Origin of the sequence: Ancylobacter amanitiformis (genome assembly GCF_030814815.1) — a bacterium.
Lineage (GTDB): Bacteria > Pseudomonadota > Alphaproteobacteria > Rhizobiales > Xanthobacteraceae > Ancylobacter > Ancylobacter amanitiformis.
Map to the genome: position 1 here is coordinate 1 of NZ_JAUSVR010000025.1, position 42,989 is coordinate 42,989.

Genomic DNA, 42,989 nt, shown 5'->3' on the forward strand with positions numbered 1-42,989 from the left:
CGCTCGCTCAGCAGGAACAAATCACCCATGCCAGCCTCCTCAAGGGAGACTGTGAATCACAACTCAAGGCAGATTAATAGGTCCTGAGCCTAGCGACGAGGGGGGCGTCATCGAGCGCGGCGTTCTGAATCAGGGTGGGCGGATTTCCGGCCGCGCCCAGGCTGCGGTTCGACCGCTCTCCCCGAGTGATTTCGACCGCATCGTCGCGCGAGGCATCGATGACCGGGCGCCGCTGCTTCCGCGCACGGATGCGGATGTGTCGCGTCTACCGCGTCACGCGCGACGGCGAGCGCCTGGACCGCATCGCCAAAGCCGAGCTCGGTACCGAGAAGGGCGGCACGGTCGAGGCGATCCTCGACCTCAACCCTGGCCTCGCGCGCCTCGGCCCCCATTTTCCGGCGGGCACGCTGATCAAGCTGCCGCCCCGCGCACCGGCCGGCCCGCCGGTGAAGGACGTGCCTCGGATCTGGGGCGACTGACGGATGAAGACACCCGTTTTCCAGATCTACAAGGCTGGCGTGAACCTGATGGGCTCCATGGCGCCCTGGTTCCTCGGGGCCGGCCTGGTCGACGAGGTCGGCATCAAGAATGACGAGCTTACCGTCACCGTCAACGACGAGATGCGCCGGCTGCCGCTGCCGCGAGCCGACGACGTCATCTTCCCGCGCGCCGGCTACGCCGAGACCACGGTGTCGGGCCTTGGCGCCTACAAGGTACAGCGCTGGGCCACCGGCTGGCAGCCCGGCGGGGCCGAGGTGATGGTGATGACGGCGCGGGCGGTCAGCTATACCGGCGAGGTCAAGGCCGGCGGCATCAAGCACTATGACGACACGACGCTCGGCGACATTCTCGGCGATACGGCCAAGGCGGCCAGCCTCACGCTGTCGATCGATCCCGAGCTCGCCGACATCGCCATCGACTATGCGCTGCGGTGGGAGGCCTCGCCCATCGACTTCGCGGTGCGTCTGGCGGGGGAATATGGCGGTATCGTCAAGCCCGGCGGCGAGCGCTTGGCTGTCGTGCAGCGCGGCAGCGGCAAGAGCGCCTCGGGCGGCCCGCTGCCGACCATCAACGTCACGCGGTTCGGCTCCAGCGGCTGGCACATCGAGGGCGAGCCGCGGCCCCAGCAGGGCGAGATCGCCGCGCCCTGGCAGGACGGCGGGAGTGGTCAGCGAAAGGTCGAGAAGGAGAGCACGGGCCGCAAGGGACCGGTGCACAGCCTGATCCATGCCCGCGCCTCGCGGGCCGCCGCCAAGGCTGCAGCCGCCGCCAAGTCGCGCGAGCTCAATATGATGAACGCTTCCGGCTTTTTCATCGTCGAGTTCGATCCGTCCTATTCCGCCGGCGCCCTGGTGCGCGCGACGGGCTTCGGCGAGGGCGTGGACGGCACCTGGCCGTCCGAGCGGATCTCGACCGAGTGGAGCAAGAGCGCGCCCGTGCTCAGCACCATCGACGTGACCGCGAAGCCGGAAGGGGAAGGAGTGGAGTGACGAGGTCCGGCTTTCGCCGGCGCGGGATCGAGTTTGCTGACCTTACCGGAGGTGAATTTCCGGCGGATAGTTAGGCCGGGAACAATAGGGTTGGAAACGATTCTCGGTGGGGCGGGCATGGCTATTCGAATTTCGAATGAAGACGAACTTTTTGATCTCCTGCGGGATTTAGAGGATGGAAAGCGCCTTGGTCCCGGCGATGTCATTTTCGATGGTTGGCCGAAATACGAGGTGATCATTCGTGGAGAGGACTTCAACGGCGGGGTGCCGACCCGCATCATGCCTGCCCTTCTATCATTCCAGAGAGCAATTGATGAAGCGTATGCGCTAAGCGTATACGGCGAAAGCAGGCGCCTCTCGAAGGAGGAACGGCGTCAGACCGAGATCGTTGTTCACCTTGACAAGGGTTCGACAAAATTCGAGGCCCCACTCTGGGACGCCCTCAACAACGCGCTCACGGCGGCGATGAAGAGCATGGACGGCACACAAGCACTCATAGCTATCCTAGGCGTTGCCGCCATGGTGGGGGGTGTGTGGGTTGTGAAACTATGGCTGGAAGCCAGGTCTCGTGATAAGAAAATAGAGTTTGAGGCTAACGCAACCAAGGAAGAGACAGAGCGTTTCCGCATTATTTCTGAACTTGCAAAAAACAATGCGCAATTGGCAGGAGCGAAAGCGGCGCTTGAGGAAAGTAACAGTCAGCTTATACGGAAGCTTGACGACAGAGATAGTCTTGTTTTGGGCAAGGATACAGAGATAAGCGGAGCAGACGGCAGGGCTGCGGTGCGGAAGACGCCCGATGATCCTGTTGAGGTCCGCTTAGACGGTGAATACCGTATATTGTCGGTTCACTCGGGCGCTGTAAAATCTGGCTTTAAAGTATCGATCGAGAACGTCGAAACGAAAGAGCAACTGGTGATCGATATCCCCGACGGTACTCTCACCCCAACCCAGCTGACCAGTCTTCAGCAGGGCGAATGGGAGAAGGCTACGCTCCAGATGAAAATCAATGCCAGCAAGCGAGGCGATCGGATTTTGAAGGCGACTCTTACGCATGCGGGGCTGGGGCGCTCACAGCCATAGATACGGCGGGTGGCCGGCTGCTTGGTAGATCATCGATGCCATCTCGCCGGTCGCCGATTCCTCTGCATCATGGATGGCGTCGTGCTGGACCCGTTCATGGGCTCCGGCACGGTCGGCGTCGCCTGCGCGGCACGGGGGCTCCGGTACATCGGAATTGAGCTCGCACCGGAGTACTTCGAGATCGCGCGTCGCAGGATCGCTGAGGCGGTCGTTTAAGGGATGTTCAAAGGGCCTGAAATGGCCCGTCAACCAGTCTCATTTGATCCTTCGCCGAGTCGCATATGATTTTGCGCGCTACAGGATCGCCGAGGCGGTCGTTTAAGGGGTGTTCAAAGGCCTGAAATGGCGCTTGGGGCATGGCCATTTGATCCTTCGCGATTGGCCATATGATTTTGCGCGCTACATGATCCGATCGCGGGCTGCCGTCTCAGGAGGGAAATCGGCTACGCTCGGCGTGCCCAGCTTGGGACTGAAATGGCGGAGAGGGTGGGATTCGAACCCACGGTACGCTTGCACGCACAACGGTTTTCGAGACCGTCCCGATCGACCACTCCGGCACCTCTCCGCGCACTGCGGCGCGGGTCGATGCGCCGGGGAGTGGGCCGCTGCATAGCCGAGCCGGGCCGGCCGCGCAAGAGAGGGGCGAGGGCATATCGTCGATGCCCCCTGTTCTCATCGCGCGGGCGATGCCGCTCCGCACAAACACTTGCCCGTGGAGGCAAAATAGTGCCGCGGCCAAGCCTGCGACCTCAAGCCTGGCAACCTGAAGCCTGGCACCCTGAAACGCGGCGAGGAGCGCGGCTGACATCAGAACGACCTGCTCAGAACGACCTGCTTCAGAACGACCTGCTTCAGAACGGCCTGCTTCAGAACGGCCTGCTTCAGAACGATCTGCTTCAGAACGATCTGCTTCAGAACGATCTGCTTCAGAACGATCTGCTTCAGAACGATCTGCTTCAGAACGACCTGCTTCAGAACGACCTGCTTCAGAACGACCTGCTTCGGAACGACCTGCTTCGGAACGACCTGCGCCCACGGGCGGGGTTCGCCCGCCCGTGGATCCCGGCGGTGAAATGCGCCTCAGCGGCGGTTAGGGCTGCTGCAGAGGAACCAGGCCACCGCCGCTCCCGCCAGGCCCGCCGCGACAATGACCGCCAGCGGATGGCTGCCTGCCTGCCGCGACAGCGCGGTCAACCCGCGCCCGTAGAGCGCATGCCCGGTCTCGTAGGCGTCGTCGGCGAAATCGACGGCGCGACCGCGCGCGTCGCCCAACGCACGCGCACCCAGATGGCGCGCCTCGTCAAACACATCCTCCGCGCGCGACGCCGCCTCGTTGCCGGCCTCGCCGGCGACCCGCCGCAGGCGGCCGCCCAGCTGACGCGCCACACCCGTGATACGATCCGTCTGCACCATGTGTCGTTCCTCCAAATACCGATCCGGTATGCCAAGCTGGTGGGCTGGGCCCGTCCTGTTCAACGCCGGCGGCGGCGGAAGGTTCACGCGGGCAGCGCAACCCTTGCGCCCCCGCTCGCCGACCGGCAGGATCGGCCGTGGCTGCGGGGCGCGGGACGGACTGAAACTCCCGGCCTGAAGCGCCCGCTTTTCTTGACAGTGCGGGACTCGCCCGCTATGAGCGGCTCACGCGCGTGGTGGGTCAATGGGCTCCCACGCTTCCCGCAACCGACCGAAAGAAGCCGGCCACGCGCCATCAGGCGTTAAGGTCGGGCTCGAACGAAAGGACAGAATATGTTCGCGGTCATCAAGACGGGTGGCAAGCAGTATCGCGTTGCCGCCGACCAGGTCGTCACTGTCGGCAAGATCGAAGCCGAAGCCGGTGCGAGCCTGACCCTGCCGGTGCTCATGCTCGGTGGCGAAAGCCCGAAGGTCGGCGCTCCGCTGGTCGATGGCGCGTCCGTCACCATCGAGGTGGTCAAGCACACCCGCGGTGGCAAGATCATCGCCTTCAAGAAGCGCCGCCGTCAGAATTCGCGCCGCAAGATCGGTCATCGCCAGGACTTCACGGTCGTGCGCGTGACCGCGATCGCCGGCGCCTGAGACCGTCAGTAGAGAAGAAGGAGAGCAACAATGGCTCATAAAAAGGCAGGCGGTTCCTCCCGCAACGGTCGCGATTCGGCTGGTCGTCGTCTCGGCGTGAAGAAGTTCGGCAGCGAGAAGGTGATCGCTGGCAACATCATCGTGCGTCAGCGCGGCACGACCTGGCATCCCGGCACCAATGTCGGCATGGGCAAAGATCATACCCTCTTTGCGCTCACCGATGGCCGCGTCGAATTCCGCAAGAAAGCCAATTCGCGAACCTACGTAAGCATCATTCCGGCCGCCGAGGCCGCCGAATAAGTCCGGTGAGGTTCCTTGAAATCTCGCCGGTCTCGCCCGACCGGTAGGATTTCTGGAACGTCCATCGCGGACATCCCGGGTACCCGACAGGGGAGGCGAGTGGATCGCCTCCCCTTCGTCGTTCAGGCCCTGGAGAACCACGATGACCCTCGCCGAAGCGCCCTCCGGCTCCCCCCTGCTGGAGAGCAGTACCCCCGTCCTCGAAACCAGCCGCCTGTTGCTGCGCGGTCCGCGGATCGAGGACATGGCCTGGATCGCGGAACTCGCCGACAACCGAAAGGTTGCGGAGATGACCGCCAACATACCTCATCCCTATGGGATGGCGGATGCCGCGGCCTTTGTCGCCAACCTGCCCGGCGGCAAGGAAGCCGCGACTTTCGCCGTCTTCCTGAAGAACGATGCCATCCTGCGCGGCGCCAATGAGGCGGCCTTCGGCCCGCCGATTCCCGTCGGCATGTGCGGCTTCGTCCGCCGTGACGACGATGTGCCGGAGATCGGCTACTGGGTGGGCGAGCCCTATTGGGAGCACGGCGTCGCGACCGAAGCCGTCCGGGCCCTGATCGACCATGCTTTCGGCGATCGCAACCTGCCCGCGCTCGTCGCCTCGGCGCGCGTGGTCAACCCGGCCTCGCGGCGGGTGCTGGAGAAGTGCGGCTTCCAGTGGACCGGTGTCGGGCTCACGCGGGTTCGCGCGCTGGGGGCTTCGGTTCCGGTCGACCGCTTCCGGCTGGAACGCAGGCTGTGGACATCGCTGCGGGCATGGGGCGCAACGGCGCATCCCACCCGGCACGATATCGACATGCGGCACTGAGAGGCCGATAATAGTTAACAGTACCCTAATACGCCCCCTCTGTTTGGAGGGGGCCGCACCACCGAGCACGATGCAATGAAATTTCTCGACCAGGCCAAGATCTATGTCCGCTCCGGCGACGGCGGGGCGGGCTGTCTGTCGTTCCGGCGCGAGAAATTCATCGAGTTCGGCGGGCCGGACGGGGGGGACGGCGGGCGCGGCGGCGACGTATGGATCGAATGCGTCGACGGCCTCAACACGCTGATCGACTATCGCTACCAGCAGCACTTCAAGGCCAAGAAGGGCGGCTACGGCATGGGCGCCAACCGTTCCGGCGCCAAGGGCGACGACGTGGTGCTGCGCGTGCCCGCCGGCACCGAGGTGCTGGACGAGGATGGCGACACCGTGCTGGCCGACCTCACCGAGATCGGCCAGCGGGTGAAGCTGCTCTCGGGCGGCAATGGCGGTTTCGGCAACGCGCATTTCAAGACCTCGACCAACCAGGCGCCCCGGCGCGCCAATCCCGGCCTTGTCGGCGAGGAGCGCTGGATCTTCCTGCGGCTCAAGCTGATTGCCGATGCCGGGCTGGTCGGGCTGCCCAATGCCGGCAAGTCCACCTTCCTCGCGGCGACGACGGCGGCCAAGCCGAAGGTCGCGGACTATCCCTTCACCACGCTGCATCCAGGGCTCGGCGTGATGAATGTGGATGGGCGCGAATTCGTGCTGGCCGATATTCCCGGCCTCATCGAGGGCGCGCATGAGGGCGTGGGCCTTGGCGACCGCTTCCTCGCCCATATCGAGCGCTGCCGGGTGCTGCTGCATCTGGTCGACGCGACCTGCGAACATGCCGGCAAGACCTACAAGACGGTGCGCGCCGAACTCGAAGCCTATGGTCACGGGCTGGAGGACAAGCCGGAAATCGTGGCGCTCTCCAAGATCGACTCGCTCGATCCGGAGACGCTCAAGGCCCAGCTTGCCCGCCTGCAGCGCGCCGCGAAGAAGAAGCCGATGGCGCTCTCCGCCCAATCCGGCCAGGGCGTTCGCGAGGCGCTGCGCGCGCTGGCGCACGTGATCGAGCAGGGCCGTGCCGAGGAGCAGGACCGCCAGAAGGTGGACGTCAACGCGACCTGGCAGCCGTGACGCGGCAGCCGTGATGCGGTAGCCGTGATGCGGTAGCCGGCGATCGGGCGGAGGCGATCGGGCGGAGGCGACCCGTCTGCCCCGCCCGCCTGGCGCGCGGGCATCTTTTTGCGCCCCCCCCCTGCCCCGTCCGCCTTCCGCATCAGCATGCCCCGCCGCCCTGCCCCGTCGATATGTCCGCCCATTCCACGGTCGGCCCGGCATTGTCACCCTCGCGTCAAATTCCGCGCGCGGGGACGCGATTCGTCGTATGAAGCGCGCCATCCCTTCGTCAAGACGCAAGCGCTGAGCCGATGAACCGCCCCGCCTCTCCCCTGCCTGCCTCCGATGCCGCCACCGATGCCGCCACGGCCGCCGCCGTGCCGAAGCTCTCCTCCTTCCGCCGCATCGTGGTGAAGGTCGGCTCGGCGCTCTTGGTCGATTCCGCGCGCGGGGCGCTGCGCCATGCGTGGTTGGCGGCGCTGGCGGAGGATGTCGCGAGCCTGCACCGCGAGGGCAAGGAAGTGCTGGTGGTCTCATCGGGGGCCATCGCGCTCGGGCGCAATGTCTTGAAGCTCCCCAAGCGCCCGCTGAAGCTGGAGGAAAGCCAGGCCGCCGCCGCGGTGGGGCAGATCGCGCTGGCCCGCGCCTGGTCGGAGGCGCTGGCCCACGAGGGGGTGACGGCCGGGCAGATCCTCATCACGCTCGGCGATACCGAGGAGCGCCGGCGCTACCTCAATGCGCGCTCGACGCTGGCCAAGCTGCTCGATCTCAAGGTGGTGCCGGTCATCAACGAGAACGACACGGTGGCGACCTCGGAAATCCGCTATGGCGACAATGACCGGCTCGCCGCGCGCGTCGCCGGCATGGCGAGCGCGGACCTCTTGGTGCTGCTCTCCGATATTGACGGGCTCTATACCGCCCCGCCCAATGACGACCCGAACGCCGCCTTCATCCCGCTGGTGCCGCGCATTTCCGCCGAGATCGAGGCGATGGCCGGCGGCACCGGCACGGAACTGTCACGCGGCGGCATGAAGACCAAGATCGAGGCCGGCAAGATCGCCACCACGGCGGGCGCGCATATGGTCATCGCCTCCGGCAAGGGGAAGAACCCGATCCGCGCCATCGCCGAGGGCGCGCGCTGCACCTGGTTCCTCGCCCCGACCAACCCGGTGGCGTCGCGCAAGCGCTGGATCGCCGGCTCGCTGGAGCCGCGCGGCGTGCTGCATCTCGACGCCGGCGCGGTCGCCGCCCTGCGCCGGGGCTCCTCGCTGCTGCCGGCGGGGGTGAGCCGGGTGGAAGGCGAGTTCCAGCGCGGCGACGCCGTGGTGCTGCGCGGCCCGGACGGCGCCGAAGTCGGCCGCGGGCTGGTGGCCTATGACCACGACTACGCCGACCGCATCCGCGGCCGCTCCTCGGACGAGATCGCGACCATCACGGGGTTCGAGGGGCGGGCCGCGATGGTGCACCGGGATGATCTGGTGATCGCCACAGGGGGGTAACCCAAGGTACGCCGTTGCGTGCTGTAGTTTACTCGCTGGACATGTCTCCCTGAGTTGCGCCATTCTTTGCGTATTCGGGGGGTATCGATGCGCTATAGAAGATTGCCGCTGACGTCTATAATTGTTAATCCAGCCAATGATCGACATGGAGAGCTGGAGAACGAGACCGCCGCAGTTGCGCAATTGTTTGCAACACAAGAAGCGCATATGCGCAGTCTGGCTAAAGATATTGTTGCACAAGGCCAGATTTTTGAACCTCCTTTGGTATTTCCCGATCAAGATAAATATGTTGTGGCGGATGGCAATCGTCGGACGACCTGCCTTAAATTACTTCGAGATCCCGATAGGGCACCAACTGTCGATCTACAAGAATTCTTTTTTAAGTTGAGAGATAAGTGGCCGGGTGATCTTCCTACTCACATCGAATGTCAAATAGAGGAAGACAGAGACCGCGTCGACGAAATATTATTTCGCCGACACACTGGCGTTCAAGGAGGCATTGGTCAGTCCAATTGGGATGACCGAATGAAGAAGAACTTTGTCATACGGACCGGCAAGGGCAAAGGGATAAGTGTTGCTGACGAAGTTGAGCGAACCCTCGCTGAAGTGAAGATGATACCAGAGAGCAAAATCCCACGCTCAAATATGAATCGACTACTTTCTTCAGAAGCGATAAGAAATAAATTAGGTTTTTCCATCAGCGACGGATCATTTCAATTTATTCGGGATCGTGACCAATCTCTTTTAGCACTTTCTCGCGTGGCTGACGATCTTGCGCGCAAGAAGAAAACTCTTGATGATATTTGGGATACAAAGTCAAAAAGAAAGTATATGGATGAATTGGAACGCGACGGCATATTGCCTACCTTGCCCCGCAATTTAGATTCAACACAAACTGAAACGCAGTCTCCGGCAAAAATTCAGAAACACCCGGAAATAACAGCGCGGCCAACAACATGGCCTCATCTTATTCCAGAGTACGACCATGGAATAATTTGGGTTCCTAAGCTTCATCGACATCGTGAAATATGGGATGAGCTACAGTTTCGACTTGTCGTAGATCATCACCCAAATGCGACTGCCGTACTGTCTAGAGTTCTTATAGAAATTTCTTTGGATAATTATATTTCCTCTAAATCCGTTTCTGGAGTTACAGAAAATGATAGCTTGGCCAGAAAATGTGAGAAAGTTGCTAGGCATATGAATGAAGGTAGTCTTATTGATTTCAAATACATGAATGAGATTATAAAAATAAAAAACGGTGAAGATATCATATCTATATCAACTCTTAATAGATACGTACATTCTAGTAACTTCGATGTCTCTCCCCGTCATATCAAAATGATATGGAATACATTTTCAAAGTTTGTGGTTATTTGCTTGAGTGTATAGAACTGAAAGCAGGCATACCTCCCCCCATCGTGACCACCGCTCCGGCGCATCCGCCCTATCTTCCCCCGGATGCACCGTCGTTCGCTGATTGCCGCTCCGCTGCTGCTTCTCGCCTCCCGCGCGCTCGCGCAGGATGAAAGCGGCGCGCCCACCCCATCCCCCGCCTCCCCCGCCCCGGCCGCTGACCGGGCGGCCGCCCTCTCCCCCATCCTCGACCGCGCCGCCGCGCTGGAGCCGCTGCGCACCGTCCTCGTCTCGCAGAACGGCACCCGTCTCGTCGCGCGCGGCTATGGTGGCGGGCGGGTGGACCGGCCAACCAATATCAAGAGCGCGTCGAAGAGCATCGTCTCGGCGCTGGTCGGCATCGCCATCGACAAGGGCGTGCTGGAGGGCACCGACCAGAAGGTCGCCCCGCTGCTGCGCGCGGACCTGCCGGACGATCCCGACCCGCGCCTCAATGAGATCACCATCGGCAATCTTCTGTCCATGCAGGCGGGGCTGGAGCGCACGTTCGGGCCCTATTACGGGCAGTGGATCGCCAGCCGAAACTGGGTGCGCGCGGCGCTTAGCCGGCCTTTCGTCGATGAGCCGGGCGGGGCCATGCTCTATTCCACGGGATCGACGCATCTTCTCTCCGCCCTCCTCACCCGCGCCAGCGGGCGCCCGACGCTGGCGCTGGCGCGGGACTGGCTCGGGTCCATCGAGGGCTTCGCCATCGCCAGCTGGGCGCGCGACCGCCAGGGCATCTATTTCGGCGGCAATGAGATGGCGATGACACCGGCCTCCCTGCTCGCCTTCGCGGAGTGCTGCCGCGATGGCGGGCGCAACCGGGCGGGCGCACAGGTGATCCCCGCGCGCTGGCTGGAGGAGAGCTGGCGCGTGCGCACGGCCTCGCGCTTCACCGGCGACGGTTACGGCTATGGCTGGTTCACGCGGGAAATGGCGGGAAGCCCCGTGCATTATGGTTGGGGCTATGGCGGGCAGATGCTCTATGTCGTGCCGGAACGCGGCGTCTCCATGGTGATGACCTCGACGGTCGATGCGCCCTCCGGCCGAACCGGACACCGCGACGACGTGCACGCGCTGGCAACGGCGATCCTCCTTGCCCTGGGTTGAAGCGTCCTCCGCCGGCTCATCCTCGGCTTAGGCAATCCTCGGTTCACTTGCCTTCAGCTGGCGAGAATGCGCCGGGCGCGGCTGCCGAAAATACCGGCAGGCTTGCGCTTGAGGACGAAACGAAACCACCACGCTTTCGTTTCGCCCGAGATGCGCGCGTCATCCGTCCGCTGCTTTGCGATGCGGCATGATGAAATTCACGCCATCTCACCGGGTTCGGGCCGATCGGCCGCCGCCCCGCGGCCCGGCCGGTGCCGCGCGACGCCTCGGTTTGCCCGGGGGCGGACGGGCCGCGTCGCATCCATGCAAGTGGTGCGTCGCCTGCATTCAGCCGCGCGGGAGACTGGCACGCTTCGTGCTCAAGGCCTTCCGGTACGGCCGCCCGACGTTCCAACCTCCGGGGCGGCCCATTCGAGGGACATGAGACGTGACGAAGAAGCTGGAGCCTACCAACTCGTCCATCGAAACGCTGCTCGCGGCACGCTCGTTCTCGCGCCGCGTGCTGTTCAAGGGCGCGCTCGCCGCCGGCGCCATGGCCGCCGCCGGCCCCTATATCGTGCGCGACGCCTTCTCCTCCTCGGGCGAACTCAACCTGCTCAACTGGGATGACGAAATTCCCAACCCGGTGATCCCGAACTTCGAGAAGAAGACCGGCATCAAGGTGAAGACGACCCCCTTCTCGCAGAACGAGGAGCAGATCAACAAGCTGCAGGCGACCGGCGGCGAGGGCTTCGACCTCTGCCAGCCCACGCGCGACCGCGCGCCGCAATTCCAGGAACTGGACGTGCTGCAGCCGTTCGACACCTCGAAGCTGCATCTCGACCAGCTGCTGCCCTCCATGCTGGAGGGCTCGACCAGCGTGTGGACCTGGGACGGCAAGCTCTACCATGTGCCCCATTGCTGGGGTTCGGAGGCCATTGCCTGGCGCAGCGACCTCGCCACGCTGAACTACAAGGATCTCAGCTACGGCACGCTGTGGAGCGAGCCCTTCAAGGGCAAGATGCAGGGCCGCCCCCACTCGCTGCTGCTCGGCATCGGCCTGTGGATGGACCATACCGGCAAGCTGCCCTCGAACCGGATGCTCGACGCCTTCAAGGACGAGGCATCGATGAAGAAGATCTACGACGTCATCCTCGCCTATGCCATCGCCAACAAGGCGCAGGTCAAGCAGTTCTGGGATTCGTCCGACAACACCAAGTCCGGCTTCATGGAAAACGGCGCGGTCATCGGGCAGACCTGGGACGGCCCGGCCATCTCGCTGTGGAAGCAGGGCAAGCCGGTGCGCTACATGGCCCCGCAGGAAGGCGCCATCACCTGGATCGACGGATGGGCGATGCCCAAGGGCGCCACCAACATCGCCCAGGCCTATGAGTGGCTGAACTACGTGCACACACCCGAAGTCTCGGCCATGGTCGCCGAAGGCTCGGGCTACAACGCGGTGGTCAAGGGCTCCGACGCCTTCCTCTCCGAGACGGCCAAGAAGATCTTCGCCGAGGCCTATCCCGAGGATGCGCTCTCCAAGCTGTGGAGCCGCCCGCCGGAGCCGTCGTGGTACGCCGAACTGCGCACCCAGTACGCCGAGAAGTTCAAGGCGGCCTGATCGGCGACGCGCGGCGGTGTCATGCCCTCGCGCGAGGGCCGGGTGCATCCCGGCCCCTCCCCATCCGTGCCGTCGGCGCGCCCGCGCTCGCAGAAGCCCGCAACGGGCCTGCGCGCGGCGGCGGGTCGACGCGCGGGTCCTTCCGTGGCGTTCGCAGTTTCAGGAAATCCGCATGGCCGCAGCTGTCGAGCTTGAGGGCGTCAACGTCACCTTCGGGGACTTCGTCGCCGTCCGGCAAGCCAACCTCACCATCGAGCCGGGCGAATTCTTCTCGTTCCTCGGCCCGTCCGGCTGCGGCAAGACCACGCTGCTGCGCACCATCTCCGGCTTCATCGAACCCACGCATGGCAACGTGCGCATCGGCGGGCAGGACATGAAGGGCATCGGCCCGAACCGCCGTCCCACCGCCCTGATTTTCCAGAACCTCGCCCTGTTTCCCATGATGAGCGTGGCGGAGAATATCGGCTACGGGCTGCGCGTGCGCGGCGTGCCCCGGCACGAGCGCGACGAGAAGGTGAAGAACCTGCTCATCCAGGTGGCGCTCACCGAGCACGGCCACAAGCGCGTCGCCGAACTCTCGGGCGGGCAGAAGCAGCGCGTCGCCATCGCGCGCGCGCTGGCGGTGGAGCCGAAGGTACTGCTGCTCGACGAACCACTCTCGGCGCTCGATCTCAAGCTGCGCCAGCACATGCGCACCGAATTGCGCGCGATCCAGAAGAAAGTCGGCATCACCTTCATCTACATCACCCATGACCAGGGCGAGGCGCTGACCATGTCGGACCGCATCGCGGTCATGAATGCCGGCGTGATCGAGCAGGTCGGCGACGGGCGGGCTGTCTATGCCGAGCCGCGCACGCCTTTCGTGGCCGCCTTCGTGGGCGAGAACAACCAGATCCGCGGGCGCATCACGCAGGTCGCCGACGGGTTCGCGACGCTGGAAACCCCGCTCGGCCTGCTCAAGGGCCGCAACCCGGTGGGGCTCGGCGCCGGCGAGGAGGCGCTGCTATTCGTGCGGCCGGAAGCCTTGAGACTGGGGCATGACGGCCAGGCGAACGGATCGGGCTTCGAGGCCGAGACGCTCGACGTCGCCTATGAGGGCAGCGTGACGCATGTGACGCTGCGGGTGCGGACGGGCCAGAAGATCACCGCCACGCTGGGGGCCGGCAGCGCCCTGCCCGCGCCCGGCGAGATGCTCTGCCTCGGCTTCGCGCCGCAGGACGGCCTGCTGCTCAAGCGCCCGGAGCGCGCATGAGCGGCATTGGCGGACTGACCCTCACCATCGGCCTGCCGCTCGTCGCCGCGCTGGTTCTTGTCGCGCTATCCGCCTATGAGCGCCGCGCCGGCGCCGCCACCGGGCCGGGCTTCTTCCAGCGCAACGGGCTCGCCATCGGGCTTTACCTCGTGGTCGCCGTCGGCTTCTGGGCCTTCTTCATCATCCTGCTGCCGCAACTCGCCATGGTGGACATGTCGTTCCGCCCGAAGCTGCCGCCGGCGCAGATGGGGGGGCCGAAGGACCTCTACACGCTGGAGAATTACCGCTACTTCCTGTTTGGCTCCACCACCTCGACCGCCGAGTGGAACTGGATCCACATCAAGGCCTTCTTCCTCACCATCGGGGTGAGCGTCGTCATCACGGCGTTCAATTTCGTGATCTGCTACCCGCTCGCCTTCCACATGGCACAGTCGGCCACGCTGGCGCGGCTGAGGATGCTGCTGCTGCTGCTGATCATTCCCTATTGGGTGAACGAGATCCTGCGCGCCTTCGCGTTCCGGGTGCTGCTGTCGTCCGGGGGCATCATCAACCAGCTGCTGATGGGATCCGGCATCACCAGCGAGCCGTTCGATTTCCTGGCGGCCGATATCGGCCTCTATATGGGCCTCAGCTACGCCTATCTGCTGATGATGATCTTTCCGCTCTACAACGCCATCGAGAGCCTCGACAAGAACCAGATCGAGGCGGCGCGCGATCTCGGCGCGCCGTGGTGGCACATTCACGCCTTCATCGTGATGCCGCATTCGAAGCCGGGCATCGCCTCGGGTTGCACGCTGGTCTTCATGCTGACCGCCGGCGCGCTGGCGGCCCCGCTGGTGCTCGGCGGGCCGCGCACCTTGTGGTTCACGCCCATCGTCTATGACCGCTTCTACCAGGCCTTCAACTGGCCGCAGGGGGCGGCCTATGCGCTCATCCTGCTGGTCACCTGCATCGTCTTCGTACTGGTGGTGCTGAAGGCCTTCCGGCTCAGTCTCGGGGAGATCACGCGATGACGGTCAGCCCGTTCCAGCGCATCCTGTTCGCGCTCTACATCGCCATCTTCTTCATCTACCTGCTGGGGCCGCTGGCGGTGATGGGGGCCTCCGCCTTCAACACCCCGGAATATCCGCAGGTCTGGCCGTTCGAGGGCTTCACGCTGGACTGGTTCGGCAAGCTTTTTGCCGACCAGGACATGATGTACGGGCTGAAGATGAGCCTGTGGATCGGCCTTCTCGTCGTGTGCATCTCGGTGCCGATCGGACTGGCCGGTGCCATCGTGATGACCCAGATCACCCCCCGCGCGCGATCGCTTTATTATCTCGTGGTGGTCTCGCCGGTGCTCACCCCCGGCATCATCATCGGCATCTCGACCGTAGTGTTCTGGCGCCAGTTCACCGGGCAGACCGGCACGCGCTTCCTGTATGACGGCGTGATTCTCACCGTGTTCGGGCAGGCGAGCTTCATCTCCGCCTATTGCATGCTGATCATCCTCGCCCGCCTGCAGCGCTTCGACCGCGCGCAGGAGGAAGCCGCGCTCGATCTCGGCGCCTCCTATCCGCAGGTGTTCTTCCACATCCTGCTGCCCTTCCTCAAACCCGCGCTGTTCTCGGCGGCGGTGCTGGCCTTCCTCTCCTCCTTCGAGAATTACAACACCACCACCTTCTCGATCCTCGCGGAAAAGACGCTGACCACCGTGCTGGCCGGCCGGATGCGACAGGGGACGACGCCCGCCATCAGCGCGCTGGCCGTCATCATCGTCGCCGTCACCGTGCTGGGAGCGATCGTCTACGAGATCCTGAAGCGCCGCGCCGATGCCGCCGCCGTGCAGCGCCAGCGCGCGGCCCAGGCGGCGGAGGAGGAGGAACTCGCGGGCATGCCCTCCCCCGCCCCGGCCTGAGGCCGGCGCGGCGGGATTCGGCGGGTGCAGGCTTGAGGGTCGAGCGGGGCGGCGATTGCGGGGGCGAGGAGAAACGCAGCCGCCGCCGGTTGCCCCCGCCCCGCTCCTCTCACACAGCGCGAATCAAAAAGGGCCGGAGTGATCCGGCCCTTTTTTACATCTTGCCGTCGTCGCGGCCGGTCAGAATAGCCGGCTCTGCACCGCCGCCGCGCCGATGAAGGAGGCGAAGAGCGGGTGCGGCTCGAACGGGCGCGATTTCAACTCGGGATGGAACTGCACGCCGACGAACCAGGGATGGTCCGGATATTCGATGATCTCCGGCAGCAGCCCATCCGGCGACATGCCGGAGAAGAGCATGCCGCAACCTTCCAGCCGCTCGCGATAGGCAAGGTTCACCTCGTAGCGGTGACGGTGGCGCTCGGAAATCGTGGTCGAGCCGTAGATATCCGACACACGGCTGCCGGCGGCCAGTTCGGCCGGATAGGCGCCGAGCCGCATCGTGCCGCCGAGATCGCCGTCGAGGCCGCGCCGCTCCAGTTCGTTGCCGCGCAGCCACTCGGTGAGCAGGCCCACCACCGGCTCGTCGGTCGGGCCGAACTCGGTGGAATTGGCATGGGCGACGCCGGCAAGGTTGCGCGTGGCCTCGATCACCGCCATCTGCATGCCGAAGCAGATGCCGAGATAAGGCACGCGCCGCTCGCGCGCGAACTGCGCCGCGCGGATCTTGCCCTCGGCCCCGCGCTGGCCGAAGCCGCCGGGCACGAGAATGCCGTGCACATGCTCCAGGAACGGAGCGGGATCCTCGCGCTCGAAGATCTCGCTCTCGATCCAGTCGAGATTGACGCGGACATTATTGGCAAGGCCGCCATGGGCCAGTGCCTCGATGAGGGACTTGTAGGCGTCCTTCATGCCCGTGTACTTGCCGACGATGGCGATCGTCACCGCCCCTTCCGGATTGCGGATGCCGGTCTCGACCCGGTTCCAGCGGGTAAGGTCGGGCTCGGGCGCCGGCTCGATGCCGAAGGCCGCCAGCACTTCCGTGTCGAGCCCGGCCTCGTGATAGGCGGAGGGCACGGCATAGATATTGTCGGCGTCGCGCGCCTCGATCACCGCGCTTTCGCGCACATTGCAGAACAGGCCGAGCTTGCGGCGCTCCTCGCGCGGAATCTCGCGGTCGGTGCGGCACAGGAGGATGTCCGGCGCGATGCCGATGGAGCGCAGTTCCTTCACCGAATGCTGGGTCGGCTTGGTTTTGAGCTCGCCTGCGGAGGGGATGAACGGCAGCAGCGTCAGGTGGATATAGATGCAGTGCTTGCGCGGCAGCTCGTTGCCGACCTGCCGGATGGCCTCCAGGAACGGCATCGCCTCGATGTCGCCCACCGTGCCGCCGATCTCCACCAGCACGAAGTCGTAGGCCTCGTTGCCGGCAAGGATGAACTCCTTGATGGCGTTGGTGACGTGGGGAATCACCTGGATGGTCGCGCCGAGATAATCGCCGCGCCGCTCCTTCGCGAGAATGTCCTGATAGATGCGCCCGGTGGTGATGTTGTCCGAGCGGGTGGCCGGGCGCCCCGTGAAGCGCTCGTAATGGCCGAGGTCGAGGTCGGTCTCGGCACCGTCATCGGTGACGAACACTTCGCCGTGCTGATACGGGCTCATCGTGCCCGGATCGACGTTCAGGTAAGGGTCGAGCTTGCGCAGCCGGGTCTTATAGCCACGGGCCTGCAACAATGCACCGAGAGCGGCGGAAGCGAGGCCCTTGCCGAGCGAGGACACGACGCCGCCGGTGATGAAGATATAGCGCGCCATGGAATACGGTTTCTAGCTGCAAAAACGCGATTCGACGAGAGCCCGCCGGGTAGATCGGACTCATCGCCTGCGAAAAGTGAGACGCGGCCGCATAGGGGCCGCGCGGAAATCACTGCGACTGCGGAACCTGCGGTACCGCCGGGGCGGCGGGCGGCGCCGGCTGGGCACCCTTGAGCTGGTCGAGCACGGAGCCGCCGGGGCCCGGGGCGCCGGGCACCGCCGGTCCGGGAGCGCTCTGCCCCGGAACGTTGAAGATGGTGGCCGGGCCACGGCCCCAGCCGGCGAGGACGGTCAGGCCCAGGCTGGTGAGAAAGAACAGCCCGGCGAGAATCGCCGTCGCGCGGGTCAGCACATTGGCCGTGCCGCGCGCGCTGAAGAAGCCGCCGCCACCGCCGCCGCCGCCGCCAATGCCGAGACCGCCCCCTTCCGAGCGCTGGATCAGCACCACGCCGATCAGGGCGAGCACGACCATGAGATGGATGACGATGATTACGGTCTGCATCTGGGGCCTTCAAACTCGTTCGGCGGCGGACCGGCTCAGCCCACCGCGATGATCGGCGCGTTCCTACACGATTGTGTCCGGCGTTTCCAGCCGGGCGCGCAACGCTCGTTCGGCTCGTTGTAGCGGCTTATAGATAGGCACGCGCGATGGGAAGAAAAGTATCCGCTTTCAGACTCGCACCGCCGACCAGCGCGCCGTCCACATCGGCAATACTGAGGATCTCCCCGGCATTCTCCGGCTTCACCGATCCGCCATAGAGCAGGCGCACCGCCTGCGCCTGCGCGCCGAACCGCGCCACCAGCGCATGGCGAATCGCCTTGTGCACCTCCGCTATATCGTGGGTGGTGGGGGTGAGGCCGGTACCGATGGCCCAGATCGGCTCATAGGCGATGACGGTGTCCGCCCCGGTGACGCCCTCGGGCAATGAGGCGGTGAGCTGGTGCCGCACCACCTGAAGCGTCCGGCCAGCAATATGCTCATCGCGCGATTCGCCGATGCAGACGATGGCGGTGAGGCCCGCGCTCCAGGCGGCCTCCACCTTGGCGCGCACCCGGGCATCGGTCTCGCCATGATCGGCCCGCCGCTCCGAATGGCCGACGATAACCGCGCTGGCGCCGGTATCGGCGATCATCTCCGCCGAAAGATCGCCGGTATGCGCGCCGTTCGGATTGGGATGGCAATCCTGCCCGGCGATGGCGATGCGCGAGCCGAGCGCGACCACCGCGAGTGTGGAGAGCAGCGTCGCGGGCGGCGCGACCAGAAGATCGACCTTCGCCCGCAGCGCATGGTCATAGCCCTCGCATATGCGCCCGAACTCGGCGATCGACGCCTTCACGCCGTTCATCTTCCAGTTGCCCGCCACCAGCGGCCGACGCTTTGCCATTGGCTTTCGTTACCCCTCACCTCAAAAACCTCAATCAATCCCTCATAGCAGACTGACGCGGCGTTAAAAGAAGCCGGCGAAGGGGCAAACGAGCGCATGTCCGGCGTTGCGGCGCCGGAGGGGCGTCCCTATTATGCGCGCCTTTCGCGCGCCGGGCCTTTCGCCCAAAAGACGCCTAACGAGAAGATCGATGCTGCAGACGCTGCGCAAGAGCGCTTCCGGAATTATCGCCAAAATCCTCATGGGCCTGCTGATCATCAGCTTCGGCATCTGGGGCATCGCCGACGTGTTCCGTGGCTTCGGCAGCCAGACGCTCGCGACCATCGGCTCGACCGAGATCACGGTTCCGGAGTTCCAGCAGCTCTACCAGGAGCGGCTCCAACAGATCAGCCAGCAGATCAAGCGCGCCATCACGCCGGACCAGGCGCGCGCCTTCGGGCTTCCCGAGCAGGTGCTGAACGAGCGCCTCGGCGAGGCGGCGCTGGATGACGAGGCGAAGACGCTCGGCCTCGCGCTCTCCGATGAGGAGATCGCCCGCCGCGTGCAGGCCAATCCGGCCTTCTTCGGGCCCTCGGGCAGCTTCGATCCCGCCTATTTCGCCATGCTGCTGCGGCAGAACGGCTTTACCGAAGCGCGCTTCGTCGATGCCGAGCGGCGACTTGCCCAGCGCCAGCAGCTCATCCAGTCGCTCGGCGGCGCCATCGCCGTGCCGGCGGTACTGAAGGATGCCATCGGCCGCTATGGCAGCGAGATGCGTTCCGTCAATTACGCGCTGCTGACGGCCGCCGCGGTGACGTTGCCCGCCGAGCCGACCGATGACGAACTGCGAACGTTCTTCGACGCCCGCAAGGTCGCCTTCCGCGCGCCGGAATTCCGCAAGGTGGCGGTGCTGGCGCTCACGCCGCAGGCGCTCTCCTCCGCCGAGCCGGTCACCGACGCCGAGGTGAAGGCGGCCTATGACGCCAATCTTTCCAGCTACGGCACGCCCGAGCGGCGCGTGGTGCAGCAGATCGTGTTCCCCAATGCCGAGGAGGCCAAGGCCGCGGCGGACCGCATCGCCGCCGGCACGCCGTTTGCCGACATCGTCGCGGAACGCAAGCTGGAGCCGAAGGATGTCGAGCTTGGCGACGTGACGCGCGGCGACCTGTTCGACAAGGCGGTGGCGGACGCCGCCTTCGCCCTGCCGGCGGACGGCACCAGCGGCGTGATCGAGGGCCGCTTCGGCCCGCTCCTCGTGCATGTCGGCACCATCACTCCGGGCACGACCAAGCCGCTGGAGGAAGTGGCACCCGCCATCACCCAGCAGTTGCGGCTCGATGCGGCACGCCGGGAACTGCAGCAGAAGTACGATCAGATCGAGGATGAGCGGGCGGGCGGCGCCAGGCTTTCCGAGGTCGCCGCCAAATTCGGCCTGACCTTGCAGAGCCTGGACACCGACGCCCAGGGCCAGACCCCGGACGGCGCCACCATCGCCGACATGCCTGCCCGCGCCGAGGTTCTCCGCGGCGCCTTCGCCGCCGAGGTCGGGGCGGAGAACGATCCCGTCCAGCTGCCCGAGAATGGCGGCTATGTCTGGTACGAGGTCGAGGGCGTGACCCAGCCGCGCGACCGCACCTTCGAGGAGGCGCGGGCCCGGGTGCTCGACCGCTGGAAGCAGGACAAGACCGCCGAGGCGCTCGACCAGCGCGTCGAGGACATCAAGGCCAAGGTCGCGGCCGGCGAAGCCTTCGACAAGGCGGTGAGCGATGCCGGCCTCGAACTGCGTGCCGCCAACGGCCTGACTCGCGCCAAGGCCGCCGACGGCGTGCCGCAGGAAATCCTCGACCAGGTGTTCGCCACCGCGCAGGGCAGCGTGGGCAGTGCGCTCGCGGAGGGTGGAGACAGCCGTATCCTGTTCCATGTCCTCAGCAGCTCGGTTCCCGCCAACGCCCCGCCGAATGATCGCCTGCTCGCCGATCTCAAGCAGAACATGCAGAACGACCTGCTGACCGAATATCTGGTCGCGCTGCAGGATCAGCTGGGCACCCGCATCAACCGCGCCGCCGTCGACCAGATCGTCGGCTCGGACCGGGTGAACTGACAGAGCCGCGCCATGAGCCTGACGCCCGATCTCGCGGAATTTTCCGCCGCCTATGCGCGCGGCGACGCCCAGGTGGTGACAACCACTCTCGTCGCCGACCTCGAAACCCCCGTCTCGGCCTTCCTCAAGATCGCCGGCGAACGGGCCAACAGCTTCCTGCTCGAATCGGTCGAGGGCGGCGCCACGCGGGGCCGCTATTCGATCATCGGCATCGATCCCGACATCATCTGGCGTTGCCGGGGCGAGACGGCCGAGATCAACCGGCAGGCGGCGAGCGATCCCGCGCGCTTCGAGCCCTGTCCGGACAGGCCGCTCGTCTCGCTGCGCAAGCTGGTGGGCGAATCGCGCATCCACCTGCCCGAGGGCGCCCCGCCCATGGCGGCCGGCGTGTTCGGCTATCTCGGCTATGACATGGTGCGGCAGATGGAACGCCTGCCCGACGCCAAGCCCGATATTTTCGGCGTGCCCGATGCCATCTTCATCCGCCCGACGGTGATGGTGGTGTTCGACACGGTGCGCGATGAGGTCACGGTCGTCAGCCCGGTGCGTCCTGTCGCCGGCCTGTCGGCCAGCGCCGCCTATGAGGGCGCGCGCGAGCGGCTGGACAGGATCGTCGCCGCGTTTGAGGCCGCCCTGCCCGCGCAGGCGGCGGAGGACGCGCTGCACCTGCCGGTCGAGCCGGTCTCCAACACCGCGCCGGAAACCTATCTCGCCATGGTGGAGCGCGCGAAGGAATATATCCGCGCCGGCGACATCTTCCAGGTGGTGCTGTCGCAGCGCTTCGACGCGCCATTCACCCTGCCGCCGTTCTCGCTCTACCGCGCGCTGCGCCGCATCAACCCGGCGCCGTTCCTCGTCTATTTCAATTTCGGCGGCTTCTCGCTGGTCTGCTCCTCGCCGGAAATCCTGGTGCGGCTGCGGGCCAACACCGTGACCATCCGCCCGATTGCCGGCACGCGCCGGCGCGGGGCCACGCCGCATGAGGACAAGGCGCTGGAGGACGAACTGCTGGCCGACCCCAAGGAGCGCGCCGAGCATCTCATGCTGCTGGACCTCGGCCGCAACGATGTCGGCCGCGTCGCGAAGATCGGCTCGGTGCATGTCACCGACAGCTTCTTCATCGAGCGCTACAGTCAGGTGATGCACATCGTCTCCAATGTCGAGGGCGACCTCGACCCGAAGCACGACGCGCTGGACGCGCTCGCCGCCGGCTTTCCGGCCGGCACCGTCTCGGGCGCGCCGAAGGTGCGCGCGATGGAGATCATCGACGAACTGGAGCGCGACAAGCGCGGCATCTATGCCGGCGCCATCGGCTATTTCGGCGCAGATGGCGAGATGGACACCTGCATCGTGCTGCGCACCGCCGTGGTGAAGGACGGCCAGATGCACGTGCAGGCGGGCGCCGGCATCGTCTACGATTCCGATCCGTCCAGCGAATTGCAGGAATGCGTGAACAAGGCGAAGGCCCTGTTCCGCGCCGGCGAGGAGGCGGTGCGCTTCGCCGCCCGCACGGGACGGGGGCAGTGACAAGGATGAGGAAACACGCGCGCCTTGAGCGATGGTGAGGCCGGCGGAGTTCGAAACGCCGGCCGGCGCGGCTTGACCCCGCGCCACGTCACCCCCTAGAGCTTTTGAGCCGGAATGAAACCGGCGGAAAGACGCGCGATGATCCTTCTCGTCGACAATTACGACAGCTTCACCTGGAACCTCGTCCACTATATCGGCGGGCTCGGCGCCGAGGTGGAGGTGCGCCGCAACGACACGCTCACCGTCGAGGAAGCGCTGGCGATGAAGCCCGAAGCCATTGTCATCTCGCCGGGCCCCGCCACCCCGAACGAGGCGGGAATCTGCCTCGACCTGATCGCCCGCGCCGCCGATGAAGGGGTGCCGGTATTCGGCGTGTGCCTCGGCCATCAGGCCATCGGCCAGGTGTTCGGCGGCGAGGTGGTGCGCGCGCCGGTGCCGATCCACGGCAAGCTTTCCGAGGTGAAGCACAAGGGCGAGAGCGTGTTCCGCGGCATTAACCGGCCGATCCAGGCGACGCGCTATCATTCGCTGATCGTGAAGCGCGAGACGCTTCCCCCCTCGCTCGCCATCACCGCCGAGACCGATGACGGTCTGATCATGGGCCTGTCACATAAGGAACTGCCGGTGCACGGGGTGCAGTTTCACCCCGAAAGCATCGCCTCCGAGCATGGGCAGACGATCCTCAAGAACTTCCTCGACCTGGCGCGCGCCTGGAACGAGGGGCCGCGCCGCGCACGCGCGGCGTAGCGCGCCGGATCGTCACGAAAACACGCGGGCAACGGGGAAGCCGGGAACATGCAGAACCTGAAAGCCGTCATCGGCAAGATCGCCACCGGGGCCACGCTCTCCCGGGCCGAAGCGGCCTTCGCCTTCGATGTCATGATGTCCGGCGAAGCCACGCCCTCGCAGATCGGCGCCATCCTCATGGGCCTGCGCGTGCGTGGCGAGGATGTGGAAGAGATTGCCGGCGCGGTCTCGACCATGCGCGCCAAGATGCTGAAGGTCGTGGCCCCGGCGGAGGCGGTCGATGTGGTGGGCACGGGCGGCGACGCCTCGGGCTCCTACAATATCTCGACCTGCGCCTCCTTCATCGTCGCCGGCGCCGGCGTGCCAGTGGCCAAGCACGGCAATCGCGCGCTGTCCTCCAAGTCCGGCGCGGCCGACGTGCTCACCGCGCTGGGCGTGAAGATCGACCTCACCCCGGCGCAGATCGCCCGCTGCATCGAGGAAGCCGGCATCGGCTTCATGTTCGCGCCCGCCCACCATCCCGCGATGAAGCATGTCGGGCCGACACGGGTGGAAATGGGCACGCGCACCATCTTCAATCTGATCGGCCCGCTGTCCAACCCGGCCGGCGTCCGGCGGCAGATGGTCGGCGTGTTCGCCCGCGGCTGGGTGCAGCCGATCGCGCAGGTGCTGAACACGCTGGGCTCCACCCGCGCCTGGGTGGTGCACGGTTCGGATGGGCTCGACGAGATCACCACCACCGGGCCGACCTATGTGGCCGAGTTGAAGGACGGGGCAATCCGCACCTTCGAGATCGCGCCGGAGGAATTCGGCCTCGCCCGTGCCAATCCCGACGACCTCAAGGGCGGCGACGGCGTGGTGAATGCCGGCGCGCTGCGCGCCGTGCTGGCCGGCCAGCCCAGCGCCTATGCCGATGTCGCGGCGATCAACGCGGCCGCCGCGCTGATCGTGGCCGGCCGCGCCGAGACCCTTGGCGAGGGGCTGGAGATCGCCCGCACGAGCCTTGCCAACGGAAACGCCGAAGCCGCGCTCGACCGGCTGGTGGCGGTTTCCGCCGCCGTGATGGCGGATTGAGGGATACCCGCATGGCCGATATTCTCGAAACCATCGCCGCCTACAAGCGCGAGGAAATCGCCACCGCCAAGCGCGAGCGCCCGCTCCATGAGGTGCGCGCCGCCGCCGAGGCGCAGCCGCCCGCGCGCGGCTTTCTGCGCGCCATCGAGGCGAAGATCACGGACGGCCACACCGCGCTGATCGCCGAGATCAAGAAGGCCAGCCCCTCCAAGGGGCTGATCCGCGCCGATTTCGATCCGCCGGCGCTGGCCCGCGCCTATGAGGCGGGCGGCGCCGCCTGCCTCTCGGTGCTGACCGACACGCCGTCCTTCCAGGGCGCACCGGAATTCCTCACCCGCGCCCGCGCCGCCTGCTCGCTGCCGGCGCTGCGCAAGGATTTCATGCACGACACCTACCAGGTATTCGAGGCCCGCGCCTGGGGTGCCGACTGCATCCTCGTCATCATGGCCTCGGTCGACGACACGCTGGCGCGCGACCTCATCGAGACCGCGCAGGGCCTGGGTATGGACGCGCTGATCGAGGTGCATGACGATGCCGAACTCGATCGGGCGCTCGCGCTGCCGTCGCGGCTGGTGGGCGTCAACAACCGCAACCTGCGCAATTTCGAGGTGACGCTCGCCACCTCCGAGCGGCTGGCGCCGCGCATCCCGGCGGACCGCGTCATTGTCGGCGAGAGCGGCATCTTCACGCCGGACGACATAGTCCGCCTCGCCCGCGTCAATATCCGCACCATCCTCGTCGGCGAGAGCCTGATGCGACAGGCGGACGTGGCGGAGGCGACGCGCGCGCTGCTGGCGCCGCCCGCCCGCACCCGGGCGGCCGGCTGACCATGGCGGACGAGCCCCACCTCACCCATCTCGACGCCACCGGCGCGGCGAACATGGTGGATGTCGCCGACAAGGCCGTAACCGACCGTGTCGCCATCGCGGAAGGCGCGGTGCGCATGCAGCCCGAGACGCTCGCGCTCATCCTCTCCGGCAATGCCAAGAAGGGCGACGTGATCGGCACCGCGCGGCTGGCCGGCATCATGGCCGCCAAGCGCACGCATGAGCTGATCCCGCTCTGCCACGCGCTGCTTCTGTCCAAGGTCGCCGTGGAGATCGAGGCGGATGACAGCCTCCCCGGCCTCGTGGTGCGCGCCACGGTGCGCACGAGCGGGCAGACCGGCGTCGAGATGGAAGCGCTCACCGCCGTCTCGGTGGCCTGCCTCACCGTCTACGACATGGCGAAGGCGGTCGATCGCGGCATGCGCATCGACGCCGTGCGGCTCCTCGAGAAGTCCGGCGGCCGCTCGGGCCACTGGCAGGGCGCCTAGCAGGGAGGCTTCCATGGCACTGATGCCGGTCGAAGAGGCGCTGGCCCGGCTGCTCGCCACCGCCCAGCCGCGCGGCGATGCGCCGTGGCCCACCGAGCGCGTGAGCCTATGGCAAGCGGCGGGCCGTGTGCTGGCCGCGCCGGTCATCGCCCGCCGTACCACGCCCGGCGCCGATGTCTCCGCCATGGACGGCTATGCGCTTCGCGCCGCCGATGCCGCCGAAGTGCCCGCGGCGCTGCGGCTGATCGGCGAATCCGCCGCCGGCCGTCCCTTTCCCGGGCGCGTCGAGCCCGGCACCACCGTGCGCATCTTCACCGGCGCGGTGCTGCCGGAAGGCGCGGATGCCGTCATCATCCAGGAAGACACACGCCGCGAGGGCGACCTCGTCACGATGACCGAGGCCGCGACGGCCGGCCGGCACATCCGCAAAGCGGGCGGCGACTTCGCCACCGGCGAGGTGCTGCTCGCCACCGGCCGGCGCCTGCGCCCGCGCGATCTCGCGCTTGCCGCCTCGGCCGACGTGGCGGAACTCACGGTGGCCCGGCGTCCGCGCGTCGCGCTGCTGTCGACCGGTGACGAACTCGTGCGCCCCGGCGCCGGGGCGGAAGCGCATCAGGTGATTCTCTCCAACGTCTATTCGGTCGCCGGCCTCGCCCGCGCCGCGGGTGCCGAGGTGACGGATCTCGGCATCCTGCCCGACGACCGCGCGGCGACCGAGGCCGGCATTCGCGCCGCCCTCGACGCGGGCTTCGACATCATCGTCACCACCGGCGGCGCCTCGGTCGGCGATCATGATCTCGTGGCACCTTCGCTGGTCGCGCAGGGGGTCGATCTGGAAATCCACAAAATCGCGCTGCGCCCCGGCAAGCCGCTGATGTTCGGCCGGCTCGCCCGTGACGCCGGGGGCACGCGGGTGCTCGGCCTGCCGGGCAACCCGGTTTCCGCCCATGTGTGCGCGCTGGTTTTTCTGGTGCCGCTGATCCGTGCGCTGCAAGGGCTGGCGGTGCCGGCGGGATTGCCGCTGCAGCCCGCCGTGCTGGGCGCCGACATCCGGTCGAACGACCTGCGCATGGATTTCCAGCGCGCCGAGATCATCGGTTGGGACAACGGGCTGCCGATCGTGCGGCCGCTGCCCGTGCAGGACAGTTCCATGCTGTCCGTGCTGGCCCGCGCCGACCTATTGCTGGTACGCCCCCCGCAGGCCCCGGCTGCCCGCGCGGGCGAACCCTGCGCGATTTTCCCGCTGGAGGATTGACCGCGCGCCGCTCTGGCTGTGTGCTAGAGCCGGTATCGACGAGGTTGAACCAAGCTGATCGAATTTGGCTCTAAACGATTGATGGGGAACGCGTGATCCGGTCGCGATTGGCACGCGGTCCGAGCGGCGCGCGTTCTGGCGCACCAACAGGGAACCGCCGATGGATATCAACCTTCCCGATGTACTGGCCGAGGTCGAGGCGGCCTTTGCGCGCTATGAGCACGCGCTGATCGGCAATGACGTCGCCGCTCTCGATGCACTGTTCTGGGACCACCCGACCACCATCCGCTATGGCGGCGCCGAGAATCTCTATGGCATCGAGGCCATCCGCGCCTTCCGCGCCGCTCGCTCGGCCGTGGGACTGGAGCGCACGCTGGACGGCACGGTGATCACCACCTATGGGCGGGACATGGCGGTGGCCGCGACACTGTTCCGCCGCGCCTCCACGCCCGGCAAGCTGGGCCGCCAGATGCAGACCTGGATGCGCACGCCGCAGGGGTGGAAAGTCGTCGCCGCCCATGTGAGCCTGATCGACGAACCGGCCGGCTGAGCCACGCGCGCCATCACGTGCCCGCCATCACGTGCCCACCATCACGTGCCCGCCATCGCCCGCCCGCCATCGCGCGCGCTATCACGTGATAAACCCTGCGCGCCGTGGCAATCTCCTCGCGGCGATTCATGCCAAGCGATAGTCTGCTGCCTATGTCCGTCCTGCCCATACGGCCCCGGAGTGATGCCCCCTCGCCGCGCGCCCCGCGCGTGACGCGCACCGAGGAACTGCGTCTGCAACTGGCCGACGAGATCACCCGCGGCCGGCTACCGCCGGGAACCACGCTGGACGAGACGGCACTGGCCGCGCGCTTCGGCGTTTCCCGGACCCCAGTGCGCGAGGCGATCCGCGAACTCACCGCTTCCGGGCTGGTGGACAGCCGGCCCCATCGCGGCGCCATCGTCGCCCGCCCGTCCGTCGAGCGGCTGCAGAACATGTTCGACGTGATGGCGGAACTGGAGGCGCTGTGCGCGGGCCTGGCAGGGCTGAACATGACGCCGCAGGAGCGTCGCGCGCTGGAGGACCTGCATGCCGGCATGAGCGAGATGATGCGGCAGGGCGATTTTTCCGCCTATCGCGAGGCCAACGAGCAGTTTCACACCTCGATCTATGCCGGCAGCCATAACGACTACCTCATCGAGATCACGGTTGGCACGCGGCGGCGGCTCTCGCCCTTCCGCCGCGCCCAGTTCCGCGCGCTCGGCCGCCTCGCGCTGTCGCATAGCGAGCATGAGCGGGTCGTCACCGCCATCCTGCGCGGCGACCGGGATGGGGCGGCGCTTGCCATGCGCCATCACATCGCCATTGTCCACGACGCTTACGAGCAATACGCCCAGAGCGTTTGATCGCCGGGCGTCGTGCTCTCTGCCTCGCCGGCGGGCGCCTCAGCCATTGGCCAGCGCGCTGTCGGCCCGCCTTGCCGCCTCGTCGGCGAGGAAATTGCGCCACCCGCCGAAGACCGTGATGTCGCGCGCCGCTTCGGCCGCCGCCGCTTCCATGAGGAAGCCCTTCACATCCGAGCCATCATCGAGATGCACGGTGCCCACGCCCAGCGGCCCGGGAATGCCGGCGACCAGCTTGCCGAACGCCGCCGCCGGCAGCGCCCAGATCTCGCACGCGATCGCCGCGCCGGCGCCGGGACGCCCGCGCAGCAGGCCGGGTCGGCGCACCCGCCCCTCCGGCAGCAGATAGAGCCGGTAATCGCCCGTCGTGCGGGCTTCGCGCACGAAAACGCCGCCCGATTCGATCACTTCCCCATTGAGCGGCAGACCCGACAGATGCGCGCCGAACAGCGCCACCTCGAAGAAGCCCGGCGCGGGCCGCCGCGGCAGCGTCGGCTCAACCGGCAGCGACGCCCCGGTCGCGCCCAGCGACAGCCCGGTATCGGCGTGGAACGCGAGGCCGAGCGCGGCGAGATGGGCATCGCGTCCCGCCGGTGCGAGCAGGGTGATGCCGGCCGGCGCTCCATCGGGGCGGATTTCCGAGGGCACCGCGAGGGCGCACATATCCAGCAGATTGACGAAATTGGTGTAGACGCCGAGCTGGCTGTTGAACTTGACCGGTTCGCTCTGCATCTGCTCCACCGTGAAGACGGTCGGCATCGTGGGCACCATCAGCGCATCCAGCCCGGTCAGCGCCTCGCGGGCCTGCACCCGCAGTTCCGCGAGACGGTACTGGCCGCGGAACGCATCCACCGCACTCAGCCCCCGTCCCTGCTCGATGATGGCGCGCACCACCGGGTGAAAGGCCTGCGGCCGCGCCTCCAGGAACCCGCCGACCGCGGCGAGGCGCTCGGCCACCCACGGCCCCTCATAGAGCAGCCGCGCCGTCTCGAAGAACGGCTCCATGTCGATCTCGACGATGGTCGCGCCCAGCCTGGCCATGCGGCCGACTGCCGCGCGGAACGCCGCTTCCGCCAGCCGGTCGCCGAAACTGATGCGGTCCTGCGCCCGCGGCACACCGACCTGCGCGCGGGCGGGAAAGCTGCCGGCCGGCGCCAGCGGCAGGGCCCGCGAGAACGGATCGGCGTCATCGGGCGCCGCCATGACGCGGGTGGCGGCAAGCGCATCGGCCACGGTGAGCGCGAAGACCGACACGCAGTCCAGCGAGCGGCAGGCCGGCACGACGCCGCGCGTGGAGACGAGCCCGAGGCTCGGCTTCAGTCCGACAATGTTGTTCAGCCCCGCCGGCACGCGGCCCGAGCCGGCCGTATCGGTGCCGAGCGCGAAGGGCACCAGCCCGGCCGCCACCGCCACCGCCGAGCCGGAACTTGAACCGCCCGGCACCAGATCCGCCCGCACCGCGTTGCGCGGGGTGCCATAGGGCGAGCGCGTGCCGTTGAGGCCGGTGGCAAACTGGTCAAGATTGGTCTTGCCGATGACAATGGCGCCCGCCCGGCGCAGCCGCGCCACGGCCGCCGCGTCCCGCGTCGCGTCATAGGCGAATTCGGGGCAGGCGCAGGTCGTCGGAAGGCCGGCAACGTCGATATTGTCCTTCACCGCGAAGGGCACGCCGTAAAGCGGCAGATTCGCCGGATCGGCCCCCTCCAGCTGCTTCAGCGCGCTCGCAATGGCGCCCGCCTCGGCCAGCGTGGTGAAGATGGCGGGGTCGTCCTGGCGCTCGATGAGCGAAAGGCATCGCGCCACGGTCTCGGCCGGTCGCACCCGCCCGGAGCGATGGGCGGCGACAATCTCTGCAATGGTTCCGATCAAAGCGCACCTTTCCTGAAGCTCCCGCGATTATGCATGCCCGATAGGCAAAGCGGAAGCCATTGCATACACCGCGCCGGATTCGAGGAGCCGCGTGGCGCGCATTAGGCGTCCCTTTACCGGTTGTGGAACACAAAAAGAACGGATAGTGTTTGTTCGTGATTTGTTTCCTTTTGCGCCGTAGGACGGACCGAAATCCATGCTGACCCGCAAACAGCACGAGCTACTGCTCTTCATCGACGAGCGGCTCAAGCGCGATGGCGTGCCGCCCTCCTTCGAGGAGATGAAGGAGGCCCTCGACCTGCGGTCGAAATCCGGCATCCACCGCCTCATCACGGCACTGGAGGAGCGCGGCTTCATCCGCCGCCTGCCGAACCGCGCCCGCGCGCTTGAGGTTCTGCGCCTGCCCGAGGACGCCCAGCCCTCGCGCCCCACGCCAGCACGCGGCTTCACGCCGAGCGTCGTCAGCGGCAGCGGTCTCGGCCGCCAGCGCCCACCCCCACCGGAGGATGAATCGGCACCGCGCGCGGTGCCCGTTCCGCTGGTCGGCCGCATCGCCGCCGGCTCGCCCATTGCCGCCATCCAGTCGTGCGACAACACCGTCAACATGCCGCCGGACCTCGTCGCCGGCGGCGAGCATTTCGCGCTGGAGGTGCGGGGTGATTCGATGATCGAAGCCGGTATTTTCGACGGCGACCTCGCGCTGATCCGCAAGGGCGAGACCGCCAATACCGGTGAGATCGTCGTAGCGCTGATCGATGACGAGGAAGCGACGCTGAAGCGCCTGCGCCGCAAGGGGGCGTCCATCGCGCTGGAAGCCGCCAACCCGGCTTATGAAACCCGTATCTTCGGGCCGGACCGGGTGCGCATCCAGGGACGGCTGGTCGGCCTTTTCCGCCGCTACTGAGGCGCCCTCGCGTGCCGGCGTCGGGCGGCGGCGGCGGCGGCGGCGGCAGGTGTGCTTGCGAAAGGCAGTCTGGGGTGACGTGAGACGCTGGCCGAGGGTTTCGGGCGTACGTGTCGACGCATCTCCGCGGGGCGGCGGCAGGTTGTGAGCCGCCGCTTTCGATGGCGAAGCCGTCGGCTGGGCGTCGCGAATGGGGGGCTGCGGAAGTGGCTCTCTTGGACTGCCATGTTTTCGAATGTCGTCTATTCGAGTGCCGTCTATTCGCGGTTCGTGCCGGTGACCGGTGAATTTTGGGCGGTTGATTCCTCTGCCGGGGAATCGTCCGCCGATGATTCTTCGGGTGATGATTCTTCTGGTGAGGATTTGCCGGCAATGAAATCAGGGGCAGGAGAAGTGTCGGCGGCGGGTCGTTGGGGAGCCTGCCTGACGCCATGCGAGCCATCCGCCGGCAGCCGAATACCGGTCCTGTCGACATCGGGGCTGGCGGGGTTTTCGAGACCGGTCGGGTTTTCGAGACCGGTCGGGTTTTCGAGACCTGCGGGGCTTTCGAGATACGTGTCCAGCGCCGCGGCGCGCTCGGCTGCCGTGGATGATGGCGGCGCACCATTGGCGGCACGCGGCCCGGTTGAATGTGGGTCTTCCGCACGTGACAGGGCCTTGGGCACCGCCAGCGAAATCGCGGGTTGGGCCGCTGAACCCGGTGCCTGCCAGGGGCGCGTGCCGCTCGCGACATCGCCGTCGAGCCGCCAGCCGCCTGTCGCGGTTCGGAACACGGCCTGGCCGGCGAGGCTCTGACGCGGATCGATCCGGATCACCGTTGCCGCGCAATCGGCCGGTGGCGGCTGGTTCGTCACCAGCAGGATGGCGCGCCGGCAATCCTCCTCCAGCGAGGCCGGGTTGCGCGACAGCGCCACGGGATCGCCCCGTGCATCGGGGAGCGTGCAGCCGAGCGGGTCGCAGGTGGCCCGCGCTGTCAGATCCGCCGCACCGGCGCGGCCGCGCTCGCCTTCCGCGCTCAGCCATTGCTCGACCGCGAAGCGCCGGGCCACCCCCGCGTCGCGATCGCCCATGATGGCGAGGCGCCCATCCGCGCCGCGCACCGCCACGGTGCGCCCGTCCCGGTCGATCAGCACGTCGGGATGCGGCGCGGCGGCATAGGCTATCAGCGCCGCGCCGGCCAGCGCCGGCACCACCAGAATCAACCTTGTGCGCAGCAGGCAGCCGAGCGCGAGGGCGAGGCTCAGCAGGCCGAGGCTGGCCAGCGGCATTGCCGGAATGCCGCGATCCGCCCCCGGCATGGCGGCGACCCAATCGGCGATCGCATCCATCATCTGGATGCCCCAACCCATGATGATCCAGGCGGGCCGGTCCCAGCCGAAGGGCAGCAGCAGCGCGCCGCCAAGGCCGGCCGGCATGACGATGAAGGACACCAACGGCATCGCCGCGAGATTGGCGAGCAGGCTGAGCGGCGCCAGCCGCTGGAAATGAAAGGCGGCGAAGGGCGCGGTGGCCAGCCCGGCGGCCAGCGAGGTCAGCACCAGCGCCGCAACATAGCGCACCGGCAGGCCAAGCCAGCGCCCCGCCGGCGTGCTGGCGGCCGGCGCGGTGACGAGATGGCCCCACCTCTCATAGGCCGCAATCAGCGCGAGCGTGGCGGCGAAGGACATCTGCGCGCCGGGATCGAGGATCGCCCAGGGGGTCAGCGTCATCACCGCCAGCGCCGCCAGCGCCAGCGTGCGCAGGGTGAGCGCCGGCCGACCGAGCGCCACCCCGGCGAGTACGATGAGCGTCGTGACATAGGAGCGCTGCGTCGGCACCTCGGCGCCCGACAGCATCAGATAGTAGGTCGCCGCCAACGCGGCCGGCAGCGCCGCCCAGGCCTTGATCGGGTGGCGCAGCGCCAGCTCCGGAACAAGCGCCAGCAGTGCCCGCACCAGGAAGAACACGGTGGTCGCCACCAGCGCCATATGCAGGCCGGAAATCGACAGGATATGGGAGAGGCCAGCAACGCGCATGCTCTCCTCCACCGCCTCCGGCACCGCGTCGCGCAACCCGGTGACGAGGGCGACGGCGATTCCCGCCTCCGCCCCCGAAAGCACCGCCCGGATACGCGCGGCGATCGATTCGCGCGTCGCACCCAGCCATGCGGCGAAGGAGAGCGCGAGCGGCGCCGCACCGGGCGGCGGGCTCGGCTGCGCCTTGCCAAGGGCAAAGCCCGTGGCGCCGATGCCGTCGAACCAGATCGCCCGGCCGAAATCGAAGCCGCCGGGATAGGCGGGTCCCGGCGGCGGAGCGAGATTGGCAAGCAGCCGCACATGGGCGCCGACGGCCGGCGGCTCGCGCGTGGCGAGCGTCACCCGTACGCGCTTCGGCGGCACGTCGTTCGCCCGGCCGGCTCCCGCGCGCGGCTCACCCGCGCGCCGGGCCCCCTCAACTCCGCCCCCCTCACCCGCACGCGCCTGGCGGCCGAAGCGCGTCAGCGCGAGCGTGATCCGGCTGCCGCGCGGCCGCTGCTCCGCCGCCTCGACGAAGCCGGCAATCTCCACCCCGGCCATTGGCGCGGCCAGCAGCGGATGAGCCATGCGCTGCACCTGGATGGAGGCCAGCGCGAAGCCGGCGGCGAGGGCCGCGAGCAGGGCGAGAACGTGGAAGGCGAAGGGCCGTGCCCGTGCCAGCACGGCAAGGCCGGCAAACAGCAAAGCCGGCAATGGCGCGGCATAGGGCAGAGGCTCGTTCGGCGCGCCGAAATAGAGCGCGGCCCCCGCCGCCACGGCGACGGGCAGGAACAGGAAGCCGCGGCGATCCTCGATTTCTCGCGTGAGGAGGCGGGCGAAGCCCTGCACCAGCCCGTCCAGAGAGGGCAGGCGCGGCCGACGGAGCGCAAGGAGCGGCTCCCGCCGGCCGGTGGCAAGCGCGATCGCCCTCGCCATGGGACGCGCGGCAGGCAGCCGTCCACCGGGACGGTCATCATGCCCGCCGCTGCGGTGCGGCACCCATTCCGGCGCCCGTTCCGGCTGCCGCTCTCTACCGTCCTGCACGGGCCCCGCCCCGATATGCGCGCCATCTGCCCGCATCGGCCTCTCACAAGGCCGCGCATCGCCTTTTCCCCGGTCGACCACCTATGGTACACGCACGTCTCGCGTCCGCCACGCCTTGCCGCGTCCGCCCCGCTTTGCCGCGCCAGTCCCATCCGGCGCGAGACGGAAGAAACATGCCCGAGACCGTCGTCACCCGCTTCGCTCCCTCCCCCACCGGCTTCCTGCATATTGGCGGCGCGCGCACCGCCCTGTTCAACTGGCTCTACGCCCGGGCCAAGGGCGGCCGGATGCTGCTGCGCATCGAGGATACCGACCGCCAGCGCTCGACCCCCGAGGCGATCGACGCCATCATCGACGGGCTCAAATGGCTCGGCATCGACTGGTCGGGCGACGTCATCTACCAGTTCGCCCGCGCCGAGCGGCACCGCGAGGCGGTGGAGCAGATGCTCGCCGCCGGCCATGCCTATCCGTGCTTCGCCACCGCCGCCGAACTGGAAGAGATGCGCGAGAGCGCCCGCCGTGAAGGCCGCCCGCCGCGCTATGACGGGCGCTGGCGCGACCGCGACCCCGCCGACCACCCCGCCAACGCCCGGCCGGCGATCCGCCTCAAGGCACCGACCGAGGGCGAGACGGTGATCGAGGATCTCGTGCAGGGCCGCGTCGTGTTCCAGAACAAGGAACTCGACGACCTCGTGCTGCTGCGCTCGGACGGCACGCCGACCTACATGCTCTCCGTCGTCGTCGACGACCATGACATGGGCGTCACCAACATCATCCGCGGCGACGACCACCTCACCAATGCCGCGCGCCAGACGCAGATCTACCATGCGCTGGGCTGGCATGTGCCGACCATGGCGCATATCCCGCTGATCCACGGGCCGGACGGGGCCAAGCTGTCGAAGCGCCACGGCGCGCTCGGCGTCGATGCCTATCGCGCCATGGGCTACCTGCCGGCGGCGCTGCGCAACTATCTGGTGCGCCTGGGCTGGAGCCATGGCGACCAGGAGATCTTCACCACGCAGGAGATGAGCACGCTGTTCGACCTCGACCGCGTGGGCCGTTCCGCCGCGCGCTTCGATTTCGCCAAGCTGGAGAGCATTAACGGGCTCTACATGCGCGCGACGCCGGACGAGGAACTGCTCGCGGCAATCGACCAGCTGCTGCCCCATCTGGCGGAGGGCGCGGAAATCGCGGCCGCGCTCACCCCCGCCCGCCGCGCCCAGTTGCTCGCCGCCATGCCGGGGCTGAAGGAACGGGCCAAGACGCTGGTCGAGCTGATCGACAGCGCCGCCTATATCTGGAAGTCGCGGCCCTTCGCGCTCGAAGACAAGGCCAGCGCGCTGCTGACCACGGACGCCCGCGCCCTGCTCGCGGTTGCCTCGGAACGGCTGGGCACCCTCGCCGAGTGGAACGCCGCCACCACCGAGGGCGCCGTGCGCGCCGTGGCGGAGGAAAAGGGTGTCAAGCTCGGAGCGCTCGCCCAGCCGCTGCGCGCCGCCGTGACCGGACGCACGACCTCGCCGGGCATTTTCGACGTGCTGGCGGTACTTGGGAAGGACGAAACGCTGGCGCGCCTTGCCGACCAGACGACGGGCACTGCCGCGCCCTGAGCGCGCGGGGCCCTTACGAGGGCCTCGCTACCGCGCCTGCGAATGGACGAAAGGCTGCATAGACAAGGATTCCGGCCTCAGCTCAATACCTCCTTCGCTGCGCTTGCGAGCGATGGACGAAACCGGTACGACTTCCCCAACCGGGCCGTAACGAGGCATATCACCGCCTCCAGTCAGAAGTCCAAAGGCACGGCGCCACGCCCGCACTCGCGCACCGTAACCTCGGTTCCATATGCTCAGGGAGACCCCGCATGGACGCCATAAACGGCACTTCGGCGACATCTGCCACACTCACCATCGGCGACCAAAGCTGGGAACTCCCGATCCGGCAGGGCACAATCGGCCCTGAGGTTGTCGATATCGGCAAGCTCTACGGCCAGACCGGCCTGTTCACCTACGACCCGGGCTTCACCTCCACCGCTTCCTGCGAAAGCTCCATCACCTATATCGACGGCGACGAGGGCGTTCTGCTCTATCGCGGCTACCCGATCGAGCAACTGGCCGAGAGCGGCGACTTCCTGGAGACCTGCTATCTCCTGCTCTACGGGGAGCTTCCCACCGCGGCGCAGAAGGCCGATTTCGATTACCGCGTCACGCGCCACACCATGGTGCATGAGCAGATGAGCCGCTTCTTCCACGGCTTCCGCCGCGACGCCCATCCGATGGCGGTGCTGGTGGCTTCCGTCGGCGCGCTGTCGGCCTTCTATCACGACTCGATCGACATCGCCGACCCGCAGCAGCGCATGATCGCCTCGATCCGCATGATCGCGAAGATCCCGACCCTGGCGGCGATGGCCTATAAATACTCGATCGGCCAGCCTTTCGTTTACCCCAAGAACGACCTCGACTACGCCTCGAATTTCCTGCGCATGTGCTTCTCGGTGCCGTGCGAGGACTACAAGGTCAACCCGATCCTCTCCCGCGCGATTGACCGCATCTTCATCCTGCACGCCGATCACGAGCAGAACGCCTCGACCTCCACCGTGCGTCTCGCCGGCTCCTCCGGCGCCAATCCCTTCGCCTGCATCGCCGCTGGCATTGCCTGCCTGTGGGGGCCCGCGCATGGCGGCGCCAACGAGGCGGCGCTGAAGATGCTCGGCGAGATCGGCTCGGTGGAGCGCATTCCCGAATATATCAAGCGGGCCAAGGACAAGAACGATCCGTTCCGCCTGATGGGCTTCGGCCACCGCGTCTACAAGAACTACGATCCGCGCGCCAAGATCATGCAGAAGACCTGCCATGAGGTGCTGGGCGAACTCGGCATCAAGGACGATCCGCTGCTCGACATCGCGGTGGAACTGGAGCGCATCGCGCTGCAGGACGAGTATTTCGTCGAGCGCAAGCTGTACCCGAACATCGATTTCTACTCGGGCATCACGCTGCGCGCGCTGGGCTTCCCGACCTCCATGTTCACCGTGCTGTTCGCCCTCGCCCGCACCGTGGGCTGGATCGGCCAGTGGAAGGAAATGATCGAGGATCCCGGCCAGCGCATCGGCCGCCCGCGCCAGCTCTATACCGGCGCCGCGCAGCGCGACTACGTGCCGATCGCCCGCCGCAAGTGAACGGCTGCCCAGCGGTCGGCGGACGTGGTTGACCGCCCGCCGATGATCCGTCGCCGATGAGGGTAAGCTCCTCGGCATCTGCCGCGGCCGCCGATCAGAACCCCGCCCTTCCAAATGGAGGGCGGGGTTTTCATGTCGGGCGCTGTCGAGCGAGGGGGATAACGGCACGCGTGAGGAGACCGCGTCGAGAGCGACGGCCAGATCGCGGGCCGCTCGTTCCCGCCGAAACCGGCTTCACCACACGGCGTGGGAAGCCTATCGCAGCATGTCCAGCACGGCATGCGCCGCGCGACGGCTGGGCGGCTCGCCTCCCGTGCCCAGCACCGCATCCAGGCGGGCAAAGGCGGCCAGCTGCGCCTCCCGCCCCTCGCCGCCGGTGATCAGCCCGGCGAGCGTCTCCGCCATGGCCGGCGGGTCGATATGCCATTGCAGATATTCCGCCACTGCCGGCTCGCCGAGGATGAGATTTGGCAGGATCGCCGTCTTCACCTTGATGAAGAAGGGCACGATGCGCCCCTCCAGCCAGGGCACGCGATAGGCCGCCACCATCGGGATGCCGGCCAGCGCCAGTTCCAGCGTCACCGTGCCGGATGCCGCCAGTGCCGCGCGGGCGATGCGGAAGGCCGCGAGCTTCTCCGCCTCGTCCACCACGATGCGCACCGACACCGGCCAGCGCGCCACCGTCTCCTCCACCTGCGCCAGCCGGCGCGGCAGGGTCGGCAATATCAGCTCGACATCGGGAATGCGCTGCTTCAGCCGGCCCAGCACCTCGCCAAAGGTGTCGCCGAGCCGGGTCAGCTCCGCCCGCCGGCTGCCGGGCAGCACCAGCACGACCGGCGGCGAGGCGACGCGCCGCGCTGCCTCCGCCGCGTTCGGGCGCAGCGTATCGAGGCTGCCGAGCAGGGGATGGCCGACATACGTGGTCGGCGGGCCGTCCAGCCTGCGCATGACCTCCGGCTCGAACGGCAGGATCGCCAGCACCCGGTTGACGTCCGGTGCCATGGCCTTCGCCCGGCCGGGTCGCCACACCCAGACGGTCGGCGCGACATATTTGACGATCCGCAGTTCAGGCAGGCGCGCGCGCACCTTGCGCGCCACCCGGTGGGTGAAGTCGGGCGCATCCACCAGAACGAGAATATCGGGCGGGTCCGCGACGATGGCGTCGGCGGTCTGCCCCATGCGGCGCAGGATGCGCGGCAGCCCGCCAATAACCTGCGCGAAGCCCATGGCGGTAATGTCCTCCATGGGGAACAGCGAGGTCAGCCCCAGCGCCTGCATGCGCCCGCCGCCGACGCCGCGAAAGCGCACGCCCGCCGGATGAAGCGCCTTCAGCTCCGCCATAAGTCCGGCCGCCAGCGTGTCGCCCGATTCTTCGCCCGCCACGATGAACACATCGAGCGGCCGCGCCGGCGCCGGGTCCCCGTGCATCATGTCGCCGCCGCTCCTGTCTGGTCGCCGCTCATCGCTGGGTCTCCGTCGGCGGCGCAAGGCCGTAAATAAACAGCCCCGCCTGGTCCGCCGCGCGCACGAGAGCCGCGACATCGGCCACGATAACGCCGCCAGCCTCGACCGCGATGCCGGCGAGACCGGCGCGCGCAGCGCCCTCCACGGTGCGCACGCCCAGCGAGGGCATGTCGAGGCGGCGATCCTGCCCGGCCTTGGGCAGTTTCACCAGCGCGCCGCAGCGCCCCGGCCGGGTGATGCGACCATTGCGGCGCAGTTCGGCGATGCGCGCCAGCATAAGGTCCGTGCCCTCCGCCGCCTCCATCGCCACGATATGCCGGCTCATCACCACCAGCCCCTGCCCGATATCCAGCGGCCCCGTGACCGTCAATGCGTGGCGCCCCACCTCGATATCGTCGAGGTCCCCCTCGGTCGGGGCCACCGCGCCGAGTTGGCCGGGAGGCATCAGGATCTCCGGCGCCACCTCATGGGCACCGAGCAGCCGGAAGCCGGCTTCCTCGAAAATGCGGGCAACGCTTTTCAACAGATGATCATCGCCGCCCCGCAGCATGCTGAACACGCGCGGCAGCATGGTGAGCGTCGTCCAGTCGAACCGGATGTCTCGGATGCGCACGCGGAGCACATTGCCGATGAGCACCACGTCGCGGCATCCGTGGCGGCGCAACTCCCGTTTGAGCCGACCGAACTGCCCGATCGGCACCCATACATGCGGCCAACCTTCCAACGGGATGTCGGCGAAGCCGCGCACCGGAAACAGCACGACGTCGCGCCCCGCGCGGCGCGCCGCCTCCGCCACCGCAAGCGGAAAGGTGCCGCCGCCACAAATGACGGCGAGCGCCCCCCGCTCCGCCTGGGCGGCGGCCTCAGGCGACGTCCGGCTCGCCATGATCGACAGAATCGGCGGGAACGGTCAGCCGGCGCTTGCCCGCGCCGCGGACGAACGTCACCACGTGCATCACGTTCGCATCGTCCGCGAAATGCTCGGCGACGCGGTCCGTGCGCTCGGCCAGCGTGCCGGCGCCATAGAACAGCTCGCGATAGGCATTCTGCAACTGGCGCCGCTGCAGCAGCGAAAAGCCGCGGCGCTTCAGGCCGGTATAGTTGAGCGAGCGCAGGCCGGGATGGCCTTCCATCATCAGGCCGAACGGGATGATGTCGAAATGCACCCCGCACATGCCACCGACCATCGCCCCGTCGCCAACGCGCGCATATTGATGCACGGCGGCCAGCCCGCCAATGAACACATCGTCGCCAACCGTGACATGGCCGCCGAGCGTCGCGTTATTGGCGAATGTCACGCGGGATCCGACCACGCAATCATGCGCGACATGGCTGGCCACCATGAACATGCAGCGGTCGCCGACCCGCGTCTCCATGCTGCCGCCGGCCGTGCCGATATTCATCGTCACATGCTCGCGGATGATGCAGTCGCGACCGATGATCAGCCGGCTGGGCTCGCCCTTGTAATGATAGGATTGCGGGGGAAAGCCCAGCGAAGCGAAGGGATAGATCACCGAGTTCGCCCCGATGGTCGTATGGCCCGCCACGGCGACATGCGAGATCAGCCGGACACCGGCCTCCAGCACGACATTGGGCCCGACCGTGCAGAAGGGTCCGATTTCGACGCCGTCCGCGAGAACCGCCCCCTCCTCGACACGCGCGGAAGGATCGACCTTGATGGAAACACTGCTCATTATTTGCCTGCCCGAGCCGCGATCATCGCGCTCACTTCAGCCTCGGCCACCAACTGGCCGTCGACCTTTGCCTCGCCGCGGAACCACCACATGTTACGGCGCTTGGTGAGCTTCGTCATATGGTATTCGAGCACATCGCCCGGCACGACCGGGCGGCGGAACTTCGCCTTGTCGATGGTCATGAAATAAACCAGCGGCGACGCATTCTCGACGGGGTACTGCCAGAGGCAGATCGTGCCCGCCGTCTGCGCCATGCCTTCCAGGATCAGCACGCCCGGCATCACCGGATTATCGGGAAAATGCCCCTGGAAATGGGGCTCATTGGCGGTCACGTTCTTGATGCCGATGGCATGCCTGTCGCCATCGATATCGACAATACGGTCGACCATCAGGAACGGGTAGCGATGCGGCAGTGTCGCGAGGATGCGCGAGATGTCCGCCGTCCCCAGCGTCGCCGTCTCGCCCTTGGCTTCAACCTGGACGTCCATTCCCTTCACTGTCCTTTTGTTGGCGGCCCGGCGCGAGGTCCCCGCGGCCGAGCCGCTGGACGGCCATGACCTCCTTGAACCACTCGCGCATGGGCTTGGCGGGCGAGCCGCCCCATTCCACGCCCGCGGGCACGTCGTCCTTCACATTGCTCGTGGCGGCAATGCGGGAGCCGTCGCCGATCGTCACATGGCCGATGACGCCGACCTGCCCCCCCAGCACGACGAAGTCACCCAGCGTCGCGCTGCCGGCAATGCCGGCCTGCGACACCACGATGCAGTGCCGGCCGATCACCACGTTGTGCGCGATCTGCACGAGATTGTCGATCTTGCTGCCCTCGCCGATCACCGTGTCGCGCAGGCCGCCGCGATCGATCGTGGTGTTGGCGCCGATCTCCACATCGTCCTGCAGGATGACCCGGCGGATCTGCGGGATCTTGGCGTGCCCCCGCGCGCCCCCGAGATAGCCGAAACCATCCTGCCCGATACGGGCGCCCGGATGGATGATGACGCGGTTGCCGAGCAGCGCGTGCAGCAGGCTCGCGCCCGCGCCGATCGAGCAGTCGCGACCGATGCGCACGCCCGGCCCGATGATGGCGCCAGACGAGACCAGCGTGCCGGCGCCAATCTCCGCATCGGGCCCGACCACCGCGCCGGGATCGATCGTGACGCCGTCCTCAATGCGCGCCTGCGGATGAACCACCGCCCCGGCGGCGATGCCGACCTGGCCGAAGATCGTCTCGGGACGCAGCAGATCGGCATAGAAGCGCCGGGCCACCACGACGAAGGCGGGAAACGGCCGGGCCACCACGATCGCGGTGGTGCCGGGGGGAACCTCGGCGACGAAGCGTGCGGACACCAGACACGCGCCGGCCCGCGTGGCGCGCAGTTGCGGCACGAATTTCAGGCCGTCCATGAAGGCGATATCGGCGGGCCCCGCCTCGTCGAGCGAAGCCACGCCGCGCAGCGGACGCGCGATACCCGCCCCCGCCGCCTTGCCCTGGACCAGCGCGCAGATGTCATCAAGCGTCATCGGCTCCACGGCCGGATGAAAAACCGGATCGCTCATTTCGATGCCGTATCGCTACCCGTCCAAAATGAACCGGCGGCCCGGATGACCGGGCCGCCGCGCTCGCCAGACTGTGTCTAGCCTATCAGAAGCGGGTGCCACCGCTGAAGCGGAAAGCCTGCGTCTGGTCGTAAGCCTCCTTCGAAAGCGCCCAGGCGTAATCGAAGCGCAGCGGGCCGAAGGGCGACTTCCAGATCAAGCTGACGCCGACCGAGGAGCGGATGGAGTCGCTGTCGGCGACGCAGACATTGTTCAAGCCCTTGGTGCTGGAACCCGGCAACACGGAGCAATCGACCAGATTGTTCTGCCATCCCGCAATATTCGGGAAGGTCGTCTGGCCCTGATAGTCCCACAGCGAGCCGGCATCCGCGAACACCGCACCCTTCATGCCCAGATCCTTCGGCAGGAAGGTGAGCGGGAACTGCACTTCCGCGGTCGTACCCCAGTAGAGCGTGCCGCCCAGCGCATCCGGGTCGGAGCCGTCGATACCCGAGGCCAAGTCGCGCGGACCAATGCCGTTCGGCGCGAAGCCGCGGACGATATCGGGCCCCTTGAAGAAGTTGTCGAGGATGCGCAGATCCTGACCACCCCACGAGGCGATGTTGCCTGCCTGGCCACGCAGCATCAGCACCACGTCGCCATAGACCGGGAAGTAGAACCGCGAGTCGAACGTGGTCTTGATATAGTCGACGTCACCCCCGAGGCCGGCAAGGTCCTGCTTCAGTTCGAGCAGGTAGCCGTTGGTCGGATCGATGTTGTTGTCGAGCATGTTGTAGGTGAGCGTGTATCCGACGGCAGAGGTCAGCGCCGGATCATTGTTCACCTCGAGCAACGCCCACGAGATCTTACCGTAGTAGTAGTAATCGCTCGTGTTGATCGAGATTTCCTTCTGGTACAGGCTGTAGCGCAGACCGAGCGTCAGCTCGTCCGTCAGCGGCAGCGAGACGCGCAGCGTGCCGCCCGCCGTGCTGGTGTCATACGGGCTGTAGCTGGTCGCGCTGGTCTGCTTCCAGTAAAGATCGAAGCCGGCGGCGACGCGGTAATCCAGGAAGTAGGGCTCGGTGAAGCTGAAGTCGACACCCTGCGTGTTCTGACCCAGCGTGCCGGCCAGACG

Annotated in this window: 39 protein-coding genes and 1 tRNA gene; 27 read left to right on the forward strand and 13 right to left on the reverse strand. The window is 67.1% G+C overall.

Going from position 1 to position 42,989, the window contains the following annotated elements:
• Positions 1 to 218 precede the first annotated feature (218 nt).
• The 4 genes from QOZ99_RS20635 to QOZ99_RS20650 all read left to right on the forward strand — a co-directional run bounded on the left by QOZ99_RS20635 (position 219) and on the right by QOZ99_RS20650 (position 2,789).
• Entirely contained in the window at positions 219 to 479 is a 261-nt protein-coding gene (locus QOZ99_RS20635) for a tail protein X (RefSeq protein ID WP_370876903.1), read from the forward strand.
• A gap of 3 nt (positions 480 to 482) precedes the next feature.
• Positions 483 to 1,490, forward strand: coding sequence for a hypothetical protein (locus tag QOZ99_RS20640; protein WP_306891881.1), 1,008 nt, complete (start codon positions 483 to 485; stop codon positions 1,488 to 1,490).
• A 90-nt stretch (positions 1,491 to 1,580) separates the two neighbouring features.
• Entirely contained in the window at positions 1,581 to 2,573 is a 993-nt protein-coding gene (locus QOZ99_RS20645; RefSeq protein ID WP_306891882.1) for a hypothetical protein, read from the forward strand.
• 69 nt (positions 2,574 to 2,642) lie between these two features.
• Positions 2,643 to 2,789, forward strand: a complete 147-nt coding sequence (locus tag QOZ99_RS20650; protein WP_306891883.1) for a DNA methyltransferase — start codon at positions 2,643 to 2,645, stop codon at positions 2,787 to 2,789.
• 259 nt (positions 2,790 to 3,048) lie between these two features.
• Here QOZ99_RS20650 and QOZ99_RS20655 read toward each other — a convergent pair.
• Both QOZ99_RS20655 and QOZ99_RS20660 read right to left on the reverse strand, forming a co-directional pair.
• A tRNA-Ser gene (locus tag QOZ99_RS20655) sits at positions 3,049 to 3,138 on the reverse strand.
• A 515-nt stretch (positions 3,139 to 3,653) separates the two neighbouring features.
• Positions 3,654 to 3,986, reverse strand: coding sequence for a hypothetical protein (locus QOZ99_RS20660; protein WP_306891884.1), 333 nt, complete (start codon positions 3,984 to 3,986; stop codon positions 3,654 to 3,656).
• A 333-nt stretch (positions 3,987 to 4,319) separates the two neighbouring features.
• Here QOZ99_RS20660 and rplU point away from each other — a divergent pair, with 333 nt between their 5' ends.
• From rplU to QOZ99_RS20715, 11 genes are all read left to right on the forward strand, one after another.
• Positions 4,320 to 4,628, forward strand: coding sequence for a 50S ribosomal protein L21 (gene rplU / locus QOZ99_RS20665; RefSeq protein WP_306891885.1), 309 nt, complete (start codon positions 4,320 to 4,322; stop codon positions 4,626 to 4,628).
• A gap of 30 nt (positions 4,629 to 4,658) precedes the next feature.
• Complete coding sequence (rpmA, locus tag QOZ99_RS20670) at positions 4,659 to 4,928, forward strand: 50S ribosomal protein L27 (protein ID WP_183192072.1); 270 nt, start codon at positions 4,659 to 4,661, stop codon at positions 4,926 to 4,928.
• A gap of 142 nt (positions 4,929 to 5,070) precedes the next feature.
• The gene (locus QOZ99_RS20675; RefSeq protein WP_306891886.1) at positions 5,071 to 5,739 is read left to right on the forward strand and encodes a GNAT family N-acetyltransferase; all 669 of its coding nucleotides are present in this window, start codon (positions 5,071 to 5,073) and stop codon (positions 5,737 to 5,739) included.
• Positions 5,740 to 5,814: 75 nt separating this feature from the next.
• Positions 5,815 to 6,858: a GTPase ObgE gene (gene obgE, locus QOZ99_RS20680; RefSeq protein ID WP_183192074.1), complete on the forward strand. Its 1,044-nt coding sequence runs from the start codon at positions 5,815 to 5,817 to the stop codon at positions 6,856 to 6,858.
• Positions 6,859 to 7,151: 293 nt separating this feature from the next.
• Positions 7,152 to 8,339: a glutamate 5-kinase gene (gene proB, locus QOZ99_RS20685; protein ID WP_306891887.1), complete on the forward strand. Its 1,188-nt coding sequence runs from the start codon at positions 7,152 to 7,154 to the stop codon at positions 8,337 to 8,339.
• Positions 8,340 to 8,426: 87 nt separating this feature from the next.
• The gene (locus tag QOZ99_RS20690; protein ID WP_306891888.1) at positions 8,427 to 9,731 is read left to right on the forward strand and encodes a hypothetical protein; all 1,305 of its coding nucleotides are present in this window, start codon (positions 8,427 to 8,429) and stop codon (positions 9,729 to 9,731) included.
• A gap of 69 nt (positions 9,732 to 9,800) precedes the next feature.
• On the forward strand, positions 9,801 to 10,847 hold the full coding sequence (locus QOZ99_RS20695) for a serine hydrolase domain-containing protein (protein WP_306891889.1): 1,047 nt from the start codon (positions 9,801 to 9,803) through the stop codon (positions 10,845 to 10,847).
• A 427-nt stretch (positions 10,848 to 11,274) separates the two neighbouring features.
• Positions 11,275 to 12,447 carry an extracellular solute-binding protein gene (locus QOZ99_RS20700; protein WP_306891890.1) on the forward strand — a complete coding sequence of 391 codons (1,173 nt, stop codon included), beginning with the start codon at positions 11,275 to 11,277 and terminating at the stop codon, positions 12,445 to 12,447.
• A gap of 172 nt (positions 12,448 to 12,619) precedes the next feature.
• On the forward strand, positions 12,620 to 13,699 hold the full coding sequence (locus QOZ99_RS20705; protein ID WP_306891891.1) for an ABC transporter ATP-binding protein: 1,080 nt from the start codon (positions 12,620 to 12,622) through the stop codon (positions 13,697 to 13,699).
• On the forward strand, positions 13,696 to 14,712 hold the full coding sequence (locus QOZ99_RS20710) for an ABC transporter permease (RefSeq protein ID WP_306891892.1): 1,017 nt from the start codon (positions 13,696 to 13,698) through the stop codon (positions 14,710 to 14,712). Before QOZ99_RS20705 ends, QOZ99_RS20710 begins: the two co-directional genes overlap by 4 nt.
• Positions 14,709 to 15,596 carry an ABC transporter permease gene (locus QOZ99_RS20715; RefSeq protein WP_306891893.1) on the forward strand — a complete coding sequence of 296 codons (888 nt, stop codon included), beginning with the start codon at positions 14,709 to 14,711 and terminating at the stop codon, positions 15,594 to 15,596. Before QOZ99_RS20710 ends, QOZ99_RS20715 begins: the two co-directional genes overlap by 4 nt.
• 180 nt (positions 15,597 to 15,776) lie before the next feature.
• Here QOZ99_RS20715 and pyrG read toward each other — a convergent pair whose 3' ends face one another.
• From pyrG to tpiA, 3 genes are all read right to left on the reverse strand, one after another.
• On the reverse strand, positions 15,777 to 17,405 hold the full coding sequence (gene pyrG, locus QOZ99_RS20720; RefSeq protein WP_306891894.1) for a CTP synthase: 1,629 nt from the start codon (positions 17,403 to 17,405) through the stop codon (positions 15,777 to 15,779).
• 109 nt (positions 17,406 to 17,514) lie between these two features.
• The gene (gene secG / locus QOZ99_RS20725; RefSeq protein WP_306891895.1) at positions 17,515 to 17,907 is read right to left on the reverse strand and encodes a preprotein translocase subunit SecG; all 393 of its coding nucleotides are present in this window, start codon (positions 17,905 to 17,907) and stop codon (positions 17,515 to 17,517) included.
• A 127-nt stretch (positions 17,908 to 18,034) separates the two neighbouring features.
• On the reverse strand, positions 18,035 to 18,790 hold the full coding sequence (gene tpiA / locus QOZ99_RS20730) for a triose-phosphate isomerase (RefSeq protein WP_306891896.1): 756 nt from the start codon (positions 18,788 to 18,790) through the stop codon (positions 18,035 to 18,037).
• A gap of 190 nt (positions 18,791 to 18,980) precedes the next feature.
• Between tpiA and QOZ99_RS20735 the strand changes: the two genes are divergently transcribed.
• The 9 genes from QOZ99_RS20735 to QOZ99_RS20775 all read left to right on the forward strand — a co-directional run bounded on the left by QOZ99_RS20735 (position 18,981) and on the right by QOZ99_RS20775 (position 28,183).
• Positions 18,981 to 20,870 carry a peptidylprolyl isomerase gene (locus QOZ99_RS20735; RefSeq protein ID WP_306891897.1) on the forward strand — a complete coding sequence of 630 codons (1,890 nt, stop codon included), beginning with the start codon at positions 18,981 to 18,983 and terminating at the stop codon, positions 20,868 to 20,870.
• 12 nt (positions 20,871 to 20,882) lie between these two features.
• Positions 20,883 to 22,397 carry an anthranilate synthase component I gene (gene trpE / locus QOZ99_RS20740; RefSeq protein WP_306891898.1) on the forward strand — a complete coding sequence of 505 codons (1,515 nt, stop codon included), beginning with the start codon at positions 20,883 to 20,885 and terminating at the stop codon, positions 22,395 to 22,397.
• A gap of 138 nt (positions 22,398 to 22,535) precedes the next feature.
• The gene (locus tag QOZ99_RS20745; RefSeq protein WP_306891899.1) at positions 22,536 to 23,144 is read left to right on the forward strand and encodes an anthranilate synthase component II; all 609 of its coding nucleotides are present in this window, start codon (positions 22,536 to 22,538) and stop codon (positions 23,142 to 23,144) included.
• A 48-nt stretch (positions 23,145 to 23,192) separates the two neighbouring features.
• On the forward strand, positions 23,193 to 24,218 hold the full coding sequence (gene trpD / locus QOZ99_RS20750; RefSeq protein WP_306891900.1) for an anthranilate phosphoribosyltransferase: 1,026 nt from the start codon (positions 23,193 to 23,195) through the stop codon (positions 24,216 to 24,218).
• An 11-nt stretch (positions 24,219 to 24,229) separates the two neighbouring features.
• Positions 24,230 to 25,045, forward strand: a complete 816-nt coding sequence (trpC, locus tag QOZ99_RS20755; protein ID WP_306891901.1) for an indole-3-glycerol phosphate synthase TrpC — start codon at positions 24,230 to 24,232, stop codon at positions 25,043 to 25,045.
• 2 nt (positions 25,046 to 25,047) lie between these two features.
• Complete coding sequence (gene moaC, locus QOZ99_RS20760; protein WP_306891902.1) at positions 25,048 to 25,533, forward strand: cyclic pyranopterin monophosphate synthase MoaC; 486 nt, start codon at positions 25,048 to 25,050, stop codon at positions 25,531 to 25,533.
• A 13-nt stretch (positions 25,534 to 25,546) separates the two neighbouring features.
• Complete coding sequence (locus QOZ99_RS20765; protein ID WP_306891903.1) at positions 25,547 to 26,788, forward strand: molybdopterin molybdotransferase MoeA; 1,242 nt, start codon at positions 25,547 to 25,549, stop codon at positions 26,786 to 26,788.
• Positions 26,789 to 26,948: 160 nt separating this feature from the next.
• Complete coding sequence (hpxZ, locus tag QOZ99_RS20770; RefSeq protein WP_306891904.1) at positions 26,949 to 27,338, forward strand: oxalurate catabolism protein HpxZ; 390 nt, start codon at positions 26,949 to 26,951, stop codon at positions 27,336 to 27,338.
• A gap of 152 nt (positions 27,339 to 27,490) precedes the next feature.
• Positions 27,491 to 28,183, forward strand: coding sequence for a GntR family transcriptional regulator (locus QOZ99_RS20775; protein ID WP_306891905.1), 693 nt, complete (start codon positions 27,491 to 27,493; stop codon positions 28,181 to 28,183).
• 39 nt (positions 28,184 to 28,222) lie between these two features.
• Here QOZ99_RS20775 and atzF read toward each other — a convergent pair whose 3' ends face one another.
• Entirely contained in the window at positions 28,223 to 30,049 is a 1,827-nt protein-coding gene (gene atzF, locus QOZ99_RS20780) for an allophanate hydrolase (protein WP_306891906.1), read from the reverse strand.
• Between the two features lie 196 nt (positions 30,050 to 30,245).
• Between atzF and lexA the strand changes: the two genes are divergently transcribed.
• A complete protein-coding gene (lexA, locus tag QOZ99_RS20785; RefSeq protein WP_306891907.1) occupies positions 30,246 to 30,953 on the forward strand; it encodes a transcriptional repressor LexA in 708 nt (235 codons plus the stop codon).
• Between the two features lie 257 nt (positions 30,954 to 31,210).
• Here lexA and QOZ99_RS20790 read toward each other — a convergent pair whose 3' ends face one another.
• Entirely contained in the window at positions 31,211 to 33,883 is a 2,673-nt protein-coding gene (locus QOZ99_RS20790; protein ID WP_306891908.1) for a ComEC/Rec2 family competence protein, read from the reverse strand.
• 281 nt (positions 33,884 to 34,164) lie between these two features.
• Here QOZ99_RS20790 and gltX point away from each other — a divergent pair, with 281 nt between their 5' ends.
• Complete coding sequence (gltX, locus tag QOZ99_RS20795) at positions 34,165 to 35,601, forward strand: glutamate--tRNA ligase (RefSeq protein ID WP_306891909.1); 1,437 nt, start codon at positions 34,165 to 34,167, stop codon at positions 35,599 to 35,601.
• 251 nt (positions 35,602 to 35,852) lie between these two features.
• Positions 35,853 to 37,163 (forward strand): citrate synthase, encoded by a 1,311-nt coding sequence (gltA, locus tag QOZ99_RS20800; RefSeq protein WP_306891910.1) that lies wholly within the window; start codon positions 35,853 to 35,855, stop codon positions 37,161 to 37,163.
• A gap of 255 nt (positions 37,164 to 37,418) precedes the next feature.
• Here gltA and lpxB read toward each other — a convergent pair whose 3' ends face one another.
• The 6 genes from lpxB to QOZ99_RS20830 all read right to left on the reverse strand — a co-directional run.
• Positions 37,419 to 38,594 (reverse strand): lipid-A-disaccharide synthase, encoded by a 1,176-nt coding sequence (lpxB, locus tag QOZ99_RS20805; protein WP_370876904.1) that lies wholly within the window; start codon positions 38,592 to 38,594, stop codon positions 37,419 to 37,421.
• Positions 38,595 to 38,622: 28 nt separating this feature from the next.
• Positions 38,623 to 39,513, reverse strand: a complete 891-nt coding sequence (locus QOZ99_RS20810) for an LpxI family protein (protein WP_306891911.1) — start codon at positions 39,511 to 39,513, stop codon at positions 38,623 to 38,625.
• Entirely contained in the window at positions 39,491 to 40,321 is an 831-nt protein-coding gene (lpxA, locus tag QOZ99_RS20815; protein ID WP_306891912.1) for an acyl-ACP--UDP-N-acetylglucosamine O-acyltransferase, read from the reverse strand. The genes QOZ99_RS20810 and lpxA overlap by 23 nt, the downstream gene beginning before the upstream one ends.
• On the reverse strand, positions 40,321 to 40,809 hold the full coding sequence (gene fabZ, locus QOZ99_RS20820; protein ID WP_306891913.1) for a 3-hydroxyacyl-ACP dehydratase FabZ: 489 nt from the start codon (positions 40,807 to 40,809) through the stop codon (positions 40,321 to 40,323). The genes lpxA and fabZ overlap by 1 nt, the downstream gene beginning before the upstream one ends.
• Positions 40,793 to 41,875: a UDP-3-O-(3-hydroxymyristoyl)glucosamine N-acyltransferase gene (lpxD, locus tag QOZ99_RS20825; RefSeq protein WP_306891914.1), complete on the reverse strand. Its 1,083-nt coding sequence runs from the start codon at positions 41,873 to 41,875 to the stop codon at positions 40,793 to 40,795. The genes fabZ and lpxD overlap by 17 nt, the downstream gene beginning before the upstream one ends.
• 85 nt (positions 41,876 to 41,960) lie before the next feature.
• On the reverse strand, positions 41,961 to 42,989 hold a 1,029-nt coding region (locus QOZ99_RS20830), incomplete at its 5' end, for a BamA/TamA family outer membrane protein (protein WP_306891915.1).

Coding starts and splice junctions, on each gene's coding strand:
- QOZ99_RS20640 (WP_306891881.1), top strand. CDS start 483: ATGAAGACACCCGTTTTCCAGATCTACAAGGCTGGCGTGAACCTGATG.
- trpE (WP_306891898.1), top strand. CDS start 20,883: ATGAGCCTGACGCCCGATCTCGCGGAATTTTCCGCCGCCTATGCGCGC.
- QOZ99_RS20690 (WP_306891888.1), top strand. CDS start 8,427: ATGCGCTATAGAAGATTGCCGCTGACGTCTATAATTGTTAATCCAGCC.
- QOZ99_RS20650 (WP_306891883.1), top strand. CDS start 2,643: ATGGATGGCGTCGTGCTGGACCCGTTCATGGGCTCCGGCACGGTCGGC.
- rplU (WP_306891885.1), top strand. CDS start 4,320: ATGTTCGCGGTCATCAAGACGGGTGGCAAGCAGTATCGCGTTGCCGCC.
- fabZ (WP_306891913.1), bottom strand. CDS start 40,809: ATGGACGTCCAGGTTGAAGCCAAGGGCGAGACGGCGACGCTGGGGACG.
- QOZ99_RS20710 (WP_306891892.1), top strand. CDS start 13,696: ATGAGCGGCATTGGCGGACTGACCCTCACCATCGGCCTGCCGCTCGTC.
- proB (WP_306891887.1), top strand. CDS start 7,152: ATGAACCGCCCCGCCTCTCCCCTGCCTGCCTCCGATGCCGCCACCGAT.
- lpxD (WP_306891914.1), bottom strand. CDS start 41,875: ATGAGCGATCCGGTTTTTCATCCGGCCGTGGAGCCGATGACGCTTGAT.
- gltX (WP_306891909.1), top strand. CDS start 34,165: ATGCCCGAGACCGTCGTCACCCGCTTCGCTCCCTCCCCCACCGGCTTC.
- QOZ99_RS20735 (WP_306891897.1), top strand. CDS start 18,981: ATGCTGCAGACGCTGCGCAAGAGCGCTTCCGGAATTATCGCCAAAATC.
- lexA (WP_306891907.1), top strand. CDS start 30,246: ATGCTGACCCGCAAACAGCACGAGCTACTGCTCTTCATCGACGAGCGG.
- QOZ99_RS20635 (WP_370876903.1), top strand. CDS start 219: ATGACCGGGCGCCGCTGCTTCCGCGCACGGATGCGGATGTGTCGCGTC.
- lpxB (WP_370876904.1), bottom strand. CDS start 38,594: ATGATGCACGGGGACCCGGCGCCGGCGCGGCCGCTCGATGTGTTCATC.
- QOZ99_RS20660 (WP_306891884.1), bottom strand. CDS start 3,986: ATGGTGCAGACGGATCGTATCACGGGTGTGGCGCGTCAGCTGGGCGGC.
- QOZ99_RS20775 (WP_306891905.1), top strand. CDS start 27,491: ATGTCCGTCCTGCCCATACGGCCCCGGAGTGATGCCCCCTCGCCGCGC.
- gltA (WP_306891910.1), top strand. CDS start 35,853: ATGGACGCCATAAACGGCACTTCGGCGACATCTGCCACACTCACCATC.
- lpxA (WP_306891912.1), bottom strand. CDS start 40,321: ATGAGCAGTGTTTCCATCAAGGTCGATCCTTCCGCGCGTGTCGAGGAG.
- trpC (WP_306891901.1), top strand. CDS start 24,230: ATGGCCGATATTCTCGAAACCATCGCCGCCTACAAGCGCGAGGAAATC.
- moaC (WP_306891902.1), top strand. CDS start 25,048: ATGGCGGACGAGCCCCACCTCACCCATCTCGACGCCACCGGCGCGGCG.
- QOZ99_RS20790 (WP_306891908.1), bottom strand. CDS start 33,883: ATGGCGAGGGCGATCGCGCTTGCCACCGGCCGGCGGGAGCCGCTCCTT.
- QOZ99_RS20810 (WP_306891911.1), bottom strand. CDS start 39,513: ATGGCGAGCCGGACGTCGCCTGAGGCCGCCGCCCAGGCGGAGCGGGGG.
- QOZ99_RS20695 (WP_306891889.1), top strand. CDS start 9,801: ATGCACCGTCGTTCGCTGATTGCCGCTCCGCTGCTGCTTCTCGCCTCC.
- QOZ99_RS20705 (WP_306891891.1), top strand. CDS start 12,620: ATGGCCGCAGCTGTCGAGCTTGAGGGCGTCAACGTCACCTTCGGGGAC.
- rpmA (WP_183192072.1), top strand. CDS start 4,659: ATGGCTCATAAAAAGGCAGGCGGTTCCTCCCGCAACGGTCGCGATTCG.
- secG (WP_306891895.1), bottom strand. CDS start 17,907: ATGCAGACCGTAATCATCGTCATCCATCTCATGGTCGTGCTCGCCCTG.
- tpiA (WP_306891896.1), bottom strand. CDS start 18,790: ATGGCAAAGCGTCGGCCGCTGGTGGCGGGCAACTGGAAGATGAACGGC.
- QOZ99_RS20675 (WP_306891886.1), top strand. CDS start 5,071: ATGACCCTCGCCGAAGCGCCCTCCGGCTCCCCCCTGCTGGAGAGCAGT.
- pyrG (WP_306891894.1), bottom strand. CDS start 17,405: ATGGCGCGCTATATCTTCATCACCGGCGGCGTCGTGTCCTCGCTCGGC.
- QOZ99_RS20765 (WP_306891903.1), top strand. CDS start 25,547: ATGGCACTGATGCCGGTCGAAGAGGCGCTGGCCCGGCTGCTCGCCACC.
- trpD (WP_306891900.1), top strand. CDS start 23,193: ATGCAGAACCTGAAAGCCGTCATCGGCAAGATCGCCACCGGGGCCACG.
- hpxZ (WP_306891904.1), top strand. CDS start 26,949: ATGGATATCAACCTTCCCGATGTACTGGCCGAGGTCGAGGCGGCCTTT.
- QOZ99_RS20715 (WP_306891893.1), top strand. CDS start 14,709: ATGACGGTCAGCCCGTTCCAGCGCATCCTGTTCGCGCTCTACATCGCC.
- QOZ99_RS20745 (WP_306891899.1), top strand. CDS start 22,536: ATGATCCTTCTCGTCGACAATTACGACAGCTTCACCTGGAACCTCGTC.
- obgE (WP_183192074.1), top strand. CDS start 5,815: ATGAAATTTCTCGACCAGGCCAAGATCTATGTCCGCTCCGGCGACGGC.